We start from the raw sequence: 57,671 nt of genomic DNA, 5'->3' as shown, positions 1-57,671 counted from the left end.
TCATGAATGACCTCTATCTTCATGCGATGTTCGGACTGGGCGGAGGCCTGGGGGCGGTCCTACGTCATTGGCTGGCTTTGAAAGTGCGGCACGACTTGCCCTTTTCAACGTTGATCGTCAATGTAGTGGGCAGCCTGCTGCTGGGGGTCTGGATCGGCTATCTGGGCGGCCCTGTCGACATCCCCGAAGACCAAAGACGGCTGGTCTTTGGATTCTGCGGCGGGTTCACCACGTTTTCCAGCTTTGCCTATCAATCTCTTGAACTTCGGCGCGAGCGCACTCTGGTTCTGGCGGCTGGCAATATCCTGATCAGCCTGGCGCTGTGCTGGTTCGCCCTGTGGCTTGGGCTGACCTTGACGCGCTAATGCACATGAGCGGCAACACCTGACCCGGAATTCGGAGCACGACAGAAGAAAAGCAATGGAATTGTCGCCAAGGCAAGCAGACCCAGATTGTTGAACACGGTCAGATAGGAAATCATCTCGGCCTGCTTCATGATTTCCTGGCCCAGAATGGCAGCACCTTCAGCGCTGTCTGGTGCAAGGCCGTGCGGCCGATAAGCTTGGGCCGCAGGGTTGTAAGGCGTCACGTTCTGGCTGAGCACCGCCGCAGGGGTCATTTGCCGTCCACCCACCAATCGGAAGACTCGACTATACGAGAATTGCGGTGCGTCGGCGGACACCGAGGATCAGGGGCGAAGGGTCAGGTTTGAGACCCATCCATCGGCCGCAGCACGGATCTTGGCTCAGGCAAGGTTGGTTTCCGCTATTTCAAACTGTGCCCGCGAAAACAAAAAATCATCCTGTTTCGCTTTCAACCCGCTTTTCAGTGCCTCCAGACCAGAACAAGCCCGTCCGCAATTGCAGCGATTACCAAAGCCACGGCCTTAGTTTTGAGTGGCTTCTTTCTCACATCCCCTTTTTTCTGCAATCCACGAAAATTACATCACATGCATATGCATTCGAACTGCCAGATTGCCCAGCACCCAGACCGTTCCAAGGATCATGATCAACAGAACCATGGTGGAAAACAGAACCAGATGCAGGTCTTCGCGGCTGCTGCGCCGGCGATCGATGTGCAGGAAATAAACGAGTTGCAGAACAAGTTGGGCCAGACCCAGCAATCCAATGGTCAGGTAGACACCGGGGGTTTCGATCCCAAACAGGTAGGCCGCGCCGAACATTGCCAGCGTCAGCAATAGCGAGCCACCGTATCCGATCACATAGCGCCGACGCTCGCGACGGTGCATTTCAGAGCGCTTATCCATAGGTCAGACCTCCGAAATAAACGATGGTGATGATCCCGATCCAGATCAGGTCGAGAAAATGCCAGAACAGTGCCAACCGCACTACGCGTGAGATAATGACGTCCGTCATCCCTTTCATGCGCAGTTGGATTCCCAGAACGATCAGCCACAAGCATCCTGCGGCGACGTGCAGACCATGCAGAGGAACGAGTCCGAAGAAGGCCGACAAGAATCCGCTGCGCTGCGGAATGCCACCTTGTTCCGCCATGGCCATGAAATCACGCACCTCAAGCACAAGGAAACTGATCCCCAGTAAAAGCGTGACGCCAAACCACAAGACAATCCGAGCGCGCGGCAGATTGTATTTCAGCGCCAGCATGGCAAGGCCAACCGTCAGGCTGCTTGTCAACAGGATGAGCGTCTGCGCAAAGATGCTTTTGAGATCAAACAGCTCGTGCGGGCCGGGACCACCGGCCTGCGCATCGATCATCGTGATATAGATCGCAAACATCAGGCCGAAATAGACCAGGTCACTCATCAAAAAGACCCAGAACCCGAAGGTGACGACCTCGGTCGCCTTATGAGCACTCGCGTGGCGTTCCCCCAGATTGATACCTGGATAGCTGTGGGTGGGCGCGCGCTTCATGTCACCGCCTCCAGATCGGGGCGGGCGAGGCCGCGATTTTCCGGAGACGTTTCAAAATCGCGATCCACCGCCCTTTCGCCGTGAACCCGTGCAAGCCAGGCTTCGTGATCCTTGCGCACTTCTTCCGCTGGTATGGTCAGCTCGGTGCTGTCATCGAACGTCCAGACGATCACCGCCAGGATCATCAGAACCGTCATCAATGCAGCCAACCACCAGATCCACCAGACCAGCGCGAACATCCAGATACCGCTCAGAACACACAGGACAAAGCCAATGCCTGTATTGCGCGGCAATTCGATATCTTCATAGGCGTCGGGCGTTGGGTAGGCTGCACCCTTGTCCTTTGCTGCTGCAAAATCATCCCGATCCGTAACAGTTGGAATGATCGCAAAGTTGTATGGCGGCGGCGGCGACGGGATTGACCATTCCAACGTCCGCCCATCCCATGGATCCCCAACGGGAACGCGGGTCTTTTCGCGGTCGCGGATGCTGACCCAAAGCTGGATCAGAACCGAGAACAACGCGCAGGTAATCACCAGCGCCCCAACGATCGCCACCATCATGAAAGGATGGAAGGATGGGTCATCGTAACTGAAAGAACGACGCGGCATCCCCATCAGCCCAACGAAATAGAGCGGCATGAAGGTCAGCAAAAACCCTATGGTCCAGAGGGCAACCGTGACGCGGCCCCAGACCTCGTTCAGGCGAAAGCCGAACGCCTTGGGGAACCAGTAGTTATAGGCGGCCAAAAGACCAAACAGCACCCCCGGCAACAATACGTTGTGGAAGTGGGCCACCAGGAACAGCGTATTGTGTACCTGATAGTCCACGGTCGGATTGGCCAGGATCACCCCGCTCAGGCCACCAATCACGAACAACATCAAAAACGCCAAGCCATACAACATCGGCACCGAGAACCGGATGCGACCCCGCCACAGAGTCGCCATCCAATCATAGACTTTTACACCGGTGGGAATGGCGATCAGCATCGTTGCGATACCAAATACAGCGTTGATCAGGGCGCTCTGCCCCATGGTGAAGAAATGGTGCAGCCATACCGTAAACGACAGAACCGCGATGGACATCGTGGCGATGACAAGCGAGTTGTAGCCGTAGAGCCGCTTGGCCGAAAAGGTCGCAAAAACCTCAGAGTAGATGCCGTAGGCAGGTAGAACCAGCAGGTAAACCTCGGGGTGGCCGAACAGCCAGAAAAGATTGGCATAGTTCATCATGTTGCCGCCGAGGTCATTGGTGAAAAAGTGGAAGTCCAAATAGCGGTCCGCCGCCAGCAACAGCGCCGCGACGCCCAACGGCGGCATGGCAAAGACGATCAGGATCGAACTGCATATGATGGTCCAGCAATACATCGGCAGCCGCATGAAGGTCATGCCCGGCGCGCGCATCTTGTAGATCGTGACGGCGAAATTGATCCCGGTGAGCGTTGTGCCGACACCCGAAACAACGATCGCCCAGATCCAGTAGTCAGGCCCAACGCCCGGATTGAAGGCGGCCCCGGTATACGGCGGGTAGGCCGTCCAGCCACCGGTCGAGAACCGCCCCACCACCAGCGAAACCATAAGCATCATGCCGGAGGACACCGTCAGGCCCAGACTGATCTGGTTCAACCGAGGAAACGCCACATCCCGCGCCCCGATCATCAGCGGAACGACATAGTTCGCGATACCAAAGACAAAGGGCACCGCGACAAAGAAAATCATGATCGTGCCATGGGTGCTGAACAACTCGGCGAAATGTTCGGCTTCCAGGAACCCGTCGCCCGGGCCGGCGGCCTGCTGCGCGCGCATGACGACGCCTTCCAACACGCCGCGCGCCAGCATGACGATGGCAAAGACGACATACATGATCCCTATCTTCTTGTGATCAACGCTGGTCAGCCAATCGCGCCAAAGGGGCGTCCACAACCGAAACCAGCTAAGCAGGCTGACCACGACGACAACGCCAACCAAAACGATTGCGGCAGCAGCGTTGGCAACGATCTCATTTGCGTTCGGGTTCTGGATCAACCCTGTGATCGGAAGCGCATCCCAGTCGAGGCGGCCAAGGAACCCTGAATAGGACGGCGTCATTGCTGCCCCTCCTGCCCGAAGGATGCCGTTCCCGGCTGTTGATCCACCGGCAGCGCTTTGCCTTTGTGATAGCGGTGCAGGATCGTTTGAAACAAATCTTGTTCCATCGTGAAGTACAGCGCGTCCTTTGGCATCTTGTCAGTGCCCAGTGCCGCCTGCACCTCATCCCTGTCCGTCCGCATCGCAAGCGTCTGATAAGTTGCAGGGTTCAGTTGGATACCATTTTCACGAACTTTTTGCGCCCATGCTTCGAACTCATCATTGTGCATCGCTACGGTGCGAAATTTCTGTTTGGTAAAGCCGCGCCCGTTGTACTGCGTGTTCTCGCCTTGCATGACTTGGGGCGCGTCCGCTACCAGATGCAGTTGGGTGGTCATGCCCGGCATTGCGTAAATCTGGCCGGCCAGCGCAGGGATCATGAAGGATTGCATGACGGTATCGGTGGTCAGCGTCACGGCCACTTGCCTTTTGGTGGGAATGCCGAACTCACCCACACTGGCAATACCAAGATCGGGATAGATGAACAGCCACTTCCAATCCAGTCCGACAACCTGCACACGCAAGGCCGGGTCTTCGCCAAAGGTCGACGCGTAAGGATCAAGCCGATGGGTGGCCTTCCAAAGGTAGAACGACAGGAGCGCCACGATCACAACGGGCACACCCCACATGAGGAATTCCAGTTTCGCGGAAAAATCCCAATCCGGTCGGTAAGCTGCGTGACTGTTCCTTCGGCGGCGATAACGAAACGCGATCAACGGCACCAGTATCAGCACAGGGATAACAGCCACCATGATCACAGCGGTCGCCCGCAGCAGATGCGTTTTCTGGATGGCGGCAATGGGTCCTTGCGGGTCCATGAAACTGTCGCTGGCGGCAACCATTTGCGACATCGACACCGACAGGATCACGGCCACCATGAGCAGAGGGATTGGGTTGGGCATATTGACTCGTGCCATAACAGACTGCCCTTTCCTCAAACAATTTCCATTCGACTATCGGCAAGTGTGTGAATTTTCTCAAGAGTTTTTCCAAACCGCAAATTGCCCAGGTCAGGCCCCAACTCAATTTCGGGTGTAACGGGTCCGGGGATGCGCGATATCTTCCCGTTGACTTGCATTCCCAGCCGGGACAGACAAAACAATGATGCGTATTCTGTTTTTCTCTTTGGGATTAATCCTCCTCTCTCAACCCACGCTGGCACAGGATCGTGCGGCGATTGAACGCCAGTTTCAATCGTGGTTGCAGGAAACGATTTGGCCCCGGGCAAGGGCCAAGGGTGTGACACGCGAGACAATGCAAGCAGCCCTCTCCGGCGTGACCCTTGCGTGGAACTTGCCGGATCTGGTGCCGCCGGGAAGCGCACGCAAAACCCCCAAGGTCCAGAAGCAGGCCGAGTTTGGCTCACCCGGTCGCTATTTCAATCCGGGGTCGGTGCAAGGCGCAACATCGGAAGGCCGTAAAATGGCAAGGCGCCATGCCGCAACCCTGGCGGCGGTCGAAGCCGAAACCGGCGTTCCAGCCCGCATTATTCTGGCGATCTGGGGAAGAGAGAGCGGATACGGACAAGTTCCAATCCGTCATGATGCTTTCAGGGTACTGTCGACCAAGGCCTTCATGAGCACCCGTGCCGACTATTTCACCGCCGAGCTTGTTGCCGCCCTGCAAATCGCACAAGCAGGGCACCAGCCCGCGCGACAAATGAAAAGCAGTTGGGCTGGCGCTTTGGGCCAGCCTCAGTTCATGCCGTCCAGCTACTTGTCGTATGCTGCTGACGGCAACGGCGACGGGGCGGCTGATATTTGGGGGTCACCCGAAGATACGATTGCTTCAATCGGAAACTACCTCAAGAAACATGGCTGGGTCACTGCACGGGACTGGGGCTTCGAGGTTTTCGTACCCAAAAACGTCTCGTGCGCTTTGGAAGGCCCAGATCAGGGGCGACCTATCCAGGACTGGGTTGAGATGGGGATACGTCGCGTCTCGGGCAAACCCTTTCCGGCCCACGAGCTGCGTGGTGACGGGTATTTGATGATGCCCGCAGGACGACATGGTCCGGCTTTTCTTGTTACGCCAAACTTCTACGTTCTTAAGGAATACAACAAAAGCGACCTGTATGCCTTGTTTGTCGGCCATGTTGGCGACCGCATTCAATACGGTATCGGCGATTTCAGCGGCACTTGGGGAAAGGTCGGCGGGCTGTACAGATCCGATATCGCCAAGATGCAGCAGGCGCTGGAACAAAAAGGGCATGATGTCGGAGGCGTCGATGGGCTGCCAGGGTTCAGAACCCGTCGTTCGATAGGTCGGTGGCAAGAGACCCTGGGGATCGCACCGACCTGTTTTCCGGACGCGCCGATGAAAACAAGCCTGGCCCCGTGAGGCAAACCATGGTGCCCAGCCGACTCTGACACCCGGCCAGTTTATCGATCCATTGTGAAACAATCAGGCGTTCCCAGAACCTATCCTTAGAGGCAAGCAACAATTGTTGCCCATTCGAAAACAGAATTGGAAAGGGAAAATCAAAAACACGGACGCGTTGAACAAGGCGGTCAGCCGCCCTTATGCGAAGCAAGATACTCTGTCCGTCTGCATCCTTTGACGCGGTATGTCCTTCAGGCCCCTTGCTTCCGAAAAGGAGGGTTGTGGACGGCTTTGGGCGGGTTGCGGTTTTCAGGTTGGGAAAATCACGCAAAAATAACATGATACGCGGCGCGGCAACACAGTCGGGTCGGTTCGGGGAACGCCATGATCTGCAAAACACGCCGTGGGGAACAGGCCTATGAATTATTCGTGATGGACCGAAGCGATTTATCCCGCTCTTCACCGTACAGTCAGCCAATGATCCAAGCACATGGTACACAAACATTGTATGGATACCGCATCAGACCGGGCTTTTGACTCCTCCCTGGCAAGGTGGCACGATTTGACTGATAGCAGCCTGATCCATCAGGCATCATTGATTGACAGGGTATTGCGGCCTATGAGGACATTCCGGACATATCCTGCTCTGCTGGCAAAACTTGATAATTGAGAGGCACCATGACACGCAAAGTTACCAAAGCGGTTTTTCCAGTAGCGGGCATGGGAACGCGTTTTTTGCCAGCGACCAAATCCGTTCCAAAAGAAATCATGACGCTGGTGGATCGTCCATTGGTGCAATACGCCATTGACGAAGCCCGTGCAGCCGGGATCAAGGAGTTCATTTTCGTAACGTCACGCGGAAAATCCGCGCTGGAAGATTATTTCGACCACAACCTGGTTCTGGAGCAGGAGCTGAAAGCCAAAGGCAAGAACAAGCTTCTGGAAGTGCTGAACAAAACGAATATGGAAAGCGGCGCGATCGCTTATATCCGCCAGCACAAAGCTCTGGGGCTTGGACACGCGGTCTGGTGTGCCCGTCGGCTGATCGGTGATGAACCATTTGCCGTCATGCTGCCTGACGACGTCATCGCCGCCGACAAACCCTGTCTGCAACAGATGATCGAGGCTTACGAAGACACCGGTGGCAACATGGTCGCGGCGATGGAAGTTCCGAAGGAGAAGACAAGTTCTTACGGCGTGCTCGATGTTGGCGACAATATCGGGTCTGTCGTCCCCACCAGAGGCATGGTTGAAAAGCCTGACCCATCGGAAGCACCGTCCAATCTGGCGGTCATCGGCCGGTATGTGCTTCGGCCTTCCGTTTTCGACAACCTCAACGCAAAAAAAACCGGAAGCGGCGGCGAAATCCAGCTGACCGACGCCATCGCCCAGGACATTGCCGCCGGAGTGCCGGCCTTCGGTTACAAATTCGACGGTCAGCGTTTTGATTGCGGTTCAAAATCAGGCTTTCTGCAAGCCACCGTTGCCTTTGCTCTTGCCCGCGAAGACCTGCGCGATGATCTGAGCCAATATCTGAATGACATTGTCGCCACGGGGAAAGCCGCTCAGTAGCCACAGATTGTTTTACTTGTCTAAAAACATGGCAATACCGTCAGTCACCCGCAATTCGAAGGCACGTGCATGACCAATACAGTCTACCCCGTCATTCTTTGCGGTGGATCGGGAACACGTTTGTGGCCCCTGTCACGCAAAAGCTATCCCAAGCAATTCGTTCCTCTGGTCGGCGAAACAAGCCTGTTGCAGAATTGCGCGGAACGGATGCGCGGGCCATCTCAAGAGCCATATGCAAAGCCCCTGATTCTGACCAACGAGGCATTTCGCTTTATTGTCCCCGAACAATTGATGGCCGTCGGAATTGACCCCGGCCCAGTTCTGATCGAGCCCGAGGGTCGAAACACCGCCCCCGCCGTTCTTGCCGCAGCCTTGTATCTGGCGGCACGAGATCCGGATGGCATCATGCTGGTGGCGCCGTCTGATCACGTGGTTCCGGACATGGACGCCTTTCATCAAGCCGTCGCCGAAGGCGTTCGGGCAATAAATGAACGACGCGATCTGGTTACCTTTGGCATCACTCCGACACACCCGGAAACCGGTTACGGCTATCTCAAACTCCGCCATCCTCCGGAATCGACCCATGAGGTTGTCCCATTGGATCGTTTTGTGGAAAAACCTGACCGGAAAACGGCCGAGGCGATGCTGTCGGATGGCAGCTATCTTTGGAACTCGGGCATCTTCCTGTTTGCCGTTCGCGATATCCTGGCAGCTTTTGAACAGCATGCGAGCGAACTTATCCCGCCGGTTCAAAAGGCCGTTGCCGAGGCAAAAACGGATTTGGGCTTTCTTCGACTGGACCCGGCGGCATGGGCGGGCGTGGAAGATATTTCAATAGACTACGCCGTGATGGAAAAGGCCCTAAACCTGAGCGTGGTGCCTTATTCCGCTGGCTGGTCCGATGTCGGAAGCTGGACCGCGGTTCAAGAGCTGTCGAACCCCGATGAAGACGGTGTGGCGACCAACGGAGAAGTAACGGCAATCGACTGCCGCAATGCACTGATACGGTCCGAGTCGCCGGCGCAGGAAGTCGTGGCAATGGGTCTTGAAAACGTAATCGCCATTGCGATGCCCGATGCGGTTCTGGTCGCGAGCATGGACAAGGCCCAGGACGTGAAACAGGCCGTTACGGCACTGAAGACCAAAGGGGTGAAACAGGCAGAATCCCTGCCGGTGGATCATCGTCCGTGGGGCTGGTTCGAAAGCCTGGTGATCGGAGACAGGTTTCAGGTCAAGCGCATCCATGTTCATCCCGGCGCGTCGCTCAGCCTGCAATCCCACCATCATCGTTCCGAGCATTGGATCGTGGTTGAAGGCACGGCCAAGGTCACCATCGGTGATCAGGAGCGTTTGGTAACCGAAAACCAATCCGTCTATATCCCGCTGGGAGCGACACACCGAATGGAAAACCCCGGGAAAGTTCCCATGGTTTTGATCGAAGTTCAGACTGGCACCTATCTGGGTGAAGACGACATCATCCGATACGACGACATCTACGCCCGAGATTGATTCTCGGGCATTGCTCTGCACGGGAACACCCATCGGCGGGTTCTTCGCAGACACCAGAATCTTACCATAATCTTCCCTGGGCGGTCGGCCCGGTCAGACAGGATTGACGCGCTTTGCGGCAGGGTAGCGCGCAACCGAAGCTTCGGACCGACGCCACAGGAGGACCCCCGTGTCACAAACATCCCCCCGATTGAACCTGCCTTTGCTGCAACCGGCACAGGCGCAAAAACACGTTACCCACAACGAAGCCCTGAGACGGCTCGATCTGGTCGTGCAACTCTCGGTACGGTCAACAGATTCCGGGACACCTCCTGTTGTTCCCGCCCAAGGCGAAGTTCATGCTCTTGGAGCCAACCCGACCGGGGACTGGGCAGGACATGCCGGTGAACTTGCCGTCTGGCTGGACAACGCCTGGCATTTCGTTACCCCCGACATTGGCTGGCGCGCCTGGGATGAAGCGGCCGGAGATCTGAAATTCTGGACAGGAACAGCCTGGGCCCCCTTGCCTGTCAGCACTCAGAACCTGGACGGAGTCGGGGTTGCGACCAATTCAGACAGTACGAACCGTCTGTCCGTTCGCAGCCCGGCGACCTTGCTGAGCCACGAAGGCGGCGGGCATCAGCTGAAGATCAACAAAGCCAGCGCCGGTGATACCGCGTCGCTGTTGTTCCAATCGAACTGGACGGGTCACGCCGAAATGGGACTGTCTGGCACTACCGGATTTTCCATCAAAGTGTCTCCCGACGGCGGCAACTGGACTGAAGTGATGACCTTTGATCCTGATGCCGGAACCGTGTCGGGGACAGCTGTTCAGGCCGATGCCAGCGATACCACTTCGGGCCGACTGATGCGCGCCGACTATGGATACGGCCCCGGAAACCTTCTTGGAACAGTGACGGAAAACGCTGGTGTTCCGACCGGCGCTGTCATTGAGCGCGGCAGCAACGCCAACGGAGATTATGTTCGGTTCGCTGACGGTACTCAGATCTGTACCGCCACGCTTGCACCCGTGGCATGCACGACTGCTGAGGGTGCTCTTTTCAAAAGCGGCCCAATAACCTGGGATTTTCCGGCTGACTTTTCGACGCCCCCGAACCTGAACGGCACTGGAGGCGTTGCAACCCGGTTTACCGGGTTTGATACGCCTTCGTCGTCGCAATCGACATTCATCGTCTTCTCGGCGATCTCGGATTCGGCAGCCCTGGCGCCATCCGTCACAGCCATTGGCCGCTGGTTCTGACAGGCGGGGCCGCCTGGATACTGGATCAGGCGGCCATTCCGACCGCAGATCGGTTGCGACCCGTTCCGCGCTATCCCCGCGTTACCGGGTACGCAGCCCTTCATCACGCCGGAAAAGCAGGATGGTTGCTGGAACGCCCGCTCACGGAACGCAGCAAACAACGCAAAAAGGCAGGTACACACACCATACTTGCGCGATCTGCCCGTCTGACGTCTCGTTCCATGTCGAAACCGAAAACAATTTTCGTTTACAATCAATCAGAATCGGTAGGTCGCCCCGATCAACGGCCCGGACTGATGGAACTCGAAATCATTGCCGCCGATCTCATGGTCGAAGGCGATATAGCGATATCCGCCACGGATCACCCATCTGTCGTTGATGGCATAATCTGCCGTCAACAGAACCTGCCACGTTTCGCTGCCGTTGCGGAAGCCGCCATAGTCGATGAACCCGGTTCCCGTCCATTTTTCAGAGAATACGAAACGTGCTCTTGCGCCAATGACCGGATCGACCCAATCGTCGTCAACTGTAGTCGTACGCCCCGGTGCCGAGCTGGGCGTCAGCGCGAAATTTGTTTCGGTGCTGAACCATCTGAAACCACCGGCAATGTCCAGTTGAACAGCGGGGTCCTCATAGACCCGATAGGCCACGTACCCGCTGAGGAACTGAGTGGTGAATGATGTGTTGAGAGTGGATCCAGACGGACCGGAACCACTGTTGCTGAAGGATAGATTTGTATAATTGTAGTCAGCCAGCAGGCTCCAACGCCCATTGGATGCCGCAAACGCGCCCATGAATGCGAAATCCAAGTTGCTCAGAGCGTCAGAAAAACTCAACGTGCCGTCCAATGTCCCCGACGGCGTTTCGATAGACGTTTCCGTTTCAGGCATGAAAAGATAAATCGTCGCTTCATGGGACCAATCGCTTTGCTGCGCGGAAGCGGTTGTTCCAGTCGCCATAACCAAGGCTAAACCGATCCCTTTTATCACATATTCTATATTCATTTCGTCCCTCCAGTATTTCAAATGTAATTCAGCTTTTTGGTGATCCAGAACAGGATTTCCGCCAACACACCGATTGCGCCCGCCTTGTCCGTGATCACCAGCGCAGAGCCAGAAGTCCCGAATGGGAAATCTTCGACATTGATCTGGTCCGGAACTTCGATCAGCACCGGATAACTGGACACGCCGGCCAATTCGCGCAGTGATGGAAGGCCCTCCCGCGAGTCAACAACGCCCTCTGCCGTTCCCACGGGCAGCGATACGACTGTCCCAGAAATCTCGCTGCCCGGCAAGGTTCGCAGAGCAAGGCGTATCTTGCTGCCGACGGCAACATTCATACGGCTTGATTGCGGTAGACTTGCGATCAGATGGCGGTCATCGGGGACAACAAAAGAGATCGCCCCCTGTGCAATGGACACTCGATTTCCGGGACGTAGAGAAACGGCTGTGACAAAGCCGTCCTCGGGCGCGCGCACGACTGTTTGCGCCAGGTGCCAAAGCGCCTGCGCCAAAGCCTGTTCGGCTTCGCTCCACAATGGCTTCGATGAACCAGAAATCCTCCGTTGCTCAAACCCCTAAATTTGTCCGGTGGGCGCTGACGTCACACAGATCGACCGAATGCTCATCGTCTCCGATGAATTCTCTGGCCAGCCGCGTTTTGCGCAATTTCTTCAAGTATTCAGTGAACCGATGCGTAAGAGCACCTTTTTCAAAATTGGAATCAGTGGCGAGTAGGAGTTTGATGATCTTCATAGCAGTTCCCTCATCTATCCAGTGAGAAAAACCGACCGACAACGTGCGAAGAAGAGTAGAATTGAGAAGCAGCCAACGGTCTGCCCTAACAGGGGCAGATCAGAGAAACCGTATGAGAAAGATATGCTGCGATGTCGTCATAGGATGAAACAGCCCTATTACCGGACGCACGTCAATACCTTCGTACTATTGATACTGACTGAGAAAGCGTCTGTTAAGAAAATGAGACGCTTTCCCGCCCCTATGATAACAAGGGGATTTTGATACTTGGGCGACAAAGACCTTGTCTTTGGACGAAAAAATCGCTGATTTGGGTCTCAATTGCTTGGTGCATCAACAAGCTGTAGCGCTCCATTTGACATCACCTACCCACATCCGAAAAACACTTTTGTTTCAATACAGTCTTATCACGTAGATGCAATATACTGACCAAAAACTTCACAATGAATGATCTTAACTGCTGTGATCAGCAAATGCATCCCCAGCATCCACGAAAAGCAAATTTTCACCCGTTTGATTCTGGCTGTCTCAAGGATCTGACCCGATATGACGAAATGAGTGCGTTGTTAACAATCAAGCCAGCTACCGTTCGCCGAAATACTCCTGAAAGTGAGCAGTGCGGACATACTGTTGAAAAACTAGAAAATCTTACGGCTGCGTTTTTGACTCAGAATCCGTTACAGAGACAAAAATGAAACTTAGCGCCCAGCAGAGCGTTTGAGAGCCTTAGACATTGCCAACGCCGTTCTTAGGCTCAGCCAGCGCTCTTGCCGCCACTATTTTGTTCTCAGTATGCCAACGAGTCTGAAGCCTATTTTGACGTCCTGAACTTAGCCTCGCAATCTATATTTTCTATAATATATCAACAAGTTAATTGTTTATAATATTTTTTGTTGCATTGTGAAGGGAACCCATGAACACTGTTTATGGCGCTGTTTGGTGCCGGATAATTTCAAATTTTTGAACACATCGCTTTGAGTTTGAGTATCTGAATATCGTGGATGGAAGACGACTTTAGCACAGAGAATTTAGCAGCTGAAACTGCTAAGAGTTGGAGATTGACGCGGCGACGGTTTCTGCAAGCCAGTGCAGCCGTGCCGATAACGGCCGCCGCTGTGGATGCGCGCAATGCAAGCCAGAAAATCCAGGACGGACATGAACGCGATCTTGCCTTTCAGTTCCTCGAAGGGCAGCGCAAAGTTCGGGTTATCGTGCTGTTTGACACCCCCGGCGATCAATCCCAAACACTAACGGCGACAGACGAGCCAATCCAATGGACGATTGACGCGCGCCGGTTCGGACCTCAAGCCTATTTCACCCTCAGGGAACTGACCGAAAGCGGCAGTCGAAAAAGATACGAGTTGCGCATCAGGAACGGCCAATTCGGCGCGTTGCAGCAGGCCAACCTTGTCTGGGATCTTGAGCAACGCAAAGACCCGGAGTCGGGAAAGCTGCGGTTTTCCATCGTAGCTGAAACAGATTTCTTTCGCCGCTCGAACGAAAGGTTGGGGTTCTTCCTTGAAGACTATGGCAATCCTTTCAGAGTTAGAAGAACCCAAGGTCTTTTTGCCCGTCTATTCGAAAGAAGAAGTCCCAGACCCAGACCTGGTCGGTTCCGTGATTTCGCGCGGGGACAATCCCGCCTGCACCAGATCGTAAATGCCAATGTCGTGCCACAGACCTTTGCGGGCATGTTCAACGGCCTGATCAAGTACAACAACCGATCGGGTTCGATACGAGAGATCGACATATCCATTGGGACGGATCTTTTTTGGGACTTAGAAAACAGGAACTTCCCAAAACAAGATCAGGTCTACATCGCGTCCATTCGCCTAGCACTCAAGTCCCTGCGCTTTGGTTGGATGTCTTTAGACACTGCTAGGTCGGGCGATGCCAAAGATGCAGACGACCCCACAAAATATCAGTTGTTTGCGCGGGCGGTACGGGACGACAATACCCGTTTTGGCCTGTTTGGCGGTACAGGGCCAACGATCTCGTTCGAGCAGACCGGCGGCCCCAAAGGCAAAAAGGATGACAGTCCCGGGGTGTTCCTTTTGCGTCGAGACGATACGCGGGCGGATGGGGAATCGCGCGCCGAAGCTGCATTGCCGGGATATTTTAATTTCGACATCGCGGACAAAGACGAGCCCGAGACTATGGCTGGCCCTTTCCGCGATATCGTCGGGCGCATCCTATTGCGTGCCGATCGCTCGGCCACAAGGAACACCGTTGATTTCAGCCTGAGTTTTGACGGCGATTTCGCAACCACCAAGGCGCGCAGAATCGAAACGCCCATCGGCCCTCTTGTCGTGCGCGGCCCCACATTGTCGCCAGAAGCCGAGGCAGAAACACCCGAAGCCCGCCGTCAGCGTATCTTTCTCGACCCATTTGCGGCGCGATGGGATCAGGGGGTGTCGCTTATCTGGTCCGAAGCCCAGAGTTCGAAGCGCGAGCTGGATTGGGCCGAGATTAATGTTCTGCTGCTGGAACATGCCGCCGCGCTTTCAGACAGCCATTTCTCGCGGCTCACCTTTGACCCCACAGACCTGCGCATTCTCTGGGCGCCGACAGAGGCCACTGATGACAGTGCCAGTCTGGTCAGCCTGCTGCGTCTTGGACCGCGCAGCAGCATTCCCGGCAGCCGGATAGACCTGAGCCGGGCAACGTTAAGGGCGGCACGCACCAATGATCTGCTGTCACTGCAATTCCGTTTCTCTGGATTGTGGCTGGCTTATGGCGCGACCGGAGCGCCGGAACTTGTGAAAGACAACCCCGCCTGCTCGCTGCCTTTAGCCAACGGAAAAACCAGGGACGATCCACGCCCCGTCATAGCAGTGGATTTTCCGGGTCAACATCTGTTTGAAGAAGCACTGTTCATTCCCAAATCAGAACCCTTGCCCGACGCCAAGCTTGAAGAAGAACGCGGGGTTGTCAGCAAGGCCAACGGTAAGCTGAATACTCAGGCAGATGACCCGCCTGCGGTTTTGCAAGAGACCGAGACCGAGTTCATCCTGAAAGTCAACGACGCGGCACAAGTTGACGAAGTCCTGCGCAGACTGCCGACAACTGCGATGCGCAAAACGTTTCGCGAGGCTTTGCAGATCAGAAAAAGTGCCGCTGATGCAAAATTTCAAACGTTTCAGAAAGCATACCGGGCGGCCGCCGAAAATCATGGCAAACGCGTTTCGCTCCCCCCGGATCAAAAAATATACATCGGCAATTTCGGACTTGACGTGGATGCCCGGGCGTTGGCGCGACAAGTCCAGAATGAGCAACGCAGACAGAAGGCAGCTGAGTTTTATTCTAATCTAATTGCGCGCCTAAAAACCACTTACGACGAAATACTCAAAGACGCGCGCTCAGGCGGAAACACCTCTCCGGAAGCAATCGCGCTGACGGATATCGACACATCGATATCTTCGGCGCTGGTGATGGAAGGATTGCTTGAACAATCCATACCGGCCTACCAATTACTGCGCGAATTCTATCGCGACGTGATGATCGGAACACATCTTGAGGACGGTCTTGCGCAAAACCCGGATGCAGAGTTCTGGCCCAAAGACACAAAGGCCGAAGAAACCGAGGCCATCTTTGCGATACTCGGCGAGGCCAGCCCGACCTTGCCCGGATGGGCATCCGCCGCCGGGCTGAAGCTGGATCACCTAGTTCAACGGCGCGATGCCGTGAAAGAGGCCTTTACCGAGGCCATTCTGAAACAAGATGAACAAGACCAGATCAACCGCCAAACCCGCAACGGGCTGGTCGAGGGGCGATTGGCCAACCCGTCGCGTCTGGCGTTTCGGGTTGCCTGTGCAGATTGGACCGAGGTTTTGCGTGCAACCAAAACGCATCTTGATCAACCAGACGATGCGCAGGCGCGATTGCCGCGCAAAACACTGCCTTTTACCTTGCAAGGCCTGACGAATTTCGCCGATTTCGAACTGGCCGTCACCCGGCGCGCTCAGCGCATTTATTCTGCCGACGAGGCAGGACGCCGGGATCGGCTCAGCCGACGCACGCTTAATGTCAGCCCGGGTGCCATGTTGGATCATCTCGGCTTTCATGACGGACCGTTCGTCAACTCTTCGACGCGGCTGGCCGACATCCAAAGTGCATTGCGCGCCCCCCCCGGCCCGTTTGAAACCGCAATCGAGATACCCGCACGCCTCATTCTGTCGCCACATCAGGATGCCGTGGTCATCGGCCGGAACACAGGCGACGTTCCTGACAGCGTTTTTGCGCAGGATGAGCGTAAGCAACCCGATGTGTCCGCTTTGTGGAGCGCCGATTTCCTGATCGAAGCCGAGGACCCGGGGGTGCGCGCCGTGCATTCCCCCGATTTGCGCAGCGATTTTCTGTGGGGCCATGCCTATAGCAATAAGGCACTTCCCGGAGCGCAGCGCATCCCTGCCACTCCACCACCTCGGGGGCCAACGGCCCCTTGGCATCATGGACAGGGCGCGCAACCCATCGGACGCGCCGATCTAACGCTGGTTGGCCCTGGGGATCACAGCATAGCGGACCTCAATGACACCGAAGACCCTTTGCGGCGATGGAACCTTGTCATCCACCCGCAGAAAAAACAGACCTTCGGCGATCGGCTTGCCCAGATATGCAAGGCCTTTGCGGATCAGAAAAAGGCAGGTGACCCGGAAAAACCAGAGCAATTCCGGGGCCCGACTGATGCGTTCATTCGCCACGAGTTGGTTTTGCTGACCTCGGGCTGGGGCTTGCCGGTTCTGGGACGTCGCGCGCCGACGGGTAACTTGATGCAGGGCTCATCTCAGGTCGAGCCCGAGCCGCGCCACCGACTGTTCGACCTTCAGCGGGGAAGCGCCCTCTATCAACCGCGTGCATTGGAAGTGACCGAGCTTTCTCTGAGCAGCCTAGGAGGTTCGCTGCGCCATGACAGCAGCTTTGAGCCGCCCGCCGCCGCGCTGAGCCAATATGAAGGTCAGTCCGGCCTGTTTGATGCGCTGTCGATCGAGCGTTGGCAACAATGGACTGTTCTGTCGCGCGATGTGTTCTGCGAGGTCACGTTCAAGGGCTTTCTTTTCCCCTTGGGCCACCGCGCAGCACTTGTCCAAGTCACGGAACGCGAATTCCTCAGGGCACCGGATGGCACGGTGCGCGCCTATCTGCGCCAAAGGATGTTCATTCGCCTGGGCAAACCCGAGAAACGTTTCCCCGCAATCGCCCAACCGTTTGAGGGGCGTTTGTTTCCGGTCGAACGGCTGCGAATCCTGACCACACAAACGCCCGATATTGTCGATCCGGCGACACTTGTTTCGACGTCCCCGCCGGACGGGGACGGCCCCGTCCCCACCGATTCGTATGGCCGCCTGAATTTGCCGAAGAAAAGCGCACTGGCCTTCTGGCCACGCACGGCCCCCCTGTCAGAGGCGAATATTCGCTTTGAAATCGAAATCGACGGGGCAAAGACCGATATTCCTTTGATCTTCGTCGACAATATCGCCGCCAATGATCCGGCGAGTCTGGCCAGAATTGTCGCGACCTATAACGCCATGCCGTCCCCGGATGACACAGCGGCTGAAATTACTGACGACAACAGCATTGACCCTGTCGTCCATGTGCGCACGATGCAGTTCCGGGGTGAAAAACGTCGCTATGCGCCCGAATTAAAGGCCGGATCCACCAGCCTTGAAACCGACCACTGGACCCTTGCGGCAGGAGGACGCCGAAGCGGGGCAGCGCAGATCGCCACAAGCTCGGGCCTGACCGGCAAACCCATCAAAGCTTTTGTGCCGACTCTTGCCGGGTTTTCAAGTGACCCGATCCTGCAAGGTGCTGATCAGCCCCCATTCTTCCCTCAGGTAGATGTGGCGCGTCTACGGTTGCGTCAGGCTGAGCGGTTGGTCGGCCGAACCTACGGCCCGGTCAGGGCGCGGTTCGATTTCGCTTACCTTCAGAAAGGCTTTCCCGAACGCCCGCCTGGTGAGGTGATCGAAAGCAATGCCGGGGAAATTTTTCTGACGCTGGTAGAGCCTGATCAGAAACTGCAATCCATGGGCAAAAAGGGTGACCAATCCGGCGGGGTGTTCCGCCCATCCGGGCGGATGGTCGCTGTTTCACGCGCCAAGGGGGTGGTCAGCAATACCGGTCGATTGGCCGTGCCGATCACTGGTGGCTTTGCCGAAGTAGCCGAAGTGTTCAACCACGGCCCCATGCCCCCTCCGCCACCCGCACAAACCGGCGCAGCTGCCGCACCGCAACCGGCTGAGCAGAAGGCAAAAGCCCAAGAGGCTCTGCGGCGCGCGCGGGAAATCTATGCCAACCTTTTTGATTCCAAAGCCAAGATTTTGGGATTGGTCAGCCTCAAGGATTTGGTGTCCTTCCTGGATGATCTGGAAAACCCAAATACGGGCATGCCGGAACTCGACGAGCAAATCCGGTATGGCGCCGGGCAGATGCAGGGCGCGCTGGATGAGCTGAAACAGCAGGCGACTGACGCAGGCGAAGAGGTCGAGAACCAGATCAACGAAACCGTCGACAATCTGACCGGCGAAGTTCGTCAGCAAGCGTCTGATGCAGCCGATCTGGTCCAGGTACAGGTTGTCAAACCGTTGTCTGTTGCGGTCAGAGACATCCGCAAAGGCTGGGACGCGCTAGAGGCGCAATTAGCCGAAGAACAGCGCATCGTTGCACCGGCTCAGATCCGCGCCATCACTATCCGCGAGATTTTCCCTGAGCTCGACAGCAGCTTGAAAGCGCTTGATTTCGCGTTGACCGACAGTGCCAACCAAAGCGATCAGATCGCATTTGCGCTGTCTTTGGGCGCAGTTTACGAGGCCGGGCGGCGTTTCATCGACGCGCTGCAACGATCGTTGTCGAACCCGGCAGCCCGGATCGAGGACGCGTTCCGCAGTCGGTTTGATGCCCTTCGTGAGGTTTTCGACGGGGTAGCCCAGGGCCTTCCGGGTATCGTCCGTGCACTGGCGGCCGATGTTCTTGCGGCGAAGCGTAGAGAGCTGGCTGAAAAGCTTGCGCTTCGTCTTGTGCCAGTTTCAACCCCTACGGCCTTTCTGTTTCCTGCAGTACGGATCCCGGATATCGACCTATTGGCGGAAATCGGGGTTAATGAAGCCCTGATAACCGAAGTGCGCGCTGCTTTGTCGTTGGAGCCGCAGAACGCCCGGGCGCTGATCGGAAACTTCATCGACTTCGCGCTCGACCCCAAAAACTTTGCCCAGCTTCCGGCAGACGGCGAACCTGCTGCCCAATTGCTCCGGTTGTTCCTGCGTCAGGACACTTATAGGAACGTTTTGGGGTTTAGCATCTCACCAATTCTTCGACGACCACACGGGCAGCAGATCAGCAATCTGATCAATTCGCGTGAGGCCCGCATTCGGGCAGCGGTCGAACAAGTGTTCGCCGCGCTTGAGAAAAAAGTCCTAGATCTTGAAGCCGATTTGCAAAATGCAACGGATGAAACTCGCGCTGCTATCGAAGCCGAGCTTACCCGTGTCCGCGCCGAGGCCGAGGCGCGTGCCGCCGAACTGCGCGTGATCCTGCATACTTTGGTCGGGCAAGAGATCGATGCGCTGATTGAGACGATTTCCCGAGAATTCGCCGAAGAAATAGCGGTGATCACCGAAGTCGTCACGAAGACTGAGAAATTCGTACGCGCGGTTAAATCCGGAGCACCGCGACCGATCCTGGATGCTTCGCTTGAATTGGTCGCTGTATTTGCCGGACCGCTCGACTTTGAAACGGAAGATGTTTGCGTTGCCGCGAACCGGTTCGCAGAACCTCTGCGCCGCGCCCTGCTTTATTTCAACCCCGAAGAACTGATCCTGTCTGATCCAAAGGCAATCGGCGTGCCTGTTGTGTTGACCCGCGAAGACCTGCCTTTACCCACGTCATCTGGGGCGACCCAAGACGTCCCTGTGCGACGAGCGCCGAAGCTTGAGATGCTTACGGAGTCCACCTTGGGGACACGGCTGCACGATGCCCATCACGATATCCATGCTGCGTTGTTGAAAGGGGCTAGTGGCCTTGATGATGCTGTGACGGATCTATTGGCGACGAAAGAAAAGGCACCCAAAGCCGCAGACCAGATTGATACGGTTGTCGCCAAGCTTCGCAGTCTTGTTGGCCCTGCCCTTCGGCAAGTGGCTCGCGTCAATGACGCCTTGGCGCGAAGCTATCGCGATCTGGTCAATGCCGATCGCGCGGCAGTCATCCTCAGGGCGCGTTTGAAATCTACCAGTGAAATTGACTTATGTGGTCCCAACATTGCAACGCAGCTTGATGCGGCGGCCCGCCTGCCGCGGGATTTGCAAGCGTTCATCGACGTTTACGACACCCTGGTCAAAACTCTGGTCGAGGCGGTGGGCGACATCGGAAAGGCAACAGAAAACCTGTTGCGCAGCGATTTGTCTTACGTTGTGCTGACCGGACTTCTGGCTGATCAACTCGATAAAAAGACGGGCGTATTCCAAACCATCAAGGACGAGGCCGGCGAGGTTGCCAAGACCGCGCAAAGCTATGCCCGGCAACTTCAGCGGCTAGAATATAAAACAACCGTCTATCTAGCGGGCGTGCTACGTACTGTCGTCGCGCAGATTGAAAAACAGGTCGCAAGCGCGCGGGCCTTGGTCAAACACATCAATGAGCTGAGCGAAGACGACCGCGTCCGGGAATTTGTCGATGTTTCCGGCATTGAGCAGAACCTTGCCCAGATAGACAAGGCGCTCGTCTACCTTGGTGAATTGAATACCGAGCTAACCCGTATCGCCGCAATCAAAATCCCAGATTATGATGACCAACTGGCCGACGATGCGCAGCCGCAACCTGGCGGCCCGCGCCTGACCGAGTTGCAAAAGGCGATTGGCGACGGCCCACCAGCGCTGGATTTTGTGTCGCCAGAGGTTGCACCAAATGAGCAGAACCAGACACTCGGACAGCTCAGGGAGCTACAATCGCAGATTGAGGCTCAACTGCGCGACATAACGGCCAAACTGCGCCAGCGTCTGCACCGCGCCGAAAGCGACGTTCTGAAACAGGTCGACGGGCTGGCAAAGCAAATTCTTAACGCGCCGGTTCCATTTGGGGACAACACTGTGTCCCTGCCCCAATTCTACAAGAATGCGGTCGAAGAGCGGGATAACCTTATTGCCAAGACGCCAAAAATCCTGGCGGACTCGTTAAAGACCAACATCGTGTCAGACCCTCGAAAACATCACGCCAAATTGGAAATCCCGGCGGCCCTCCCCGCAGCTGATCCGCCGCTGGTGCCATATGAACCCGCGCCAGAGGGCGATTTGGCCACTCCCGCCAATGACGCGCTTGCCGGAGATCGTGCCTGGCTAGCTTATGTGTCTCAGGGCGCGCCGCTAAGCGATCCGGTCCAACGGCGTTACCTGATCGCATTCCTGAATGAATGGTCGCGTGAAGACTCGGCGCCGATCATCATTGGCAACCAGATCGTGTCGGTCATATCCGACATATTGCGCGGCGATATCATGCGGCTGATCGACCTCAACGCGATCCGCGATCAGATCGAAGACTACCTGCTGTCGCTGGTGCCCTCTGAAATCCAGATGCGGTATGGGTATGGCGTTGTTCTGGGGGATCCGGTCCGAAAGGCCACCGGCGGGATATTCGCGCCTGCCAGCGGCTCGCGGTTGGACGTTCGGACCGGGATCGTCATTCGACTGAACCGGTTCCAGCCAGAGATCGCTTTCTCATCGGTCGGTACGTTGGGGGCGTTTGATGTAAAGCTTGTGGGCGATGCTTTCGATGCCCTGACGCTGCGATTCAAGGGTGCGCGCTTCGAAACCAAGGGCGGATCCAAGCCGCGGTTCGATATCTCTTATGATGACTATATCATCGGGCCGCAATTGCAGTTCCTGCAACAGTTGCAGTCAATCCTATCACCCTCAGAGGGGTCCGGCGCTTTCATTCTACCGCGCTTTGGCCTGCCCGGGATCGAAGCCGGGTACAGTATGAACTTGGGCGTTTTCTCAATCGGCGCGGCGTCTTTCTTCAACATAGCGCTTCGCACATCGGCGATTTTGCCCTTTGGTGACGGCGACGCACGGTTCCGCGCGGCACTGTCCAGCCGCACCAATCCGTTCACGATATCCTATCTTCCATTTGGCGGCTCGGGCTTCTTTGCCATTGAGGCGAATGCCAACGGCATCTTGGGATTTGAGGCGTCGTTTGAATTCGGTGGTGCGGCGGCCTTTGGGTTTGGACCATTGACCGGGCAAGGGCGATTGATGTCGGGCATATATGTCCGCCAGACCACCTTGTCGCAAAATCGCAAGCTGACCGAGATCACTGGCACGTTCTACGTTGGGGGATCTGCTCGCATCTGGATATTCGGGTTTGGCGCGTCGCTTTATGTGCGTTTGGGCATGGTGAATGGCGACATGTCCGGCGAGGCCGTCTTTACCTATTCCTTCTCGATCGGGATCAAGGATTTCGACTTTTCCGTACAAGTGTGGAAACAAGAGGCCGAAGGGTTCAATGGTCAGTCCACGTCCATCGGGGCGCAGGGCAAAACGCGGTTTGCCCAATTGGGTGACAAGAGTACGGCGCGGATTCAGGACCGTAACGCAGCCCTGGTCCAGACAAAGACAAGTTCACCGGACACGAATTACAGAGCGTATCGCAACACCTATTTCAAAAAACCTCTGAAGGGCGAGGATTTCTTCTGATGGCCAAGCACAACGGTAAGGCCGACACGGCCAGTGACACCAAACGACAGCTGGTCGAAGAAGAGTTATACGTGCTGGCAGCGGGAATTTGGCCGGACTCAGCCACAGCGCGGCTTACATTACAGGTCGAGCCGAAACCAACAGGCCAGACCACGGATGACGAGCAAGCCATGACGTTGGAGAACTGGCCTGCCAGCATCGCAGCGCGGCTGAACGCGGGCATAACTCTCACCTTTCTGCCCCTGGAAGGCTCCAATCCGGACCAAGCGCCCAGACCTTCTCGGACCCTCAAAGACCCGATCGTAATGCGTGCCACCTCGCTGGGGCTTGCGGAAAAGGACGCCCGGGCGGCCGCTTCTTTGTGGAGGGCCATGCTCGGCGAGGCAGACAGTTATCCGGATTTCAAAAATCCGAAAGACGGGCAGGTTGAAGTCACCCGTGGTACATGGGTCGATCTCGTGAATTCCCTGAAACTGTCACAGGCAAATGTGGGTGCCGCCGGTGGGCCCGGCCTGCACAACGGTACCGGCGATGTCGATCCGCTGAATGATGACGGGGTCGGGGCCGAAGGGCAAATACGGCCAAGCCCTGCAAGCGATCAGTCCCGCATTGCCGGTATTCTGCCTGTCCCTCACAGCGATTTGGCTTTGGCGCTGGATCAGCAGCGGGCCGAGGAACTGTGCCTGTCTCTGGGCGAACTGCTTGGTCAATCCGGCCTGCATGACAAGGCCGAAGGCAATCGTCGCCAAAAGCTTAAACAGGACCCGATTTTTCCCAAGCTCAGCGCGTTGCTGGAAGCTGCCGAGCCTCCAAACCAAGAACAACTGACCGAGGTATTAGGTAAGGTCATTGATATCACGCCGCTATGGCCAGAGTTTGCGTCGGCCGAGAACACTCCCGAGCAAGCCCTGCGTCGCCTGCGGAAATGCCTGAAACAAGCCGAACGCGCCCGTCTTTCCAAGGCGTTAAGAAACAGCCGCGCAACAACCGCCAAAGCATATTGTTCCGAACAAAAGCGTTTGCAGGAAGGCAGTTGTGATATCGAAGATGTCGACACACCGGCAAGGTTCTGCGGGGCCGAAGCCCACGACGAGGCAACACGGGAAAAAGTCATGGCTCAGGCCTGCGCGGCCCATCACTATGCCAGCTGGCCGCAGTATGTGGCCGATGGCGAAGACCCACCTGAACCTCCGAAGCCGGATCAGAAGCCCCTGACCGAAACAGCGATCGTTCAGCGCTATGCCGCGTTGAAATCCGATCCCGTGCTGTCGCGGGTCTTTGGGTTAAGCGTGGATTTGGAGCTTGCAACTGAGGATTTTCAAGATCTGAAAGACGGGTTTTACCTTGTGGCAGTATCACTTGGGACCAGCCCGCCCGTTACAGAAGGCCTGGGGGCCACCTGGACATTGCTTGAGGTCAAGGATCAGGGCGGCGCGGTCAAGTTCTGGCCTGCGACCGAACGGGCTGCATATGTTAGCCTAAGCGGCAAGTCTGACACCGGTTTTCCCCGACAGTCCCACGGGCTGATGACCCTGTCCGGCGCGCCCTGTAGTGCCGAGGCCGAAGCCCCGCGATTTGACCTGACCAGCATCGAGCTGCGCACGGCAACCGAGGCCGAGATGCAGCGCCGGTTGTCGCGCCAGTCGAATATCGACACCGATGCCACGGTCGACGCCCAAAATCCCGAGAGCGATCCAACCCCCACGAACCCGCCCCCGGAAGCCGACAACCTGAGCCTTGGCGGCAAGTACCTGACCGGCGGTTTGACCTTGCTGATACGCTCGGCCGGAACGGATACGGCGGTTCGTCTGGCGCGGCGTGATGAGCGGTTGGTGAACGATCAGGATGTTGTTCTGGATGCCGATGACCTGACAACCGGAGTACGGCCATTTGTCGGTATCCCCGAGGGCAACGGAACGCGCTGGTCGCAACTGACGGCCCGCAACATCGACTACGGGACGTCGGGTCTTCAGACGAATGAGATCAGGGTTTTGGTGGGCAAGCTGTTCCCCCGAAACAACAACAAACTGTTCGCCTGGAGGCGCGCGCTGGAAGCTGGGTTTCTGACAACACCGTCGCGCCTGTTGCCCACGGGCACGGAAGATCAGGAAGCCGTTGTCGAAGAAGCATTCACCACATGGGACGGAAGCCCCATGGGTGTGGACATAACATCCCAGAGCAACGCGTCTCGTGATGTGCAAGTGTTCGGGCGCACGCTGACGCTGCCGAAAAGCAGCCTTGACACTTTGCGATTTGGGGTTCCGTACCGCTTTGCGCTGGCGGCGGTGTATTCCGGCGGTGTTTCGCGTCAGGCGGCAGGCCTGCCCTCGGACACCGAGGGAGACCCGGCCTTCTACCCGGTGATCTCAAACCATGAAGAAAAAAAGGGGGCGCGTCCGTTCTTCCGCTTTCTGCGTCAGGAATCGATCGCAGCCCCGCAATTTGCGCTGCCTTTGGGACACGCGCTGCGCAGCGAGGGCGAGAAGCGCAGGACCGGAACCAAGGGCAGTGCAGATCCGCTGCCATATGTCCATGCGGGGCCGATGGGCTTCGACACCGGACCGCGCATGGTGGTCAGAAGCCTTGGCCCCAAGATCACCGAGGACGACAAGGACTATGGGTCGCGCATGACGGCCCGAGCCGCCCCCAATATTTGTCATCGGGTGGTTTTGGCACCAAATATGGTCTTTGACTGTGCGGAATGGCACGGCGCCTTCGATAGCAGCACAGAGAAGCGTCCGACTGGGGCTTACGACAATTTTGCTGGTGCGCGGGCCACGGTTGGTGACAGAAACGACCGCGAAAACTTGATTGTGGCCCGCACTCATCTGCTACGCGGTCTCGACAATCGCGGTTTTTTGGACAAACGAACCTACACAGACTGGCCAAATCCGGGGACGGCCTCAGACACCGCGACACTGGGGGATGCCCTGATCAAGCGCCCCAAGTGGCTGGGCAATAAAAGACCAACAAATTTGTCTAACGAAAATCGCCTGAATCGTTTCTACGAAGATCCCTTGGCCCGAAACCTTGCATTCGGCATCCGCCTGAAAGGCGAAAGCACCTATCTAGAAGGCGGGCCTCTGATTTATGACGTTTCGGACACAAAGGTGAAGCTGTCTTCAGGCCACAAAGTGTATTCAAGGTTGCCCGTCGTCGTGACGTCTGTAATCGGCAACGGCCCGGCCCGGCCAGCGCCCAGTCGTATTCAGGATGTTGTAACTGTCGACAATAAGACCGCTTACAGATGGTTCGATGCCGACACGGAAGACGACGGATTTACCAGCTCTAACCGCTACATGCCTGCGTTCGAACTGCGGCTTGAATTGCGACCCGGTGAAGAGATCGAAATTGATATCTGGGCGCTTCCTTCCGAAGGCAGTCTGGCCCGAGACCACGCTTTGGTTCAGGCTTTTGGGATCAAGCTGTGCGCTTCGGGCAAGGCCACTGGACTGTCATCAGCGGACGCCATGTTGGCGGGGGCAAAATCCGTTCTTCCGCAACAGTTTTCGGACCGGCTTGAAACAGAGTTGGCGAAACAGGGCGCGGACAATCGACGGTATGTTGCACCCGGCGGCATCTTCGCCCCGACAAATGCCGCGTTAAAGGCTTTGGGCAATACAATCACGCATATGCTGAAGCTTGGCCCGCTGCCAGAATTCGCGGGCGTCACCACCCTTGAGGCGGTGCATGCCACCAATCGGATGCCGACCCGCCCCACCGCACTTAAGCCAGCCGTTCCGCAAGACCCGATGTTGTCCGAACTGCCGCCAGTTGACGAAAACACACCCGAGCCTCGGCCAGTTAGTGCGACCCGACCAGCAAGCGTCGAAGAGAATCCATTTGGGCCATTGGCCGTCAGCGCGCCGGGGTCAACGCATCTGGTGCTGGATGGCACAGTGCCGTTCGATACCAACACAAATGATGTGATCGAGATCGAGGCCCAGGTGACTTTGCCGGGCAGCTCAAACTTTGATGATCGCAATCGAGGGCGATCTTTGGCTCATCGCCGGAAGGGAACATGGCCTCCGTTGCGGACGCTGGATGGTTCGACGCGCAAAGACAAAGACGATCAACCGCTTTATCGCAACGCCGAAGACCTATTTGGCTTTGACGTAGGCCGCGACGGTACAGTCAGCTTCCAGCCTGCCAAGGTGACGCTTTTGCGGGTTGAGGGTCTGCCAAGGCGGCTTCCGCGTGGGCAACTTGATCTACGGTCGCTCTTTCTCAATACCCTTCCAGATGGGGCGCGTGTCGCCCATCGCCATGTATTCCCGGACGGCAAAGCCCGGCGTATGCATGTCCGCGTCAATGCCCTGTCGCGTACCATGGATGACCTGCGTACCTGTGCCCGGGTCGCACGCCCGGGTGACCCCTGGACATCCCCGAAAGAGGGACGTCTCTATGGTACTGGTGAGCATGTCCCCGCGGAACCCGTGCCTGCCAGTCATCAGCTGAACCCATCTGATCCCGTTGAGATCATTCTGCCGGCGACCGTGCGCCCCGCCAAACCGGATGCCCGCGCACCGCTTCCGCTTCTGGAATTTGAATCCGGGCAATCCAAGGCCAACGAACCACCCTGGCTCTGGCACAACAGAACCGCCTCAATACGCATCCCATTGGGGCGCGAGTGGTTTTCCAGCGGCGAGGATGAAATGGTCGGGTTGGTACTCTGGCCACCCATTGGCGAAGAAGAAGAAACCCGGACTGGTGGCAAGGTCAGCATCCCAGGGCGGTATCCCGGCGATCCTGACCGCCGTTTGGACTTGGACAAGTTGGACGGTGACGTGTTGACATTCAGCGATGATGACCTCGGCCCTGGTGGGCGATTTATCTCGCGCCGTGGCAGCGATCCGGTCCGTGGTGGGTCCGAGACTGAGCCCGTTCTGCGACCTATCGCGATTGCTGATCTGTTCCGGGATCAAAAGGATGCACGTCGGGCGAAAATGGTCGAAAACGTGCTCATGCCGCTGGATGACGAAAGCAGCACAGTGGGCAACCAAAAACAAAGCAGTACCCCGCCGATGCGCGTGGCGCTCGCGCTTTATCAACCGCGCTTTGATGTAGAGCGAGAGGAATGGTTCATTGACGTCACGCTTAAGGCACCGCTGGCACCCGATGGCTTTGTCCGCCTTGGTCTTGTGCGGTACCAGCCCCATGCGGTGCCAGAACTGCGCTGCTCCCGACCGGTGGTTCAGTGGGCGCAACCGTTAAGCACGCGCGCGCTGCGCGCCCGTCGTGATGCTCCGGGTCGAATTTTCATCGAGCTTGAAGGTCCGGCCCCGAAAGAACGCGCTCTGCCCAACAGCATTACCTGCGATAAAACCCCAGAGCTTGGCGTCGACCGCGCCGCGCTTTTTTGCCAACCCGCCATGCGGCTGACGCTTTTCCGGCAAAAAGAAGAGAACGGTCAGACAAGGCGCGTGATGCTCAGGCGTCGCACAAAAGAAGTGGTTCGCCTGACCGCCAATGCCGACGAAGACAACGAGAAGGATGTGCCAGCGCCGCAGGCTGACGCTATTCTGGTAACACCAGAGCGCTTGGCGGATTCCATGGCGCGTTGGCGGCATGTGCTGAACCTGTCGGATTACGAAGACAGCCCTAATGACGGCCAACTTCAGCTTTTGGTGGAAGAAATCGAACATTTCCGACCCGCGAGCTATGCAGATGAGCCTGTCGCCGCTGCGATAGACGCGGCCTGGCGCACCGAATTTCAGGAAGCTGGACCACGTTTCTCAGCACTGCTGGAGTTGAAAGCTTTTGAGTGATCAGCCCCAATTAAATTTCACAACATCATAGTACTTGGAAGGATCAGAGACATGACATTCAAACTGCATCTCACAGTCGCTACGGCCCTCTCGCTGTTGTTGAGCCCGGCCGCTCAAGCGCTGGACCTCTATCAAGGGGCTAAACCACAGGCACAGTCCAACACCTGCCAAAGCTACGCCTCCGTTCTTGCGTTGGCTGCAGTTCAGGACCCGGCATTCCCAATCGAAACATTCGAAGAACTACGCACGCTAGAAGCCGACTTTCGCCAGATTCTTGAAAGCATGGACAATGCAAACCCTTACCTGCATTCCAATTGGCCCAAGGCAATGGAGCAACTGACCGGAGGCGTCTATACGTTCGAACTAAAATACGAACCCGATCTGTTGCAATGGATGGCGGATGTACGACAGAATACGACGCTCAGCAACGATCTGGGCAACTTGATAGCAACGGCAACAGGTGGGGCGATCAACACTGTTTTGACCAGCGTCTCCTCTATGAACGGCTCGAATTATTCATCCGGTCATATCGTTACAGTTATGGGGCTGCATGGCACCGGGATAGATTCCGACACGCAACTCATCGCCTTTAATTCCGCTATCAAGGGACAAGGTGGGTCGGTAAACCAGTGCGCCGCAGGAAATCAACCAGGCGACATGCGTTACACAGCTGGAGTCGTCGAGACAGACAACTTCCTTCTGCGCAACTTCCCGAACGGGATGCTCGTTATGCAGCTAAAAAAGAAGTGACGTCGACGCAAGTTTCCGGTCGTTGTAGTGGCATAGTATCCTTTGGATTGCGGTGGCCCGGTGAGCACCATCAGCGATCTACCTTCACTGGAGGTCAAGATGCAATAATTCAGGCGGCTGGGGAAATCTAGAAGCGTAATAGTTGCGCACTTAAGCGTGGATAACATCTGGGATACCAGGCTTCGTGCTTAACGTGTAAAACTTCAGACTTGATCTGACGGACACCTCAGCTTTCTGTGCTGAGAATGGCTGGGTGGCTGTCCGATGGCCCGGCGTTTTCTGCGCTTGCTTCTAATAGAAGTGCGAAATCAACACTACCATGATGACGCCAGCGCGCTTTGTTGACCAAAACATACAGTGCATCACCTTTTTGCGATAGCTTAACATCGCTTTAGCCACCAATGATACGCCCTACCCCTTCTACGTCCGCGCTATCTGCACCGGTCTTCCCACATCCGCAGAAAACCAGCCCTCTTTTCTCGCCTTTCGGCACATCGACACAGAGTGTGTGCCAACTAACCACGACCTCCGAACAATGAGGGCAAGTCGCTTTGAATGGAGACGAAGGGAGTGGGTGACGGCGGTGTCGTGATGCAAGGAGTGCCTTTGCAAACTCATACTCTTCCTGATCCATTGCGGCCCAATCATCGTCAGTCGCCGCGACCTCGTACAGCAAAATGACATTATGAGAGTCGAGGGTATGATCAAGTGTCGTGCGAGCAGATATTCTTTCGAGCACGGGCCATTCTGAAAGGGTGTATACTTTGTCTGATTGCATTTTGGATTGGCTCCAAACCTGACTTGATAGGAACTTTGGTACGCTAACGCATGGTCTGTCTGCCTGATAAGAAGGCTCAGACCTCTTAGCCACCTGCTCTATTGCGGTTCCGTGATCCTACCGAAACCTAAATAGATGGCAGGCACTTTGTCAGTGAGCCAAACACCGTTGTCGGCACGAAAAAACTCAAACCCGTCCTTGAACATGCGTTGTGCTTCGACACGTAGAACAACCGGCTTTCCGTGTCGTTGCCCGACGCGTTCAGCTGTATCAGGATCAAGCGAAAGATGGACCTGCTTACGGCGTCCGGGGTTCAACCCATCGGAAAAAATCGCATCCAAATTTGCGCTGGCCGTGCCGTGATACAGCTCATCCGGCGGGCGCTGAGGTTCCAGGCCCAAATCGACATCAATCGAGTGTCCTTGGGCTGCCCTAATGCGCTGACCATCATCAGACAGGGTGAAGCGTTTCTTATCGTTGCTCTCGACAAGCTGAGTGAGCTCGTCGCGGCTTAGCTTGCGATTGGCTTTCTTCAGCTTCCGCAGCAAATCATCAACACGAACCCACCCGTTCTTATCAAGCTGAAGACCGATCTCTTCAGGTTTATGCCGAAGCACCAGGCTCAGAAATTTGCTTTCTCTACTCATCTCAACACCTTCACAACTCAGGCCAGGCAATTTCATCATGCGAGAGCGGGAGGCGATTGGCCAGCTCTTCCACTCCGGAGGTCACCTCACTCCGCCTGAATATGCGTCCACCACACTCTTCCGGCATTTGGATAAACGGAACCCGCTCCTGTATGAGCTGGTCGCCGACTTTCCGGGTACTGCCCCCAAGAAATTCGGCATAGTGTTTTCCGGGAATAAAGCGCTCCAGAAACCGGTCTACAGAGCTATACGGCACCACCTGTACCGACTTGCGGGACACCGGATGACGCGCTCGAACCAGTTTGAGATGACCTGTGTCCACCAGATGGCGGAGGGCAGATGCGTTGACACCGAGGAACCCCGCCAGGGTCGATCGCAGATATCCATCCGGTCTGATCAAACGCAAGGCCTCAGCGACTTCCGCCGGGTCCAGAAGCACCGACAGATAGCCATCTTGTTCGGCATCCCTGACCACGGTCTTCAAATCGCCATTCTGGATCAGTCGCACCACATCGACTGCACCAGCAACGGCTTTGCGGCAGACGGACTGAATACCGACTAGCCCATCCGCTTTTGCCGCCGATGTGCGTGGCACAATACTGGCAAGGAACGCATCGAGTTGCCCTTCATCGTAGTATGGTCTCCCGACAGGGGAGCCTGCGATGGGTCTGATGATCCCACCTGCAACCAGAGCACCAAACTGCGCCCTCGGCGCATTGATCTTTTTCTGAGCCGCAACCTGACAGATCGCTCCCGCAAAGTTTTTGACGAGTGGCGCCAATGCCTGTGCGTCGAGCACAACACCTTTCGCAGAGCTACCTACCTGACCCTCCGACTTCAGAAACCCGTTTGCACCAAGCAGTTCCACTGTCTGACGGCGGCCGAGCCCCAGCTCACGTCGTAAGGTTTCAACGCTGTGAACGCGACGGGTTGTACAGGCTTTACCAAGTACCAGATCGCCTTCGCCGATGGGATAGGTCTCGGTGAAGAATTTCCTGACCGTATCACGCAGGGGCTCGTATTGCTCCGCATGGGATTGTTCCAGCCAGTTGAACAGGCAGCCATAGTTTCTGCGCGAAAGTGATATGGGGGAACCGGCCTCACGATGCAGTCGCCTCAGCAGGCGAAACAGCCCTTCCTCGCCTTCGGACAGGAGCTCAAAACCCCGCGCACCTGCACGACGCTTCTCATTATCGGATAAGTGCTTCAGCTTTGCATCGACACCAAACAGATCGACAACTCCGAAGATCTCGGCGCCAAGCGCAACCGCACCGAACCCGATAATGTCGAGCCATGTGCCCTGTTTTTCACCTGCTAACCGGCGGGTGAGATAGTCTTCCAGACCTGTTGGGACCTGCCATGCACCCAGCTCTCTCACCTGATCCGCCCCCAGATTGAGATCTCGGATACGCCCGGCAAAATCATGGGGCCCTCGGCTATGTGAATAACTGTCGTCGTCATACAGCCTGACCTGGTGGTGGTGGCATGTTCGGATCGAAGGCACATGCCAGGCACATCGTTGCGCCGCGCCACCGCCAGTGTCTGTCATGATGTCTTCGGCGGCACATTCCGGACAGAACCGCAGGCGCCTGCGCGTGATCCAGCGTTTCTCGATAAGTTGACCGGCCAGACGGTACTGTCCAGTCGACACTTTGCAAACAACACCACGCATCAGTTGAGCAAGTTCCACTCCGCCGAGCCGGGCGAGGATCGAAAGGGCCCTTTCATCGCCGTCAGCGATGGCCTGAAGCGTAAAGCCCTGATCGGTGCAGAACTCTGAGGCAAAGGAAAGACCATTCGCCCAAGCCAGGCGGGATGCGAAAGATGCCGGGGTCTCCCCCGGCATCAAAGGAACGAGGATCGGCAACACAGGCATTATGCAGCCCCCCTTTTGGTTGCTGGCGCTATCTCCAGCTCTGCACCGCTGAGAAGCTGACCCGACTTAATGGAGCGGAAATTCTCAGCAATGAACGGGTTCAATGCATCAACACAGCGCTTCTGTTTCCGATAGGCACCCGCGAAGTGACTTTGTTCAAGGGTTTGGTTCCCATCGCGCAATGCTAGTTTGATAGCCGATATGATTAGCCCAATTTTCAACCCGAACTCGTAGCGGGCCGCGTGCAGCAGTCGCCGCGCGAATGCCGATGTCTCAAGCGTTTTGCCGCGCGACAGTTTTGCCGCATCGAGATAGGCACCCAGCACGCCCATCACCTCATGCCCATGGGCGGCATAGCTCATGGGCGCAAAATGCACAGGCTCAAACCGCCGGCTGAGCTGTTCATCCCGGTTGATCAGATCAAGCAGTTCGCAGGTGCCACTGAGGATCAGGCTGACCGGCCACTCAGCGTATTCCAGACACGATTTCCAGACCAGCATCACCTGATCAAACTCAGACTTCGACTTGGTCCGAAGGATATGCTGCGCCTCGTCAAAGTGTAGGAAAAGCGTCTTATGTGAACGCGCCTGACGCATCACCTGCCGCCAGATCGAATGGCCTGTCCGCGATCCCTTACTCTCATAGCCATAAGCCTCGAGGGTATCGAGGCCGACACCCTTGATTGTGGCCTCTGACGCCAGACGCACAGTCAACGCCTGATTATATGGTTTTCCATAAGCCACATGCGGATGCTTCTGCAGAAGATGTTCAATGCCAAAACTCTTGCCAGCACCTGCATTGCCAATGACAACAATGCCGGGCTGCGCTGTCACCCGGCCAGCAGCTGTATGCGCTTTGCGCCGAAAGAGAATATCATCGATCTGATCCTGAAGTTCCAGATAAGTGTCATGGACGATAAAGCGGTGTTCAAGGTCAGCCACGATGTGGCTGACCTCCTCACGGGACATATGTGTCATTGCCTGTTCTCCATACGCCAGCGCGGATGCGAGATCGGAATGGTCTTCTCCGCGTCATCTTCCCCGGAAGTGTTCTCCGGCAGCTGTGGTGGCGCCCCCTCCGCCGTGGCGATCACACCATCAAGGAGACCTCGTTTTTTCCTGGAAACTTTGGGGGTGATGCCCGCCACTACCTCCAGCCCAAGCCAGAGATGTTCTCGATTGCGTTCAACGTCTGCCTTTGTCGGCGCAAGTGCCGAAAGGCCAAGCCGCTGTGAGGCCGCGCGATCTTCTTCAGAAAAATCCGCGAAGGCCTGATCAATGATATCCTGCGTCAGTTCTGCTTCCGCCTCAAAACGGCGACGCAAATTGCTGCAGGCCTCGGTCCAGAGATCAAGCGACAGACCATCAAACCCTTTTGCCAGAGGGCGGGCGACAACCCAGACACCATCGAGATTGACCTCAATCATACCGAGGTCCTGATGATCCACCCGGATCTCAACCTCGAGATCGGGATTAGACAGGAAATGATGCCGCACCACCTCACAGGTGTAGAAGATGCCCGCGAACCGAACCCCGCGCCCGGAAATGCTCCGGGTATATTTCCGACCGAAGGCGCCGAGGCGCTCAACCCGGCTCGGAGGGCGGGGCTTGCCAACGGTCAAACACAATTCCCGCCAGCAGTTCAGCGGGGTCTGTCCACCGATGCCTCCGTGCGGCTTGTTGTTGTAAACATCGACAACAAAGCGAACCAAGATCCGGGTCAACTCGTCATCAGCAAGCGCAGCATAATCTTCAGGCACAAAATCACCTTTTTCGACGATGTTCGAATAGGTGCGCGCGCTCAAACACTCCATCAACTCTATGCCGAAAGTCCTGAAGCAGCGCTCGATATGTCCGCGAAGTTTGGGAACACCTGCAGGCGGAAACATGACCGTTCCCCGAAGGTCCGTCACAGCACCTCTGAAATCAAAGTTCGCAAAGGTCGCCCCCTGATCCGAGGCAACAGTTTCAAAACCAGTGCCCGGCCAGTCTGGAAGCGCGCAGCCAAAAAGGCGGGCAAGGTCCGCTTTATCCCGGGTTGCCAGGTCCAGCGCTGCGATCGCATCTTCGGTGTTCGGGGTTGCGCAAACCTTCACCGAGAGGATCAGTCGCGTTCGCACATCGATCACGACATAGATCCAGCGTCGCCCTTTCGGCAGTGCTTTGATCTGCTCCTCTGTCAGATGACCGAAGACACCGGCCTCGGCAAAGAAGGTAATCAGGTCGACTTTCCACTCATCGATTTCCAAACGCTCCCCTGGCCGCAGAACATTCAGTCCTTCGCCGATGATTGCAAAATGCCGGTTGGCCGCTTCGAGGCCCTGGCGCTGGCACATCACATGGTAAGGCTCAAGACGACATATCTCTCTGTAGATTGTGCTTTCTGCGGGAACGGCCAAAGGCGGCAAGCCGCGATCGATCCGATACGCATTCGCCAGCCTGAAAGCCCGTTTTGTCTGGCGAATAACGCACTTCTTCGACGGGCGCTTGAAGCTCGCATACCGATCCGCGCATTTGCGAAGCAGGGCGGCGCTCTCGGGACCAAATTTTACCTTCGTCCGTCCCGCAAGATAGCGTTTGTCTATGAGCGCTAGAACGCACCGACCACTAGTCTCATAAGCGCGGACCCAACGCAGCAAGGCCGAAGAGCCTGGCGGGTCAATCTCGTTGCTTGACCGCTTCTTTCCTCCATATTTGCGCTTCCCGGCATCCTTATCAGGCTGTGGAATCTGCACCGTGATTTCCTGCGTCACACTCCGGATCCAGATCTCCACATCTTTCCAGTAGCGGCCAATCTCCCCGCGTGCTTCAGCATCCAGAAAGAGATCGCACCAGGCCTGACGGAAGAAGACCGTTGAGCGCTGTTTTGCAGGCAGATGGGTGACAATCTGGTCGGCAAACTGCACGCGCTGTCGGACGGCCTCTTCACTGTGATAGCCATCACGAATGGTGATGTGACCGGTCTTCAGACCTTCGTTGATCTCATCATAGGTGAGCTCGTCAAAGACAACTTCTCCTTCACTCCAGCGACTGATGATGACACCTAGCGGCCCTTGTTCCACGAGAAGACCAGGGACGTCACCTTGCTGAATCTGCGAATAGGGCTCGAGACGAATGATATCAGTCATTGCAAGCCTCCCTCGACCAGCATGTCGAGATCAATAACCCCGTCCTGGATCGGGCGCAGAATACCGGCATAGATCGCTTTGAATAATTCCGGCCAAGCTCTGCCGCCAATAGCGGCTCTCGCAACCAACTCGCGGATCGTGACCGGCAGATCGATCTCAGCCGCAAGCTCTGCGATTATCGCGGCCGCCTCCGGGTCATCCTCACGCCGGTAGGCAAACAGGCGCCGTGCATTCAGCGCCTCCCACTGGTCGTAGTTTTCCTCAGTGATCAGCACAAGATTATCCGCGAAGTCATCCGGCATCGCTGCCGCGACATAACCCAGCTGCACCTCAAGGTTCTGCGCTCTGGCGCGTTCTGCCGGTTTGATCTCGGCAGCATACTTGCTCCCATCAGCGAAGGTATAAAGTTGATCCACTCTTTTACTACGCTTACGACCATAGGCATCGATGTAATCAATGGCAGGCGGCTGCTCGACCATGTCAGCCACAGGATACAGCGCTGATGTCGTGGTGAAGGCATCAAACTCACCAAGGCTGTCGAAGACGACTTTCTGACTTTCGCCCCCGTGGGGTCGAAATGCGCCTGTCTCGACGAAAGTACGCCCTCGCGAGCGCTCAGACAGATTACACGTTGAACGGCTGTCCAGCGGGGCTTTGAAGATTTCTTTTTCCATGTGTTCTGATGATGTGCAGGATCACTCCCTGACCAATATGATCAGGGTGAACCGCACTCATTCCTCTTGTCGAATGGTGGAAGGCGGCCGAACACGACCGTTCGGGTCAAAAGACCCGGCCGCCAGACTTGACTTTTGAGGGGATTCGAGAGACCTTCTGAGTGTCGGGTACCAAACTGACGTGAAGGCCTTCGAGAGTCCGCTCTCGGGGCTTTTCTATTTTCTAGATCATCGGTTCATATCCCCCTTCTTCCCAGAGTCGGCCACCGACCACAGGTCTTCGACACGAAATCCTGTGCGCTCGGCTACGGCTGCTTCGATCTCCGCCGACCGCCTGCGCCCGGCAAGCACGTTCGACACGGCCGAGCGACTATACCCGATGCTCTCGGCGAGCTCGGTGATTGTGGTCTGAGCCATCCCGAGATGCAGTTTGACAATCTGCTGGCGCATTTTGTTGGCATCCATGGCTCGTGGCCTCCGTACGGGACTGGCATTTACGCTGGTGCTGAAACGAACGTTCCAACGACCCCGATTCTACGGGCATCTCCGTCGGACAATCAATAGCCAATCCGGCCCCAATTGCATCGTAACCGCCTGATTTAACGGTTAGTTTTGATTATTAACTTACGTTAGGAGCGCCCTACGTGAATGTTCATTTCTGCTATTAACTTAAGTGGTGAAACAGACGTTTCCGGGAGAGGGAAATGCCTTGCGGCAGTTACGCCCTCAAAGCGTTGTGTGCGACGGCTTGAGGTAAATTTGACCACCTCGCTACGCAGTTTCTCAACTCGCCAGGCAGGCAACAATATCTTCGATCAGGGAGCTGCGAAGCATGGGAGCGTAAGCCATTAAGCCTGCGCAAGCATCGGCCCAGAGCGAGCTTTGGGCGCGACGCTCAGCTTCGGCGACTACAACTCACTCTTCGGGCATTCGCCGCAGCCCCGAAACCCGAATTTGATCGTGCTAACGGATCGAAGTTGCAGCAGCCTTTAAAAATCGAGGAAAATAACAACCCATAGCTGTTTTCTCAACGGTCCCGAGTACTTACAGCTTGTTTTACAGAGCGCTCCAAGAGAACCGCTCGCATCAAAATTTGAAATGGAAAGAATTGATGATCTATTCTGTTGCCCCTCTGGGTGGTCAAACCATCGGCAAAGCCGCAAGTCGCGAAGATGCCTGGTGGCTTTGTCGCCGCTATGGTCTAAAGCCATTTCCTTTGGATGATGCCTCGGCGGTGGGATTAGAGGACGCTGAAAACGGAGCGAAGGTTTGGACTGTCCCCTGTGAACATACCCAATACCCATATGACCGTGCTGCCTTCGAAAATCGGCGTCGTGATGGCTTGGCCACATTAGAGAATGGCCTTCCAGCATGGCCTATTGCTGAAGAAAATGGGATAGCATTCCAGACCTTCAAACAGCGGATCAACCGAGGCTGGTCGGGTGAAAGAGCCGCAACTGAAGGCGTACGGGAAACAGCGCATAACCCAGATGATGAGTGGGAAGTAATCGCGCTGGAAAACGGCTTATCTGTCCGCGCATATCGCAGTCGTGTTCAGGCTGGTTGTCCGGAGAGCATCGCCGCGACAATGGGGTTGAGTTGGCGGAATTGGTAAGATGCCACATTTAGCGGGCACACACGCCCCAGCATCGACCTTTAGTCTAGCCTTTATGTTCCACTCTTACAGCCCAACTTTCGGACTTTTGCCGCATTGGCGAGATTGGATTTCCCCCGGTTGGATCAGTGCTATCTCGAGCTGACTACTCCAAGTCAATGGATCTAGATGACTTTCCGAAGTCTTGCAGCGTTACGCTCTCTTGCTGAGCATTGTCGAGCACACGATGAAGTTGACCTAGTGCCCTTTCGACGCGGTTGAATTGATGCCTAGATGCAGCGACATGCCTGTGGAGCAGGCCCAAACACTCGTCCCATTTTCGGATTGAAGCAAAACGAGAGCTATTTGAGATCGTTACCTGCGTGTTCTGCGACGTTGTTAGTCCTACTTCTGTTTCTGATATCATCTGCTCAATGAGAGGTTCGATCTGACCCAAAAGAAGATCTTCGTCGTCTGGATGTTCACAGATGGCTGCGATACGATGCCTTAGATGCACATCTTCTGACCTTAGTAACTCAATTGTATTGTTTAGATTGAGTTCGAACTCAGCATTCAGTTTAGTCGCTTCAGAATATTTTGAACTAACAGCATGAGTGTGTTTTTGTCCCAGTCCAAATATCGAGAGGATAGACGATAACACCTATTTACCTTCCCTCGATCGTTAGCTGCATATCAACACCGAATGTAATCTACTTCGAAAAGACATGCATTGGCTATTTGCCAGAAAACCTGTTTGCGCTGCGACAAATTCTGTATGCTTCGAGGCCATTACTTATGCATTTGTGGTGAATTTATTGGTGAAGAAAACAACGAGAAGAAGCAGGCTCAATGCCTCGAAGGCGCGGCCCAATTCAGCGAAAGCGGCATCCAGATCTGGGTCTAATGCAGGCCGGGGCTTTCGTTATCAGGATGCCGTTTCCGCTTGGTTAGCGGTAGAAATATGGGCTGGTCAACGAGCGCCCGCCATAGTGATTCCGGAAGGTGGCGACGATATTGAGCTGCGTGGCGACGAAACTAGTTTCGTCCAAGTAAAGAGTCGGCGTGAGCACCTCGGAGGCTATACGGAAGGTGAAACAGTCGGACACATTGAAGATCTGTGGAATCGGGCGCTTGGCTCCGCACCTCAACCGCAGCGACTGGAACTCGTTCTTGAGCGGGAGGTGGCGGGCCTCAATCGCCTCGACGACCACCACGCAGCCCGCCCAATCGAAGGTCCGATCAGCACAAGACTCTCAAAGTTTAGTGGGGCCTCTGATCTTCTCCCAAGAACATTGATCTCCGTTGTGAGCTCACCGCAGGAATGGGCGATTAACCTGATCGCTGTTCGGTTGAACTGTGCTCCAATTGCGGCCCAGATGTGCTTTGCCGAACTGCTTATTCGTGTGGGTTTTTTGGCAGACGCCAATGGCCGATTGGCATCCGAGAAGTATCTAGGCGTTTCGATTTCCGACACAGAAGCAGCAATCCGAGATGTCTTGGCGGCTATCGACGCTGACGCAATCGAACGTGCTCTGAGGGATGGCGTTTGTGAGCCGGTCGACTTTCTTTCACCTCTCGACGACCCAAACTTCTATCTCGGAGTCGATGTAGAACCCGGCCACATCGCGGCAGGTTTGGTGGCTGAACGCCCCCAAAGCAGGTCGGCTTTGGTGGAAGGCATTGAACAACGCCGGGCCGCGTTGATTGCCGGACCGTCAGGGGCCGGAAAATCCGCTTTGATGTGGGAAACCGCCAACACGTTGCGTCATACGGTGCGGTGGTTTCGTATCCGTCGTCTGAACGCGGAGGATATTCCATCTCTGCGCCAGTTGATCCGGACGTTTCGCGCTTCAGAAGACAGTCCCCTGGGCTTTGTCATGGATGATGTTGGCCGGAATGGGCCGGAAAGCTGGGGCGCCTTGCTCAAAGAGGCGATGTCTGTGCCCGGTGTCGTCTTGCTCGGTTCGGTCCGAGAAGAAGATGTCACGCTGATTGCCGAGCGCGCCCGTGCAACTGAAATACGCGCCGATCCCGACGATGAACTCGCAGAACGACTCTGGCGAGAACTGCGCGAAGCTGAAAAGACGAACTGGGCGGGTTGGCGCGAACCGTGGAAGATGAGCGACGGCCTTCTTCTAGAATATGTCCATATCCTGACGCGCGGACAAAGGATCCACGAACTCCTCGCCGACCAGGTTGCGGCCAGGATTTCAGATCCGAAGCGTTCCCTCGAACTTGATATTTTGCGATCTGGCGCCTGGGCAGGTGCAGCGAGTGCCGAAGTCGATGCGTCGCGATTGGCGCGCGCGCTATCGGTCAGTGAGGCTGATCTGTCACGCGGCCTACAGCGCCTCATCCAGGAACATCTGGTTCGCTCACCTGCTCCGGGCTCGGTCACCGGCCTACACAAGCTTCGATCCGAAGAATTGTTGCAGCTCACACACCAGACAACATTGCCGACCCTCGAAACGAGTTTCGAGCGAACGGTCGCCAGTGTGCCCGCCGCAGATCTCGCACCCTTGGTCGCGGACACGCTATCTGAGCGGCGATTACCTGTTCCGGCGGTGCTCAATGGCTTAGTTGCCCGGTTGGAGGGAGAACAGGATGCGCGGGCGTTGGCTTCAGCGCTCCGCGGTCTGGGTTCGGGCCGCGTTTCTTCAGGCGTCGACGAGTGGCTCGACACGCCTGAAGCTCGTGCGCTGCCGCGAACGCAAGTCGGAATCGCCGCAATGTTCGGGATTGCGGATATAGATCTGAGTAGTCTCAGCATCATCCCGGAGGTCCAAGCCGCAGCGGATCGGCTTTCGCAGATCAAAGGTTCGCCGGAAGATGATCCTCGCCGCCTGTTGATGGAGCGTATGTCACCCTCTGTTCTATCTGCCCTGATCGAGACAGCGGATTTGGCGAGCTTAGATGAGATTCTCGCAGCGTTGGTCGGAATGCCATTGCCAGCCGCGGTGCGGGCGAGTCTCTTGCAGGCTCCAGAAGGCCTCTTGAATGCCAATCTCGATCTCTTGGGGTCGTTAATGGGCACCTTATCCGCCCTGGATCGTGAAATCGCCAGTGACTGGGTCGCCGAGGTCGGGCAAGAGACGCTGTTTGAGCGGGTTCAGGCAGAGACAGCTTGGGCCGGGCCTGTAACACTGGAAGATGCCGATGATGGAGTGACCGTCTGTTGCAATCTTTGGTATGTTGCCGGCTCTGTGCAGAAGAATCCGCACAACGCGGTTGTAAGTTTGTGCGATCGGATATTGGCTTTGTGCCCGTCGGCTGACATTGCGGTGTCCAACGCAATTACTGCAAGTGGCGAATTGGCTGGCCTTGCCCAGTTGCCGCTCGCAACAAAGCGGATTCCCCGAGATAATCTTCCCCCACCGTCAGTTCCTCGATGGAATCGGCGGTGGAGTGATCTGATTTCCCGCCGCGTCGCCGCTCCGAGCTATAGCGACTATCTTGCAAGAGGCGTGGTAATTCTCGATTCTCTTGTGCCGACGTTGGAGAAGGTTTTTGATGCGCATTTTCGAGGAAAGGATGCACTCGGCAATCACGTCGACAAACTGAATGCGCTCAATGCTGAAACTGAAGCGCTGACACCCCCCGCTGTTTCGCCATTGGAAGCGTCGGGTGCGGGAAGCGGAGAAGCCAGTACCGCCGTCACCAAATTTCAGAACCTCCTGCACAGCGCAAGCGTCAATCTCGTTAAGAGGTTCGCGATCTTGCCCGACCAGGCTGGCGCGTACATTGGCTGGTTGAGCGATCTCATCGCGGATGTCGACACTGCAATTGTCGAAGAGCCTTGGCAGCTCGTTGCCGACGGTCCTCCACCGATGCTTACCAAACTCAAGACGCTATTGGAGGGGTTGCGAGTTCTGGCAGGAGAAGCGCATGAAAGGGAGCAAGCGCCTGCGGTAACTTGGGCGGCGCGCGGCAAAGGTGCACGAATAGGCAACTCCGTTCGGCTCGTTTTACTCTCTGCCAAAGCTGCCGGGGAATCACGACTAGCTCAGCGAAAGACAGAAATTGAGCGCTTGGCAGAGGAAGTAGGGATCGTCGCACAGTTCCATCTTCGCGTTAACGCCAAGGGTATTTTACCGTGGCCACCTGCAGACGTTCTAGCGCTGCTGCCCGCACCCGACATTGCTGATGCGGTGGTCACACTCGCCGAACAAACCGACCTTGTGCGGTCCTTGATGGACTCATCGATTCACCTGACAATAATGCCTACCATTGAGGATGTCGCGTTCCCGGCACTCGCAAAGTCTGGTTACCAGACCCTCCTTCCCGACGTGGAAGGAGCTGCCAGCTGGGTCGAACAACTCGGATTGCCAAAAGCCCCATCTGCTATGGCAAGCATGTTTGGGGAGGTGCTGAGCCTTGCCAGCGAACTTGGAGCGATGGATCAAAGACACCTTGGTATCGAGAACCGTCCCGAAAATGAAAATATTGCTCGTCAGAACCTCGAGGCCGCCTTCGCAGGAAAACACGAGGAACTAACCAGACGACTCACTGCCCTTGACCCAACCCTGCAATCGGACGTTTCCGAATTGATCGAGTATCTGCGAACCGGGGAGATTGATTTCGCCGCTGACGCGCAGGCCGCCATGGGCGGAAATCCAAGCAGTTTCGCCGAAGAATTAGGGTATCTGTCTCTGCTATTAATATCAGCCGAGATCGGTGACATGTACACCGGCGGGCAAACTACCAAAAGTGTACATATGACCAAATCCGAGCAGACCGCAGATGGCCAAGAATAACAACAGAGACGACTTTTTGTCGTCGACCAGGAACCGCCTTGCAAAGCAAGCTCGGTATCATTGCTGTAACCCCAGTTGCAGAAAGCTGACATCAGCACCGACTAGCGACGGCGCAAAGGAAGTGAATATTGGAGTTGCCGCACATATCTGCGCCGCCGCGTCAGGTCCTGGCGCACGCAGATATCGCGCCGATATGACACCAGAGCAACGGAAATCAGAAACAAACGGTATCTGGCTCTGCCAAGACTGCGCGAAGGCAATCGATTCAGCAGATCCTCTTTTCACAGAGTCGTTGTTGCATGGCTGGAAGAAAAAGCATTTGGAGGATATGTGGCGTAGCGTATTCGACAAGGTTGCCTTCGGCCCGTCCATGCCGCCGACAACCGCGGAAAATAGCGATCGCTTACAAAAAGCTGCCGCGAACGATCTCGCTGTCTTCCGCCGCACCCCCAAATGGCCGGGCACGAGCGTTTCACTAACATTGACGCTGAAGGTGAAGCACCTTGGAGAGGCGCTAAGTACGCGCGCACTTGCCAACGCCGTGACTACGCTGGACGACCTTATTCTTGTAGCGGCACCCGGGATGGGAAAGACGACAACCCTCTTTCAGGTCGCCGAAGAGTTGTTGGAATTCGGCAACGGTACGCCGCTCATCGTGTCGCTTGGAGACTGGGCCACCGAAGGTGAAGCGCTGCTCGCGTCCATCCTCAAACGCCCTACGTTCAACGGGATTTCAGAGCAGGATTTCCGCACCGTCGCAACAAAGCCTGGCGTCGTTCTGCTTCTTGACGGCTGGAACGAACTGGATGTCGCCGCACGCGAACGCGCGCGCGTGCAAATCACTACTCTAAAGGCTGAATTACCAGAGCTTGGTCTTATCATTTCCACACGCAAGCAGGCGCTCGACATTCCTTTCAGTGGGACGAGGGTCGACTTACTGCCGCTTGATGACGATCAGCAAATGGAGATCGCGCACGGCATGCGGGGCGACGCTGGCGCACAACTCGTTGATCAGGCTTGGCGGACAGCGGGTGTCCGGGATCTTGTGACCATCCCACTCTACCTCACGGCACTTCTTTCGCTGCCAGAGGGCGCGCCTTTTCCGACAACAAAGGAAGAAGTGCTACGGCGCTTCATTGCCGCACACGAGCAGGAATCCCGCAGTGCGGCAGCGCTTCATACCGTGGCCCTCGGCTTCCAGCAGGACTATTTGGATGACCTCGCCGTATTTGCAACGACAACGGCCAACACGGCGATCACGGACCGCAACGCACGCAAATCGGTCGCTAACACCGCGCGGGTTCTGTTGGACGACGGACAAATCACCATCTCCGCACAGCCCGACACGTTGCTCGACACGCTTGTCAGCAATCACGTTCTGACGCGCTCCGGCGACACGCCGGGTTACTCGTTTCAGCACCAGCAATTTCAGGAATGGTACGCCTCACACTACGTTGAGCGACTGATGCTGCAGGCCGTCAGCGATCCGGCAGCACGCGAGAAACTGAAGGTAGACATGCTCGATCAGCGACCGTGGGAAGAAGCAGTTCTGTTCGCAATCGAACGGAGCGCACGCGGGGATGCCGCATGTAAGGCCGCATGCAGCGCCGCCATCTGCGCAGCTTTTGAAGTCGATCCTGTCTTCGCGGGTGAAATGATCTTCCGCGCCACCGACGAGGTATGGGCACCGATCGGCACCGAAATGCGGAGCCTCGCCGAGCAGTGGCACGCGCCAGGCAAGGTGGATCGCGCGGTACGTTTCATGATCGCGTCCGGCAGGCCGGAGTTCGCCGATCTTCTTTGGCCGCTTATTTCGCACGCAAACACCCAAGTGCACCTGCCCGTCCTCCGGGCGGCGAAGCAATTTCGCCCATCCGTGCTTGGGAACGACGCGCCGGCGCGCATCGCAGCGCTGCCACCGGAAATCCGCAAGAACGTACTGCATGAAATCGCAGCGAATAGCGGAATTGACGGTCTCGATCTTGCGACCTCAATCGCGAAGAGTGTCAGCGAGCCGGAAGTGAAGGCGACGGTTGTCGATGCGCTGTCATTTCGACGGGCGGATCGCCACGTCGCCGATTTGCTCGCTGACGCGGGCGACGCGACCTACGATATTCTCGCCCAAAAGGATCACCTCGACGACATTGCAGTTGACGCTGTTCGGCAGGAGCTCCAGCGAGCGCGTGAACGGCGCAGGGCCGCTGGAACATCGCACATAGAGCGACTGCGTACGCTTGTTGACTCGCCAGGCGGAGATGACTGCGGGACCGAGGTTGTTGGGATCGTTGCTGAGATGGAAATCGACCGTAAGCGCGATGACGAAATACACCTACTGTACGAAGTGCGAAGACGCTATCCGCAGGCGCTCGCTGACGGCTTGCTGCGTCGCTTGCACGAACGCCGCGATCTTTTCTACGGTGCCGACAATATTCTTGCGGCCGCCGGGTTCGCCCTTGAGGACGATGCACTGCTCGGGATCGCTCTCGAAGAAACAAGCCGCTACGACGATCGCGCCGAGGCCGCTGCTTCGGTGCTCGGACCAAACGCAGTTGGTCGGCTGATCGACGCGTATCTTGCAGCTGGGAAAGTCTTGCGCGACGCCAGCGGCAAATACGATCGGGCTGCGGGTGATCGCTATCACGGTCTGCGAGACCGTATCGGCCACACGCCGGGCGCAAGTTTGGTGGCCGCCGTTCAGGCGCGGGCGGCCGATGCCGAAAATGAGCAGATCGTCCAACTGGCCGAGCTGTTTTACCGCGAGACCAACGGTGACGAAGAACGGGCGCGACCCATTAGTGAAGAAGCCTTGGCTGTAATCGGTGCGCTGGCGCGCGAATGGGCAGAGCGCATGCTCGCCGGTGGGGATGAGAAGCGCTGGCGCGTAGCTACCATTGCAACGATGATGAGCCGCGCACCGTCCGTCGCGCATCTTCCACTCTTGAAGAGAATGCTTGACGACAATTTACATCGCTATAGTGCTTTCCGCGAAAAAGCTACCGCGAGCGGCTGGAAGGATCGCGACGCTGTACACGAAGCTCAGCATCCGCACCTGCATGAGTACCAACGTGCGTTCTTAGCGATCAATGCGCCGGAGACCGCTGCATTGATGCGCCAATACCTGATGGATGAGCATTTTGGTGAACTGGCCGCCCGTGTGCTTGCTGCCCAGTGGTTTGAGGCGAACGAACCCAAAGATGACAAAAAGTTCCGGGTCGGCGTAGACTATTCGCGCGTGGAAGCGCGCCGGGAGGCCCGCGCCGCCGATCCAACCGCTACATCGATTGAAGCGGAGGCTATCTTCGGCGCAATCGAAACCTTGATTGTCGATGGCGCGTCGGATGCACAAGTGAAGCTGGCCGTTGCGCTCGGCATTGTTGGAGCACGGCTCCCCCACGGCCAGCGCAACGCGACGATCCAGAAGCTCATTTCTCTCGCCCCGAGGCAGGCACGCGCAGCCTTGTTGTTTTCGCTGACCCTCTCAGGCGAGGACATCGACATCAAGCTCGTCGCCGACGGCATAGCTAAGACCTTTGATGCGGCCAAGAAGGACTCTTGGATTTTGACACAGAGCGACGCGTATCAGCTACGTGATTGGCTGCGCCTATTGCCGTTCGCCAACCCCGTTACCGATCTGCCTGCTATCGTGCGCGGCATGCCGGACGCGCAGCGGGATCCACAAATCCTTGAGGAGATGGTCCGCGGCCTCGGCAGTTCATCCTCGGACGATGCAGAAGGAGTAACTTTCACGCTCGCAGAAGAAGACCCACGTCTCTTCCAGAGCCATCAGTGGCGCGCGACCGCGCTGGGGTTCGGCACCTTATCCGCCGCGCGCCGCCTTGTTGACTTGACCGTCAGCGGCGCGCTCGACGGCAAGTCATATGATGGGTGGCATTGGCGACGCGAATTGGGTGGCTTGATTTCGGATTCCCCAGAGGTGCGCGCCTATGTCTACGATCTCCTGAAGGATGGGCCGACATCGAAACAGCTTGCCTTGTTAGCTGGCGCAGTCACCGAAGACCCTTGCACGGAAGGCCTACTGATGCTGATCGATTTTGAGAAACAAACCGGGCGCTCATACGTGGGTTGGCAAGCGATTGAAAGCGTTGTCTCTGAGCGCGTTCCCGCCGAAGACTGGGAAGGTGCCTACAGTGTCGTGCCCGTAGCGGCGACCGAGCTGCGCCGAAAGCTCCTGGAGATGACGGGAAGCGGCGGCAGAGACGATCCCGCTGCCCGCTGCCTCACCCTCATAGACAAACTCCGGGACAGGTACGGTGCCCCTGAATCGGAAACCCGCCACCCAGATCTTGCTTCGGGGCGCCGTTGGCCAATCTTGAAGCCCAATCCCGATGCAGGGGACGGGAACTGATTTGGCAGGCGAGCATCCATGTTCGCCAGTTCCAACCTGAAATCAATCGGCCCCGGATTACATCCGAGGCCGTTTCTTCATCTGATTTACAAAAAATGACCTATTGAAACGTTTAGGTCATCTCGCGTGACACGCCACACCACACAAGCCCCCACCCCGCGCCTCAGCCACATTTCGAGTGTCCACAACTGCGGCAGGTCATGCAGCCCTCAATCATCACCATATCGTATTGGCCGCAAGACGGGCAGGCCTTGCCGCGTGGGGCATCCATGTTGACCACCTGCGCCTGCGGGTCGGATTTCAGTCCCATCCCTTCCCCCTCAAGGAACCCGATCGCGATCATGTGCTGCTCGATCACGCCGCCGATGGCCGCCAGGATCGAGGGGATGTACTTACCCTGCACCCAGGCCCCGCCGCGCGGGTCGAACACGGCCTTCAGTTCCTCGACCACGAAAGACACGTCCCCGCCCCGCCGGAACACGGCCGAGATCATGCGGGTCAGGGCCAGCGTCCAGGCGTAGTGCTCCATGTTCTTGGAGTTGATGAACACCTCGAACGGACGCCGCCGACCCCCGATGATGATGTCGTTGATGGTCAGGTAGATCGCGTGCTCGCTGTCGGGCCATTTCAGCTTGTAGGTCAACCCTTCCAGCGACTGCGGGCGGTCCAGCGGTTCGGACATGTAGATGACGTCGCCACCGTCCACCTCGTGCGGGGCATCCGCGCTTTCACCCGGCACCTTGTCGTCGCTTTCCGAAACGGTCAGCACCGAACCCGTCACGTCGTTCGGTCGATAGGTGGTGCAGCCCTTGCAGCCCAGGTCCCAGGCCTGCATGTACACGTCCTTGAACTCGTCGAACGAGATATCCTCGGGGCAGTTGATGGTTTTCGAGATCGAACTGTCGATCCACTTCTGCGCCGCTGCCTGCATCTTGACATGCTCGGCCGGGGTCAGCGTCTGGGCGTTCACGAAATAGTCGGGCAGTTCGACGTCGCCAAACTTGTCACGCCACATCTGAACGGCATAGTCCACCACCTCTTCCTCGGTCCGCGAGCCGTCTTTCTGCAAAACCTTGCGCGTATAGGCATAGGCAAAGACCGGCTCGATCCCCGACGACACGTTGCCCGCGTACAGAGAGATCGTCCCAGTGGGCGCGATCGAGGTCAGCAGCGCATTGCGGATCCCGTGCTCGCGGATGGCCTCGCGTACATCGTCATCCATCTGCTGCATCGTGCCGCTGGCCAGGTATTTCTCGGCATCGAACAGGGGAAACGCCCCTTTTTCCTTGGCCAAGTCGACCGACGCCAGATACGCGGCGCGGGCGATCGCGTGCAACCAGCGCTCGGTCTGACGCGCCGCCTCGTCGGACCCATAACGCAGGCCCAGCATCAGCAGCGCATCCGCCAATCCAGTCACACCCAATCCTATACGGCGTTTATCCTGCGCTTCAGCCTCTTGTTCGGCCAGTGGGAATTTTGACACATCAACGACATTGTCCATCATCCGGACAGCCGTGGCGACAAGTTCTTGAAGGGCCGCGTCATTCAAACGGGCGTTTGCCTCAAACGGTTCAGACACCAGCCGCGCCAGGTTGATTGAACCCAACAGGCAGGCCCCGTAAGGCGGCAACGGCTGTTCGCCACACGGGTTCGTGGCCGCGATGGTTTCAACGTAGCTGAGGTTGTTGGCCTGATTGATCCGGTCGATGAAGATCACGCCCGGCTCGGCATAGTCATAGGTGGCCTGCATGATCTTGTTCCACAGATCACGCGCCTGAACCGTGTGATAGACTTTGTCACCAAACACCAGTTCCCACGGTCCATCAGCCTTGACCGCCTCCATGAACGGATCGGTCACCAGAACCGACATGTTGAACATGCGCAGTCGGGCCGGGTCGGATTTGGCGGTGATGAACTGTTCGATATCCGGGTGGTCACAGCGCATAGTCGCCATCATCGCACCCCGGCGCGAACCGGCGGACATGATCGTGCGGCACATGGCGTCCCATACATCCATGAAGCTCAGCGGCCCCGAGGCATCCGCCGCGACGCCTTTCACGTCAGCGCCACGCGGGCGGATGGTCGAGAAATCATAGCCGATCCCCCCGCCCTGCTGCATGGTCAGCGCGGCCTCTTTCAGCATGTCGAAAATTCCGCCCATGCTGTCAGGGATCGTTCCCATGACAAAACAGTTGAACAGGGTCACCTGACGCGCGGTGCCGGCACCTGCTGTGATGCGCCCGGCAGGCAGGTATTTGAAATCCTCCAGCGCCTCATAGAATTTTTCTTCCCAGTGCCCCGGGTCGTTTTCCACCCGCGCAAGATCGCGGGCAATGCGCCGCCAACTGTCTTCAACCGTTTGATCGATGGGGGTGCCATCCGCCTGTTTAAAGCGGTACTTCATATCCCAGATCTGCTCGGCAATGGGGGCGGCAAAGCGGCTCATTGGTGATTCCCTGTGCTGAAAGAGGTATCCAGACTAACTCAAATCACATACGCACCACAACACCTTGATGACATCTGGAACCAAGCTACAATATAAAGATCATCCTCGGGACGACTCTGTGGGAAAGCTGTGGATAATTACGTAAACCTCATAAAACTCTCCGTCGGGTCGGAAAGCGTCGACTCGCTGATGGCCTGGCAGGACAGCTATCGCCAGCGTTTCGCCGATGGCCTTCCACGCCACGTCACCCGCATGTGGCCCAAACGCGAAGCCGAAATTCTGAACGGCGGATCGATCTACTGGGTCATCAAGGGCGTAATCCAGTGTCGCCAGCGGATCCTGCGGCTGGATGAAGTGATCGGAGACGATGGTATCCGCCGCTGTGCCATTGTGCTGGACCCCAAGCTGCACCGCACCCAGAACGCCCTGAAACGCCCGTTTCAGGGATGGCGTTATCTCAAGCCAGAAGATACTCCTGCCGATTTGCCCAAAAACCGCGAGCAGGACGATGCCCTGCCCGACGATCTGAACCGCGCCCTGGCAGAAATAGGCGTGCTGTAGTTACCGCAGCCGATCCAGCAATTCGGACAGAACCTCTTTTTCCGTCGGATCATATTTTGCAACGCGACTGCGCCACAACGTGGCCTGTGATTGCAGGATCAGACCGTCCGACAGGATCTTCAGATGGTTCGCGCGCAGGGTCTCTCCGGTCGAGGTGATGTCGGCAATGGCTTCGGCGGTTTCATTCATCACCGTGCCTTCAGTCGCGCCCTGACTGTCGACCAGCGTATAATCGGCCACGCCCGCTTCGGTCAGGAATTCCCGAACCAGACGGTGGTATTTTGTGGCGATCCGCAACCGGTGGCCGTATGTCTTGCGAAACGCAGCAGCTGCCGCGTCCAGGTCATCAAGCGTATCGACATCGACCCAACATGCCGGGATTGCGATGATCAGATCAGCTTTGCCGAAGCCAAGCTGCGAAACCTCTTCAACCTGCTGTTCCCAGCGCGGCAGTTTCTCGTGCACCAGATCGATCCCGGTGACGCCCAGATGAATCCGCCCCGCCGCCAGTTCACGCGGGATCTCCCCCGCCGACAGCAGGATCAGAGAGACACCGTCGATCCCTTCAACCTTGCCCGCATATTCCCGATCCGACCCGCTGCGTGACAAGGTGATGCCGCGTTTTTCGAACCACGAGAAGGTCTTTTCCATCAACCGGCCCTTCGAGGGCACACCCAGTTTCAGGCTCATACAGCGCCCTCCTCGATCTCGAGCATCAGGTCGGGGCGCAACACGCCACCAACAGCCGGGATTTCGTCCCCGTTGCCCAATTGGCGGGTCAGCGCGTCATAACGCCCGCCCGTGGCGATCGGAGGCAGGTCAGGCCGACCTTCCGCGTAAAACCCAAATACGAAACCATCGTAATATTCCATTGATGTCCGGCCGTAGGCGGCCTCGAAATCCAACCGATCCACATCGACGCCACGCGCTTGCAGCGCAGCCACGCGCGCTTCCAACCGGTCCAGTGCGGGCGTGATCTGCGGCAGATCCACCGCCACGTCGCGCAGCTGTTCCAGCGCAAATGGCATGGTCTCGCGCACATTCAGCAACGTTTCCAGCCCGGCCAGCTCATTGTCGGAAATCGGCGGCGTATCGCGGTCTTCGCGCAGGGCTTCGATGCGCGCCGCGATTTCGGCCTTGCGGCGCTTGCCGATCATAGGGGCATCAAAGGCCATCGGGTCGGCTGCGTCCAGCAGCGCGGCGCGCCCTTCCGAGGGCACCTTGCGACCTGCAAACCGATCCAGCAAGATACGGAATCGGCGCGGTCTCCACAGGTGTCGCATCAACGCAGCCTTGCGACGGTCGGTCGTGCGCAGCCCCTCGACAGCAGCGGTGAGGATACCGATATCCCCGGTCGCCGCGCGCAGGGGCAACCCACGCAACTGGAGCGCCATCAGCGAAAACACCTCGGCATCGGCCCCGGCGGGGTCTTCCCGGTCAAAGACCTCATAGCCCACCTGGATGTATTCATTGGCGCGGTCGGGGTCGTGCTCCTGACGGCGGAACACCTCGCCCGAATAGGTATAGCGCGCCGGTTCGGCCCCGTCGCGCATATGCATCTGCACCACCGGCAGGGTGAAATCCGGGCGCAGCATCTGTTCGCCGCGCAGCGCGTCCGAGGTGACATAGGCGCGCGCGCGGATATCCTCGCCATAAAGGTCCAGCAGCGTCTCGGCCGATTGCAGCAGCGGCGGGTCGACGACCTGCGCCCCGGCGGCCTCGAAGCGTACGCGCATCATCGCGGCCCGGGCCTGGATCTGGGATCGGTTGGGCATGGCTCAGTCCTGACTGTCCAGAATCTCGCGTACCTTGGCGACCAGATCGCCGCGCGGCACCTCGAACTGGCTGGGGCGTTCCTTCCATTCCTCGAGCGTGGCGCTTTCGGCAATCTTGGCCCCCAGGATCAGGTCCTTGATCTGCACGATACCTTTGGCCTTTTCGTCGCCGCCCTCGATCACTGCAATCGGAGAATTCCGCTTGTCCGCGTATTTTAGCTGATTGCCGAAATTCTTGGGGTTGCCCAGATAGACCTCGGCCCGGATGCCGGCATTGCGCAGTTCGGCCACCATCGCCTGATAATCGGCCATGCGGTCTCGATCCATGACGGTCACGACCACTGGACCCGTCGCCTGTGCGGTGACCCGGCCCTTTTCGCGGAGGGCGGCCAGCAGTCGGTCAACGCCGATGGAGATGCCAGTCGCAGGCACTTCCTGCCCGGTGAAGCGCTTGACCAGGTCGTCATAGCGCCCGCCGCCCGAGACCGAGCCGAACTGCCGCTTGCGGCCTTTCTCGTCAAAGATCTCAAAGGTCAGTTCGGCCTCATAGACCGGCCCGGTATAATAACCCAGACCGCGCACGACGGAAGGGTCGATCTGGATGCGATTGGCGCCATAGCCGCCTGCGGCCAGCAAATCGCCGATCTGTTCCAGTTCCGAGATGCCTTCGGCGCCGATCTTGCTGTCACCCACGGCCGCGCGCAGGTTGGCCAGCGTTCCGGCGGCGTCATCGGCCTTGGAGGTCAGGAAGGCGATCACCGGCTCGGCCTGATCGTCGGACAGGCCCACACCGTCGATGAACGCGCCCGAGGCATCCAGCCGGCCCTTGGTCAGCAACTCGCGCACGCCCTGCTCGCCCACCTTGTCGAATTTGTCGATGGTGCGCAGAACGTCATCTCGCGCCGCCGCGTCCGTGCCCAAACCCATGGCCTCGAGCACACCGTTGAGGACCTTGCGGTTGTTGACCCGCACCAGATAGTCGCCTCGCGGAATGCCCACGGTTTCCAGCGTATCCGACAGCATGGCGCAGATTTCGGCATCGGCGGCCATGCTGGCCGTCCCCACCGTATCCGCATCACACTGATAGAATTGGCGATACCGCCCCGGCCCCGGCTTTTCGTTGCGCCAGACCGGACCCATCGCATAACGGCGATAGGGCGTGGGCAGATCGTTGCGGTGCTGGGCATAGACCCGGGCCAAAGGTGCGGTCAGGTCATAGCGCAGGGCCATCCAGTCGCCATTGCCGCCGTCATCAAATTCCTGCCACGCAAAGACGCCTTCGTTCGGGCGATCGACGTCAGGCAGGAACTTGCCCAGCGCCTCGACGGTCTCGACCGCACTGCTTTCCAACGCGTCGAACCCGTAACGATGATACACGCCCGCAATCGTCCGCAGCATCTCGGTGCGCTGCGTGACTTCCTCACCGAAATAGTCGCGGAACCCTTTCGGCGTGACGGCCTTGGGGCGGGGCTGTTTCTTGGGCTTGGCCATGTGGGGCGTCCTTGGGAGAGTCCTTGTTCCGCGCGCGGTCTATCCCAAGGTCCGCATCGGGGCAAGGCGCGCTTTCTCTGGCCTTGGGCCGACTGTGTCGCTATGACCAGCGCAAGACAGGAGTCACTTATGCAGCATCTGGAAGAAGAGATCGCCCATCTGACCCGTACCGTGGACGAGCTGAACACGGTCGTCACCAGACAACAGACGGAAATCGACCGGCTGACCCAACGGGTTGAATTGCTGTTGCAGCGCGAAGCAGAACGGGCGCAGGAAGGATCCGGCGGCATAGTCCTTGGTGACGAACGGCCGCCTCACTACTGATACATTACAGACCCAGTGTCGATTTCACGGCATTGTCCACGACACCACCCAACAAGGCGTTTTCGTCCCCGGCACAGCCCTCTTTCAAAGCGGCCAAAAAAGTTTCGCGCAAAGCGGCCTTTTCCTCGTCCGAAGTCGCGTGGGCCTGGATATCGACCTGTCGGTTGTAAAGCGACAGGGCCGTCATCTTCCCGACCACGTCCAGAATGTACTCTTCGTTCCCGTCAGCCTCTTCGACGACAGAGGCGCAGGTGTGATACATCACCGGCAGCGCGTCCTGCATCATCTGTTCGGCTTCCTCGTCAGCAAAGGCCAATCCGGGGGCTGCGATCAGCAAGGCAGAGGCCGCTCGCTTCAGCGAATTCATACGCATCTTCCTTCTCCTCCACTCACTTGGAATTTGCGCCGATCAGCGCACCAGCCACTGCACCTGCGGCAGCACCCTTGCCGTCGCCGATCAGGGCACCGACACCTGCGCCGATCACAGCGCCTTTGATCGTGTTTTCCTTTTTCTTGTCATCCGCCAGCCCAGCTGAGGCCGAAACCAAGGCCAGCGATGCCGCTGTTACAAATACACTCTTTCTGAACTTGAGACCTGCTATTGCCATAACAACGCCCTCCCGTGGCATGACCTAATGACATCTCTGTCAGGTCAGCCTAGCGAGGCGCCAATCAACTGGCAACAAAGGGGCGTCATATCTCTTCGACGGTCATCACGCCTTCAAGGGATTTGATCGCGCCCTTGATCTGCGGGTTGATCGGGAACTCGCGCCCCAGATCCATTTCGACATCGCCGGGCAGGCTTGGGTCCAGCAACATGAACTGGATTGGCCCCCGTGCGGCCCCTTTCGCGGCAGAGGCGGCGTCTTCCAGCACCTTGGCGACCGTTGGCACAGCCTGCGCTTCGTCAACGTAAATTCGCAGCCCGGTTGCCCCGGCCTCGGCCACAAGGGAATCCGCAGGGCCAACCGAGCGGCCCAGCAGCTTGAGCTGATCGGCTTCCATCGTCGCCTCGGCAGTCAGGACAACCTGCGCGCCGGTTTCCAGAAACTCGCGACACTTCTCCAACGTGTCCGAAAACAGCGTGACCTCATAGGCGCCGGTGGGATCAGACAGCTGAGCGAAGGCAAAACGGTTGCCCTTGGCCGATTTCCGCTCCTGCCGACCGGCGACAACCCCGGCCATCTTCACTCCCATCATTCCCCTAGCTCGGACAGCATTAATCACTTCGTCCAGCGTCATAACGTCTTTGCGTTTCAGCGCGGGCATGTAATCGTCCAGCGGGTGCCCCGACAGGTAGAAACCGATGGCCTTGAATTCCTCGCTGAGGCGCTCGGCCGGCAGCCAGTCCGGCGTCGGCGACAGGCGCGGTTCGGGCAGGTCATCTCCGGCCTCGCCGAACAGAGACACCTGATTGGAGTTTTTCTGTTCATGGATCGCCGCCGAATACTGCACCAGGCGGTCAAGGCTTTCGAACACGCGGCGGCGGTTCTTGTCGAGCTCATCAAAGGCCCCGGCACGCGCCAGCATTTCCAGCGGACGTTTGCCGACTTTTTTCAGATCGACCCGGCGGGCGAAGTCAAAGAGGTTGACGAACGGCTTGTCTCCCCTGCCCTGCACCACCAGATTCATCGCCTCGACGCCGACATTTTTGAGCGCGCCCAGCGCATAGACCAGCTGACCATCCACCACGTCGAAGGTCGCCAGCGAGCGGTTCACGCAGGGCGGCACGTAAGGCAGGCCCAGCCCCTTGCGGACCTCTTCGAAATACACCGCCAGCTTGTCGGTCAGGTGGATGTCGCAGTTCATGACGCCGGCCATGAACTCGACCGGGTGGTTCGCCTTGAGCCATCCGGTCTGGTAGCTGACCACCGCATAGGCCGCCGCGTGGGATTTGTTGAAGCCGTAATTGGCGAATTTCTCCAGCAGGTCGAACACCTCGGAGGCCTTCTTGGCGTCCACCCCGTTCTTGGCCGCGCCGGCCTCGAATTTCGGGCGTTCGGCGTCCATCGCCTCTTTGATCTTCTTGCCCATCGCGCGGCGCAGCAGGTCGGCGCCGCCCAGGGAATAGCCCGCCATGACCTGCGCGATCTGCATCACCTGTTCCTGGTAGACGATGATGCCCTGCGTTTCTTCCAGGATATGGTCGATCAGCGGGTGGACCGAGGTGATCTCTCGCTGGCCGTTCTTGACCTCGCAATAGGTGGGGATGTTCTCCATCGGGCCGGGACGATACAGCGCCACAAGGGCCACGATGTCCTCGATGCAGGTGGGTTTCATGCGCTTGAGCGCATCCATCATGCCCGAGCTTTCAACCTGGAACACCGCCACGGTTTTGGCTGCTGAGTAAAGCTTATAGGTCGCCTCATCATCCAACGGGATGGCGTTGATCTGGTTTTCAGCCCCCTCGGCGGGCTCATAAAGCTCGGTGCCATCGGCGGCGATGTGCAAGGGACGTCCGGACTTGAAGATCAGGTCCATCGCGTTCTGGATCACGGTCAGGGTCTTCAGACCCAGAAAGTCGAACTTCACCAGCCCGGCCTGTTCCACCCATTTCATGTTGAACTGGGTCGCGGGCATGTCGGAACGCGGGTCCTGATAGATCGGCACCAGCGCATCCAGAGGCCGGTCGCCGATCACCACCCCCGCCGCGTGGGTCGAAGCATTCCGCAGCAACCCCTCGACCTGCTGGCCATAGGTCAGCAGGCGGTCGACCACTTCTTCCTCGCGCGCGGCCTCGCGCAGGCGGGGTTCGTCTTTCAGGGCCTTTTCGATCGAGACCGGCTTGACGCCTTCGACCGGGATCATCTTGGACAGGCGGTCCACCTGCCCATACGGCATTTGCAGCACCCGCCCGATGTCGCGCACGGCGGCCTTTGACAGCAAGGCCCCGAAGGTGATGATCTGCCCCACCTTGTCGCGCCCGTATTTCTGCTGCACATAGCGGATCACCTCTTCGCGGCGGTCCATGCAGAAGTCGATATCGAAGTCGGGCATCGACACCCGTTCGGGGTTCAGGAAGCGTTCGAACAGCAGGCTGTAGCGCAGCGGATCGAGGTCGGTGATCGTCAGCGCATAGGCCACCAGTGACCCCGCGCCCGAGCCCCGCCCCGGCCCGACCGGAATGTCGTGATCCTTGGCCCATTGGATGAAATCCGCGACGATCAGGAAGTAGCCGGGGAAACCCATGCTTTCGATGATGCCCAGTTCGAAATCCAGACGTTCCTGGTATTCCTCGGGCGTCACCGCATGCGGGATCACGGCCAGTCGTTTCTGCAAGCCCTCATTGGCGATGCGCCGCAGCTCGGCCACCTCGTCATCCGCGAATTTCGGCAGGATCGGGTCGCGCCGATAGGCCATGAACGCGCAGCGTCTGGCGATTTCGACGGTGTTTTCGATGGCCTCGGGCAAGTCCGCGAACAGGGTCGCCATCTCTTGTTGCGACTTGAAATAGTGCTGAGCCGTCAGGCGACGGCGACCTTCCTGCTGGTCGACATAGGCCCCTTCCGATATGCAGATCAGCGCGTCATGAGCTTCGTACATGTCCGGCGTCGGGAAATAGACGTCATTCGTGGCGACCAGCGGCAGGTTCTTGGCATAGCCCATCTCGACATGGCCACGTTCGGTCAGGCGTTCGGCC

36 protein-coding genes (2 of these 36 cut by a window edge) are annotated in these 57,671 nt (G+C 57.3%); 15 read left to right on the top strand and 21 right to left on the bottom strand.

Going from position 1 to position 57,671, the window contains the following annotated elements; all coding sequences use genetic code 11:
- Both ACR0DJ_RS12625 and crcB read left to right on the top strand, forming a co-directional pair.
- A protein-coding gene (locus tag ACR0DJ_RS12625) for a fluoride efflux transporter FluC (RefSeq protein ID WP_170347106.1) crosses the window boundary here: on the top strand, positions 1–6 show its end. The gene continues 363 nt to the left of window position 1, outside the view; only the last 6 of its 369 coding nucleotides appear in the window; the start codon falls outside the window, past its left edge; it ends in the stop codon at positions 4–6.
- Positions 3–365, top strand: coding sequence for a fluoride efflux transporter CrcB (gene crcB / locus ACR0DJ_RS12620; RefSeq protein ID WP_170347103.1), 363 nt, complete (start codon positions 3–5; stop codon positions 363–365). The genes ACR0DJ_RS12625 and crcB overlap by 4 nt, the downstream gene beginning before the upstream one ends.
- Here the strand turns inward: crcB and ACR0DJ_RS12615 are convergent.
- From ACR0DJ_RS12615 to ACR0DJ_RS12595, 5 genes are all read right to left on the bottom strand, one after another.
- Entirely contained in the window at positions 362–619 is a 258-nt protein-coding gene (locus ACR0DJ_RS12615) for a hypothetical protein (protein WP_170347101.1), read from the bottom strand. The two genes, crcB and ACR0DJ_RS12615, sit on opposite strands and share 4 nt — an antisense overlap.
- Positions 620–940: 321 nt before the next feature.
- Complete coding sequence (locus ACR0DJ_RS12610) at positions 941–1,267, bottom strand: cytochrome o ubiquinol oxidase subunit IV (RefSeq protein WP_254440049.1); 327 nt, start codon at positions 1,265–1,267, stop codon at positions 941–943.
- Positions 1,260–1,892, bottom strand: coding sequence for a cytochrome c oxidase subunit 3 (locus ACR0DJ_RS12605; RefSeq protein WP_170347099.1), 633 nt, complete (start codon positions 1,890–1,892; stop codon positions 1,260–1,262). The genes ACR0DJ_RS12610 and ACR0DJ_RS12605 overlap by 8 nt, the downstream gene beginning before the upstream one ends.
- Complete coding sequence (locus ACR0DJ_RS12600; RefSeq protein WP_480685197.1) at positions 1,889–3,979, bottom strand: cbb3-type cytochrome c oxidase subunit I; 2,091 nt, start codon at positions 3,977–3,979, stop codon at positions 1,889–1,891. Before ACR0DJ_RS12600 ends, ACR0DJ_RS12605 begins: the two co-directional genes overlap by 4 nt.
- On the bottom strand, positions 3,976–4,920 hold the full coding sequence (locus tag ACR0DJ_RS12595; RefSeq protein WP_480686272.1) for a cytochrome ubiquinol oxidase subunit II: 945 nt from the start codon (positions 4,918–4,920) through the stop codon (positions 3,976–3,978). Before ACR0DJ_RS12595 ends, ACR0DJ_RS12600 begins: the two co-directional genes overlap by 4 nt.
- 202 nt (positions 4,921–5,122) lie before the next feature.
- On the opposite strand from ACR0DJ_RS12595, the gene ACR0DJ_RS12590 reads away from it, so the two are divergent.
- From ACR0DJ_RS12590 to ACR0DJ_RS12575, 4 genes are all read left to right on the top strand, one after another.
- Positions 5,123–6,358 (top strand): lytic murein transglycosylase, encoded by a 1,236-nt coding sequence (locus tag ACR0DJ_RS12590; RefSeq protein ID WP_425079310.1) that lies wholly within the window; start codon positions 5,123–5,125, stop codon positions 6,356–6,358.
- Between the two features lie 660 nt (positions 6,359–7,018).
- A complete protein-coding gene (galU, locus tag ACR0DJ_RS12585; RefSeq protein WP_170347094.1) occupies positions 7,019–7,912 on the top strand; it encodes a UTP--glucose-1-phosphate uridylyltransferase GalU in 894 nt (297 codons plus the stop codon).
- Positions 7,913–7,981: 69 nt separating this feature from the next.
- Positions 7,982–9,421, top strand: coding sequence for a mannose-1-phosphate guanylyltransferase/mannose-6-phosphate isomerase (locus ACR0DJ_RS12580; protein WP_480685194.1), 1,440 nt, complete (start codon positions 7,982–7,984; stop codon positions 9,419–9,421).
- A gap of 169 nt (positions 9,422–9,590) precedes the next feature.
- The gene (locus tag ACR0DJ_RS12575; protein WP_480685192.1) at positions 9,591–10,661 is read left to right on the top strand and encodes a DUF2793 domain-containing protein; all 1,071 of its coding nucleotides are present in this window, start codon (positions 9,591–9,593) and stop codon (positions 10,659–10,661) included.
- A gap of 257 nt (positions 10,662–10,918) precedes the next feature.
- Here the strand turns inward: ACR0DJ_RS12575 and ACR0DJ_RS12570 are convergent, their stop codons facing one another.
- The 3 genes from ACR0DJ_RS12570 to ACR0DJ_RS12560 all read right to left on the bottom strand — a co-directional run bounded on the left by ACR0DJ_RS12570 (position 10,919) and on the right by ACR0DJ_RS12560 (position 12,415).
- Positions 10,919–11,551 carry an outer membrane protein gene (locus ACR0DJ_RS12570; RefSeq protein WP_480686271.1) on the bottom strand — a complete coding sequence of 211 codons (633 nt, stop codon included), beginning with the start codon at positions 11,549–11,551 and terminating at the stop codon, positions 10,919–10,921.
- Positions 11,552–11,682: 131 nt separating this feature from the next.
- On the bottom strand, positions 11,683–12,198 hold the full coding sequence (locus tag ACR0DJ_RS12565) for an HlyD family secretion protein (protein ID WP_480686270.1): 516 nt from the start codon (positions 12,196–12,198) through the stop codon (positions 11,683–11,685).
- Between the two features lie 31 nt (positions 12,199–12,229).
- Positions 12,230–12,415, bottom strand: a complete 186-nt coding sequence (locus ACR0DJ_RS12560) for a hypothetical protein (protein ID WP_425079091.1) — start codon at positions 12,413–12,415, stop codon at positions 12,230–12,232.
- A gap of 443 nt (positions 12,416–12,858) precedes the next feature.
- Between ACR0DJ_RS12560 and ACR0DJ_RS12555 the strand changes: the two genes are divergently transcribed.
- From ACR0DJ_RS12555 to ACR0DJ_RS12540, 4 genes are all read left to right on the top strand, one after another.
- Positions 12,859–13,110, top strand: coding sequence for a hypothetical protein (locus ACR0DJ_RS12555; protein WP_480686269.1), 252 nt, complete (start codon positions 12,859–12,861; stop codon positions 13,108–13,110).
- Positions 13,111–13,473: 363 nt separating this feature from the next.
- Complete coding sequence (locus ACR0DJ_RS12550; protein ID WP_425079092.1) at positions 13,474–23,100, top strand: hypothetical protein; 9,627 nt, start codon at positions 13,474–13,476, stop codon at positions 23,098–23,100.
- A complete protein-coding gene (locus tag ACR0DJ_RS12545) occupies positions 23,100–28,868 on the top strand; it encodes a hypothetical protein (RefSeq protein WP_425079093.1) in 5,769 nt (1,922 codons plus the stop codon). The genes ACR0DJ_RS12550 and ACR0DJ_RS12545 overlap by 1 nt, the downstream gene beginning before the upstream one ends.
- Positions 28,869–28,919: 51 nt before the next feature.
- A complete protein-coding gene (locus ACR0DJ_RS12540) occupies positions 28,920–29,618 on the top strand; it encodes a hypothetical protein (RefSeq protein ID WP_170347598.1) in 699 nt (232 codons plus the stop codon).
- An 876-nt stretch (positions 29,619–30,494) separates the two neighbouring features.
- Here ACR0DJ_RS12540 and ACR0DJ_RS12535 read toward each other — a convergent pair.
- The 6 genes from ACR0DJ_RS12535 to ACR0DJ_RS12510 form a co-directional block, all read right to left on the bottom strand.
- Entirely contained in the window at positions 30,495–31,082 is a 588-nt protein-coding gene (locus ACR0DJ_RS12535; protein WP_480686268.1) for an RNA 2'-phosphotransferase, read from the bottom strand.
- Positions 31,054–32,889 (bottom strand): TniQ family protein, encoded by a 1,836-nt coding sequence (locus ACR0DJ_RS12530; RefSeq protein ID WP_480686274.1) that lies wholly within the window; start codon positions 32,887–32,889, stop codon positions 31,054–31,056. Before ACR0DJ_RS12530 ends, ACR0DJ_RS12535 begins: the two co-directional genes overlap by 29 nt.
- 29 nt (positions 32,890–32,918) lie before the next feature.
- Positions 32,919–33,896 (bottom strand): TniB family NTP-binding protein, encoded by a 978-nt coding sequence (locus tag ACR0DJ_RS12525; RefSeq protein WP_480685187.1) that lies wholly within the window; start codon positions 33,894–33,896, stop codon positions 32,919–32,921.
- Complete coding sequence (locus ACR0DJ_RS12520) at positions 33,893–36,046, bottom strand: hypothetical protein (RefSeq protein ID WP_480685186.1); 2,154 nt, start codon at positions 36,044–36,046, stop codon at positions 33,893–33,895. The genes ACR0DJ_RS12525 and ACR0DJ_RS12520 overlap by 4 nt, the downstream gene beginning before the upstream one ends.
- A complete protein-coding gene (locus ACR0DJ_RS12515; protein WP_425079098.1) occupies positions 36,043–36,720 on the bottom strand; it encodes a hypothetical protein in 678 nt (225 codons plus the stop codon). Before ACR0DJ_RS12515 ends, ACR0DJ_RS12520 begins: the two co-directional genes overlap by 4 nt.
- Before the next feature lie 228 nt (positions 36,721–36,948).
- Positions 36,949–37,185, bottom strand: coding sequence for a hypothetical protein (locus ACR0DJ_RS12510; protein ID WP_425079099.1), 237 nt, complete (start codon positions 37,183–37,185; stop codon positions 36,949–36,951).
- Between the two features lie 646 nt (positions 37,186–37,831).
- Here ACR0DJ_RS12510 and ACR0DJ_RS12505 point away from each other — a divergent pair.
- The 3 genes from ACR0DJ_RS12505 (at position 37,832) to ACR0DJ_RS12495 (ending at position 47,434) form a co-directional block, all read left to right on the top strand.
- On the top strand, positions 37,832–38,335 hold the full coding sequence (locus ACR0DJ_RS12505; protein ID WP_425079100.1) for a hypothetical protein: 504 nt from the start codon (positions 37,832–37,834) through the stop codon (positions 38,333–38,335).
- A 704-nt stretch (positions 38,336–39,039) separates the two neighbouring features.
- Positions 39,040–43,068 (top strand): hypothetical protein, encoded by a 4,029-nt coding sequence (locus tag ACR0DJ_RS12500; protein WP_480685184.1) that lies wholly within the window; start codon positions 39,040–39,042, stop codon positions 43,066–43,068.
- Entirely contained in the window at positions 43,055–47,434 is a 4,380-nt protein-coding gene (locus ACR0DJ_RS12495) for an NACHT domain-containing protein (protein ID WP_480685182.1), read from the top strand. The genes ACR0DJ_RS12500 and ACR0DJ_RS12495 overlap by 14 nt, the downstream gene beginning before the upstream one ends.
- 163 nt (positions 47,435–47,597) lie before the next feature.
- On the opposite strand, the gene ACR0DJ_RS12490 is transcribed toward ACR0DJ_RS12495, so the two are convergent.
- Positions 47,598–49,880 (bottom strand): adenosylcobalamin-dependent ribonucleoside-diphosphate reductase, encoded by a 2,283-nt coding sequence (locus ACR0DJ_RS12490; protein WP_480685181.1) that lies wholly within the window; start codon positions 49,878–49,880, stop codon positions 47,598–47,600.
- 129 nt (positions 49,881–50,009) lie between these two features.
- On the opposite strand from ACR0DJ_RS12490, the gene ACR0DJ_RS12485 reads away from it, so the two are divergent.
- Entirely contained in the window at positions 50,010–50,441 is a 432-nt protein-coding gene (locus tag ACR0DJ_RS12485; protein WP_480685180.1) for a DUF1489 family protein, read from the top strand.
- On the opposite strand, the gene hisG is transcribed toward ACR0DJ_RS12485, so the two are convergent.
- Genes hisG through hisS form a run of 3 tightly spaced genes read right to left on the bottom strand, consistent with a single transcriptional unit; the run spans position 50,442 to position 53,707 of the window.
- Positions 50,442–51,131: an ATP phosphoribosyltransferase gene (hisG, locus tag ACR0DJ_RS12480; RefSeq protein ID WP_480685179.1), complete on the bottom strand. Its 690-nt coding sequence runs from the start codon at positions 51,129–51,131 to the stop codon at positions 50,442–50,444.
- A complete protein-coding gene (locus ACR0DJ_RS12475) occupies positions 51,128–52,216 on the bottom strand; it encodes an ATP phosphoribosyltransferase regulatory subunit (protein ID WP_480685178.1) in 1,089 nt (362 codons plus the stop codon). Before ACR0DJ_RS12475 ends, hisG begins: the two co-directional genes overlap by 4 nt.
- Before the next feature lie 3 nt (positions 52,217–52,219).
- Positions 52,220–53,707: a histidine--tRNA ligase gene (gene hisS / locus ACR0DJ_RS12470; RefSeq protein WP_425079108.1), complete on the bottom strand. Its 1,488-nt coding sequence runs from the start codon at positions 53,705–53,707 to the stop codon at positions 52,220–52,222.
- 129 nt (positions 53,708–53,836) lie between these two features.
- On the opposite strand from hisS, the gene ACR0DJ_RS12465 reads away from it, so the two are divergent.
- Positions 53,837–54,031, top strand: coding sequence for a SlyX family protein (locus ACR0DJ_RS12465; protein ID WP_170346895.1), 195 nt, complete (start codon positions 53,837–53,839; stop codon positions 54,029–54,031).
- Between the two features lie 4 nt (positions 54,032–54,035).
- Here ACR0DJ_RS12465 and ACR0DJ_RS12460 read toward each other — a convergent pair whose 3' ends face one another.
- The 3 genes from ACR0DJ_RS12460 to dnaE all read right to left on the bottom strand — a co-directional run.
- Positions 54,036–54,404 (bottom strand): hypothetical protein, encoded by a 369-nt coding sequence (locus tag ACR0DJ_RS12460; protein WP_480685176.1) that lies wholly within the window; start codon positions 54,402–54,404, stop codon positions 54,036–54,038.
- 16 nt (positions 54,405–54,420) lie between these two features.
- Complete coding sequence (locus ACR0DJ_RS12455) at positions 54,421–54,639, bottom strand: hypothetical protein (protein WP_257601232.1); 219 nt, start codon at positions 54,637–54,639, stop codon at positions 54,421–54,423.
- Positions 54,640–54,724: 85 nt separating this feature from the next.
- Positions 54,725–57,671: the 3' portion of a DNA polymerase III subunit alpha gene (gene dnaE / locus ACR0DJ_RS12450; RefSeq protein WP_480685175.1), read on the bottom strand. Its footprint extends 557 nt past the window's final position; 2,947 of the gene's 3,504 nt are visible here — the last part of the coding sequence; its start codon lies beyond the right edge, outside the window; it ends in the stop codon at positions 54,725–54,727.

Source organism: Ruegeria sp. BF10 (assembly GCF_056538725.1).
This window is presented reverse-complemented; position numbering and strand designations above follow the sequence as displayed.

Coding starts and splice junctions, on each gene's coding strand:
- crcB (WP_170347103.1), top strand. CDS start 3: ATGAATGACCTCTATCTTCATGCGATGTTCGGACTGGGCGGAGGCCTG.
- ACR0DJ_RS12615 (WP_170347101.1), bottom strand. CDS start 619: ATGACCCCTGCGGCGGTGCTCAGCCAGAACGTGACGCCTTACAACCCT.
- ACR0DJ_RS12610 (WP_254440049.1), bottom strand. CDS start 1,267: ATGGATAAGCGCTCTGAAATGCACCGTCGCGAGCGTCGGCGCTATGTG.
- ACR0DJ_RS12605 (WP_170347099.1), bottom strand. CDS start 1,892: ATGAAGCGCGCGCCCACCCACAGCTATCCAGGTATCAATCTGGGGGAA.
- ACR0DJ_RS12600 (WP_480685197.1), bottom strand. CDS start 3,979: ATGACGCCGTCCTATTCAGGGTTCCTTGGCCGCCTCGACTGGGATGCG.
- ACR0DJ_RS12595 (WP_480686272.1), bottom strand. CDS start 4,920: ATGCCCAACCCAATCCCTCTGCTCATGGTGGCCGTGATCCTGTCGGTG.
- ACR0DJ_RS12590 (WP_425079310.1), top strand. CDS start 5,123: ATGCGTATTCTGTTTTTCTCTTTGGGATTAATCCTCCTCTCTCAACCC.
- galU (WP_170347094.1), top strand. CDS start 7,019: ATGACACGCAAAGTTACCAAAGCGGTTTTTCCAGTAGCGGGCATGGGA.
- ACR0DJ_RS12580 (WP_480685194.1), top strand. CDS start 7,982: ATGACCAATACAGTCTACCCCGTCATTCTTTGCGGTGGATCGGGAACA.
- ACR0DJ_RS12570 (WP_480686271.1), bottom strand. CDS start 11,551: ATGCCTGAAACGGAAACGTCTATCGAAACGCCGTCGGGGACATTGGAC.
- ACR0DJ_RS12560 (WP_425079091.1), bottom strand. CDS start 12,415: ATGAAGATCATCAAACTCCTACTCGCCACTGATTCCAATTTTGAAAAA.
- ACR0DJ_RS12555 (WP_480686269.1), top strand. CDS start 12,859: ATGAATGATCTTAACTGCTGTGATCAGCAAATGCATCCCCAGCATCCA.
- ACR0DJ_RS12545 (WP_425079093.1), top strand. CDS start 23,100: ATGGCCAAGCACAACGGTAAGGCCGACACGGCCAGTGACACCAAACGA.
- ACR0DJ_RS12540 (WP_170347598.1), top strand. CDS start 28,920: ATGACATTCAAACTGCATCTCACAGTCGCTACGGCCCTCTCGCTGTTG.
- ACR0DJ_RS12535 (WP_480686268.1), bottom strand. CDS start 31,082: ATGATGAAATTGCCTGGCCTGAGTTGTGAAGGTGTTGAGATGAGTAGA.
- ACR0DJ_RS12530 (WP_480686274.1), bottom strand. CDS start 32,889: ATGCCGGGGGAGACCCCGGCATCTTTCGCATCCCGCCTGGCTTGGGCG.
- ACR0DJ_RS12525 (WP_480685187.1), bottom strand. CDS start 33,896: ATGACACATATGTCCCGTGAGGAGGTCAGCCACATCGTGGCTGACCTT.
- ACR0DJ_RS12520 (WP_480685186.1), bottom strand. CDS start 36,046: ATGACTGATATCATTCGTCTCGAGCCCTATTCGCAGATTCAGCAAGGT.
- ACR0DJ_RS12515 (WP_425079098.1), bottom strand. CDS start 36,720: ATGGAAAAAGAAATCTTCAAAGCCCCGCTGGACAGCCGTTCAACGTGT.
- ACR0DJ_RS12510 (WP_425079099.1), bottom strand. CDS start 37,185: ATGGATGCCAACAAAATGCGCCAGCAGATTGTCAAACTGCATCTCGGG.
- ACR0DJ_RS12505 (WP_425079100.1), top strand. CDS start 37,832: ATGATCTATTCTGTTGCCCCTCTGGGTGGTCAAACCATCGGCAAAGCC.
- ACR0DJ_RS12500 (WP_480685184.1), top strand. CDS start 39,040: ATGCATTGGCTATTTGCCAGAAAACCTGTTTGCGCTGCGACAAATTCT.
- ACR0DJ_RS12495 (WP_480685182.1), top strand. CDS start 43,055: ATGGCCAAGAATAACAACAGAGACGACTTTTTGTCGTCGACCAGGAAC.
- ACR0DJ_RS12490 (WP_480685181.1), bottom strand. CDS start 49,880: ATGAGCCGCTTTGCCGCCCCCATTGCCGAGCAGATCTGGGATATGAAG.
- hisG (WP_480685179.1), bottom strand. CDS start 51,131: ATGAGCCTGAAACTGGGTGTGCCCTCGAAGGGCCGGTTGATGGAAAAG.
- ACR0DJ_RS12475 (WP_480685178.1), bottom strand. CDS start 52,216: ATGCCCAACCGATCCCAGATCCAGGCCCGGGCCGCGATGATGCGCGTA.
- hisS (WP_425079108.1), bottom strand. CDS start 53,707: ATGGCCAAGCCCAAGAAACAGCCCCGCCCCAAGGCCGTCACGCCGAAA.
- ACR0DJ_RS12465 (WP_170346895.1), top strand. CDS start 53,837: ATGCAGCATCTGGAAGAAGAGATCGCCCATCTGACCCGTACCGTGGAC.
- ACR0DJ_RS12460 (WP_480685176.1), bottom strand. CDS start 54,404: ATGCGTATGAATTCGCTGAAGCGAGCGGCCTCTGCCTTGCTGATCGCA.
- ACR0DJ_RS12455 (WP_257601232.1), bottom strand. CDS start 54,639: ATGGCAATAGCAGGTCTCAAGTTCAGAAAGAGTGTATTTGTAACAGCG.